This is a genomic window from Roseibium sp. M-1 (assembly GCF_054515675.1).
In genome coordinates, this window is the sequence record NZ_CM137257.1 from 5,050,687 (window position 1) to 5,108,357 (window position 57,671).

The 57,671-nt window shown below is 61.7% G+C and carries 44 protein-coding genes (2 of these 44 only partly in view); 26 read left to right on the plus strand and 18 right to left on the minus strand.

All coding sequences use genetic code 11. The features are described 5' to 3' along the window. A protein-coding gene (locus ACX3M4_RS22980; RefSeq protein WP_459355291.1) for a DUF2336 domain-containing protein crosses the window boundary here: on the minus strand, positions 1 to 135 show its 5' end (the start). It extends 981 nt beyond the left edge of the window; only the first 135 of its 1,116 coding nucleotides appear in the window; it begins with the start codon at positions 133 to 135; its stop codon lies beyond the left edge, outside the window. Between the two features lie 301 nt (positions 136 to 436). On the opposite strand from ACX3M4_RS22980, the gene ACX3M4_RS22985 reads away from it, so the two are divergent. The 12 genes from ACX3M4_RS22985 (at position 437) to ACX3M4_RS23040 (ending at position 14,693) form a co-directional block, all read left to right on the plus strand. Further along, a complete protein-coding gene (locus ACX3M4_RS22985) occupies positions 437 to 2,755 on the plus strand; it encodes a mechanosensitive ion channel domain-containing protein (protein ID WP_459355292.1) in 2,319 nt (772 codons plus the stop codon). A 177-nt stretch (positions 2,756 to 2,932) separates the two neighbouring features. Continuing rightward, positions 2,933 to 4,453: a glycerol-3-phosphate dehydrogenase gene (glpD, locus tag ACX3M4_RS22990; protein WP_459355293.1), complete on the plus strand. Its 1,521-nt coding sequence runs from the start codon at positions 2,933 to 2,935 to the stop codon at positions 4,451 to 4,453. Positions 4,454 to 4,526: 73 nt separating this feature from the next. Continuing rightward, positions 4,527 to 6,020, plus strand: coding sequence for a glycerol kinase GlpK (gene glpK, locus ACX3M4_RS22995; RefSeq protein ID WP_459355294.1), 1,494 nt, complete (start codon positions 4,527 to 4,529; stop codon positions 6,018 to 6,020). 296 nt (positions 6,021 to 6,316) lie between these two features. Continuing rightward, the gene (locus ACX3M4_RS23000; RefSeq protein WP_459355295.1) at positions 6,317 to 7,921 is read left to right on the plus strand and encodes an ABC transporter substrate-binding protein; all 1,605 of its coding nucleotides are present in this window, start codon (positions 6,317 to 6,319) and stop codon (positions 7,919 to 7,921) included. Positions 7,922 to 8,040: 119 nt separating this feature from the next. Next, positions 8,041 to 9,048: an ABC transporter permease subunit gene (locus tag ACX3M4_RS23005; protein ID WP_459355296.1), complete on the plus strand. Its 1,008-nt coding sequence runs from the start codon at positions 8,041 to 8,043 to the stop codon at positions 9,046 to 9,048. Between the two features lie 16 nt (positions 9,049 to 9,064). Then, entirely contained in the window at positions 9,065 to 9,994 is a 930-nt protein-coding gene (locus ACX3M4_RS23010) for an ABC transporter permease subunit (protein WP_459355297.1), read from the plus strand. A 3-nt stretch (positions 9,995 to 9,997) separates the two neighbouring features. Beyond that, positions 9,998 to 10,834 carry an ABC transporter ATP-binding protein gene (locus ACX3M4_RS23015; RefSeq protein WP_459355298.1) on the plus strand — a complete coding sequence of 279 codons (837 nt, stop codon included), beginning with the start codon at positions 9,998 to 10,000 and terminating at the stop codon, positions 10,832 to 10,834. A gap of 3 nt (positions 10,835 to 10,837) precedes the next feature. Then, on the plus strand, positions 10,838 to 11,668 hold the full coding sequence (locus tag ACX3M4_RS23020) for a dipeptide ABC transporter ATP-binding protein (protein WP_459355299.1): 831 nt from the start codon (positions 10,838 to 10,840) through the stop codon (positions 11,666 to 11,668). A gap of 74 nt (positions 11,669 to 11,742) precedes the next feature. Then, the gene (locus tag ACX3M4_RS23025; protein WP_459355300.1) at positions 11,743 to 13,083 is read left to right on the plus strand and encodes an MFS transporter; all 1,341 of its coding nucleotides are present in this window, start codon (positions 11,743 to 11,745) and stop codon (positions 13,081 to 13,083) included. 55 nt (positions 13,084 to 13,138) lie between these two features. Further along, positions 13,139 to 13,492 carry an ArsR/SmtB family transcription factor gene (locus ACX3M4_RS23030; RefSeq protein WP_459355301.1) on the plus strand — a complete coding sequence of 118 codons (354 nt, stop codon included), beginning with the start codon at positions 13,139 to 13,141 and terminating at the stop codon, positions 13,490 to 13,492. 24 nt (positions 13,493 to 13,516) lie between these two features. Then, a complete protein-coding gene (locus tag ACX3M4_RS23035) occupies positions 13,517 to 14,026 on the plus strand; it encodes an arsenate reductase ArsC (protein ID WP_459355302.1) in 510 nt (169 codons plus the stop codon). After that, positions 14,019 to 14,693 (plus strand): aquaporin, encoded by a 675-nt coding sequence (locus ACX3M4_RS23040; RefSeq protein ID WP_459355303.1) that lies wholly within the window; start codon positions 14,019 to 14,021, stop codon positions 14,691 to 14,693. The genes ACX3M4_RS23035 and ACX3M4_RS23040 overlap by 8 nt, the downstream gene beginning before the upstream one ends. A gap of 110 nt (positions 14,694 to 14,803) precedes the next feature. Here the strand turns inward: ACX3M4_RS23040 and ACX3M4_RS23045 are convergent, their stop codons facing one another. After that, entirely contained in the window at positions 14,804 to 15,451 is a 648-nt protein-coding gene (locus ACX3M4_RS23045) for a GntR family transcriptional regulator (protein WP_459355304.1), read from the minus strand. A 238-nt stretch (positions 15,452 to 15,689) separates the two neighbouring features. On the opposite strand from ACX3M4_RS23045, the gene ACX3M4_RS23050 reads away from it, so the two are divergent. Next, complete coding sequence (locus ACX3M4_RS23050) at positions 15,690 to 16,931, plus strand: NAD(P)/FAD-dependent oxidoreductase (protein WP_459355305.1); 1,242 nt, start codon at positions 15,690 to 15,692, stop codon at positions 16,929 to 16,931. 285 nt (positions 16,932 to 17,216) lie between these two features. On the opposite strand, the gene ACX3M4_RS23055 is transcribed toward ACX3M4_RS23050, so the two are convergent. Further along, positions 17,217 to 17,903 carry a DUF2270 domain-containing protein gene (locus ACX3M4_RS23055; RefSeq protein WP_459355306.1) on the minus strand — a complete coding sequence of 229 codons (687 nt, stop codon included), beginning with the start codon at positions 17,901 to 17,903 and terminating at the stop codon, positions 17,217 to 17,219. Positions 17,904 to 18,032: 129 nt separating this feature from the next. Continuing rightward, positions 18,033 to 20,483: a Tex family protein gene (locus tag ACX3M4_RS23060; protein WP_459355307.1), complete on the minus strand. Its 2,451-nt coding sequence runs from the start codon at positions 20,481 to 20,483 to the stop codon at positions 18,033 to 18,035. Between the two features lie 452 nt (positions 20,484 to 20,935). Here ACX3M4_RS23060 and ACX3M4_RS23065 point away from each other — a divergent pair, with 452 nt between their 5' ends. Beyond that, on the plus strand, positions 20,936 to 21,586 hold the full coding sequence (locus ACX3M4_RS23065) for a TetR/AcrR family transcriptional regulator (protein WP_459355308.1): 651 nt from the start codon (positions 20,936 to 20,938) through the stop codon (positions 21,584 to 21,586). Here the strand turns inward: ACX3M4_RS23065 and ACX3M4_RS23070 are convergent. Further along, entirely contained in the window at positions 21,570 to 22,691 is a 1,122-nt protein-coding gene (locus ACX3M4_RS23070; RefSeq protein WP_459355309.1) for an ATP-dependent DNA helicase, read from the minus strand. The two genes, ACX3M4_RS23065 and ACX3M4_RS23070, sit on opposite strands and share 17 nt — an antisense overlap. 238 nt (positions 22,692 to 22,929) lie before the next feature. Beyond that, positions 22,930 to 24,252, minus strand: coding sequence for an NAD(P)/FAD-dependent oxidoreductase (locus ACX3M4_RS23075; RefSeq protein ID WP_459355310.1), 1,323 nt, complete (start codon positions 24,250 to 24,252; stop codon positions 22,930 to 22,932). Between the two features lie 283 nt (positions 24,253 to 24,535). On the opposite strand from ACX3M4_RS23075, the gene ACX3M4_RS23080 reads away from it, so the two are divergent. Together ACX3M4_RS23080 and ACX3M4_RS23085 are read left to right on the plus strand one after the other, a co-directional pair. Then, positions 24,536 to 25,471 carry a fatty acid desaturase gene (locus ACX3M4_RS23080; RefSeq protein ID WP_459355311.1) on the plus strand — a complete coding sequence of 312 codons (936 nt, stop codon included), beginning with the start codon at positions 24,536 to 24,538 and terminating at the stop codon, positions 25,469 to 25,471. Continuing rightward, positions 25,468 to 26,295 carry a phosphate/phosphite/phosphonate ABC transporter substrate-binding protein gene (locus tag ACX3M4_RS23085; protein WP_459355312.1) on the plus strand — a complete coding sequence of 276 codons (828 nt, stop codon included), beginning with the start codon at positions 25,468 to 25,470 and terminating at the stop codon, positions 26,293 to 26,295. Before ACX3M4_RS23080 ends, ACX3M4_RS23085 begins: the two co-directional genes overlap by 4 nt. A gap of 49 nt (positions 26,296 to 26,344) precedes the next feature. Here the strand turns inward: ACX3M4_RS23085 and ACX3M4_RS23090 are convergent, their stop codons facing one another. Continuing rightward, positions 26,345 to 26,476, minus strand: a complete 132-nt coding sequence (locus ACX3M4_RS23090; RefSeq protein WP_459355313.1) for a hypothetical protein — start codon at positions 26,474 to 26,476, stop codon at positions 26,345 to 26,347. 163 nt (positions 26,477 to 26,639) lie between these two features. Between ACX3M4_RS23090 and ACX3M4_RS23095 the strand changes: the two genes are divergently transcribed. After that, a complete protein-coding gene (locus ACX3M4_RS23095; protein WP_459355314.1) occupies positions 26,640 to 27,542 on the plus strand; it encodes a LysR family transcriptional regulator in 903 nt (300 codons plus the stop codon). A gap of 402 nt (positions 27,543 to 27,944) precedes the next feature. Further along, on the plus strand, positions 27,945 to 28,250 hold the full coding sequence (locus ACX3M4_RS23100) for a hypothetical protein (RefSeq protein ID WP_459355315.1): 306 nt from the start codon (positions 27,945 to 27,947) through the stop codon (positions 28,248 to 28,250). A 314-nt stretch (positions 28,251 to 28,564) separates the two neighbouring features. On the opposite strand, the gene ACX3M4_RS23105 is transcribed toward ACX3M4_RS23100, so the two are convergent. From ACX3M4_RS23105 to ACX3M4_RS23115, 3 genes are read right to left on the minus strand one after another with little or no spacing between them, the layout of a single operon-like run. Next, positions 28,565 to 29,941: a M24 family metallopeptidase gene (locus tag ACX3M4_RS23105; protein WP_459355316.1), complete on the minus strand. Its 1,377-nt coding sequence runs from the start codon at positions 29,939 to 29,941 to the stop codon at positions 28,565 to 28,567. A gap of 52 nt (positions 29,942 to 29,993) precedes the next feature. Then, the gene (locus tag ACX3M4_RS23110) at positions 29,994 to 32,429 is read right to left on the minus strand and encodes a GcvT family protein (protein ID WP_459355317.1); all 2,436 of its coding nucleotides are present in this window, start codon (positions 32,427 to 32,429) and stop codon (positions 29,994 to 29,996) included. A 59-nt stretch (positions 32,430 to 32,488) separates the two neighbouring features. Further along, positions 32,489 to 34,063: a trimethylamine methyltransferase family protein gene (locus ACX3M4_RS23115; protein WP_459359492.1), complete on the minus strand. Its 1,575-nt coding sequence runs from the start codon at positions 34,061 to 34,063 to the stop codon at positions 32,489 to 32,491. 253 nt (positions 34,064 to 34,316) lie between these two features. Here ACX3M4_RS23115 and ACX3M4_RS23120 point away from each other — a divergent pair, with 253 nt between their 5' ends. Together ACX3M4_RS23120 and ACX3M4_RS23125 are read left to right on the plus strand one after the other, a co-directional pair. Continuing rightward, on the plus strand, positions 34,317 to 35,234 hold the full coding sequence (locus ACX3M4_RS23120; RefSeq protein WP_459355318.1) for a phosphotransferase: 918 nt from the start codon (positions 34,317 to 34,319) through the stop codon (positions 35,232 to 35,234). A 73-nt stretch (positions 35,235 to 35,307) separates the two neighbouring features. Next, entirely contained in the window at positions 35,308 to 36,354 is a 1,047-nt protein-coding gene (locus tag ACX3M4_RS23125; protein ID WP_459355319.1) for an ABC transporter ATP-binding protein, read from the plus strand. A gap of 82 nt (positions 36,355 to 36,436) precedes the next feature. Here the strand turns inward: ACX3M4_RS23125 and ACX3M4_RS23130 are convergent, their stop codons facing one another. Together ACX3M4_RS23130 and ACX3M4_RS23135 are read right to left on the minus strand one after the other, a co-directional pair. Then, positions 36,437 to 38,149, minus strand: coding sequence for an ABC transporter permease (locus ACX3M4_RS23130; protein ID WP_459355320.1), 1,713 nt, complete (start codon positions 38,147 to 38,149; stop codon positions 36,437 to 36,439). 211 nt (positions 38,150 to 38,360) lie between these two features. Further along, on the minus strand, positions 38,361 to 39,341 hold the full coding sequence (locus ACX3M4_RS23135) for an ABC transporter substrate-binding protein (RefSeq protein WP_459355321.1): 981 nt from the start codon (positions 39,339 to 39,341) through the stop codon (positions 38,361 to 38,363). Positions 39,342 to 39,593: 252 nt separating this feature from the next. Between ACX3M4_RS23135 and gndA the strand changes: the two genes are divergently transcribed. Next, a complete protein-coding gene (gene gndA, locus ACX3M4_RS23140; protein ID WP_459355322.1) occupies positions 39,594 to 41,018 on the plus strand; it encodes an NADP-dependent phosphogluconate dehydrogenase in 1,425 nt (474 codons plus the stop codon). Between the two features lie 252 nt (positions 41,019 to 41,270). Here gndA and ACX3M4_RS23145 read toward each other — a convergent pair whose 3' ends face one another. The 3 genes from ACX3M4_RS23145 to ACX3M4_RS23155 form a co-directional block, all read right to left on the minus strand. Further along, positions 41,271 to 42,089, minus strand: coding sequence for a sugar phosphate isomerase/epimerase family protein (locus ACX3M4_RS23145; RefSeq protein ID WP_459355323.1), 819 nt, complete (start codon positions 42,087 to 42,089; stop codon positions 41,271 to 41,273). A 78-nt stretch (positions 42,090 to 42,167) separates the two neighbouring features. Beyond that, entirely contained in the window at positions 42,168 to 43,115 is a 948-nt protein-coding gene (locus tag ACX3M4_RS23150) for a 2-hydroxyacid dehydrogenase (RefSeq protein ID WP_459355324.1), read from the minus strand. Then, a complete protein-coding gene (locus ACX3M4_RS23155) occupies positions 43,112 to 43,525 on the minus strand; it encodes a VOC family protein (RefSeq protein ID WP_459355325.1) in 414 nt (137 codons plus the stop codon). The genes ACX3M4_RS23150 and ACX3M4_RS23155 overlap by 4 nt, the downstream gene beginning before the upstream one ends. Before the next feature lie 93 nt (positions 43,526 to 43,618). Here ACX3M4_RS23155 and ACX3M4_RS23160 point away from each other — a divergent pair, with 93 nt between their 5' ends. The 4 genes from ACX3M4_RS23160 (at position 43,619) to ACX3M4_RS23175 (ending at position 47,898) form a co-directional block, all read left to right on the plus strand. Further along, positions 43,619 to 44,491 (plus strand): LysR family transcriptional regulator, encoded by an 873-nt coding sequence (locus tag ACX3M4_RS23160; RefSeq protein WP_459355326.1) that lies wholly within the window; start codon positions 43,619 to 43,621, stop codon positions 44,489 to 44,491. 422 nt (positions 44,492 to 44,913) lie between these two features. Continuing rightward, entirely contained in the window at positions 44,914 to 45,906 is a 993-nt protein-coding gene (locus ACX3M4_RS23165; RefSeq protein WP_459355327.1) for an ABC transporter substrate-binding protein, read from the plus strand. Positions 45,907 to 45,989: 83 nt separating this feature from the next. Beyond that, complete coding sequence (locus tag ACX3M4_RS23170; protein WP_459355328.1) at positions 45,990 to 46,874, plus strand: ABC transporter permease; 885 nt, start codon at positions 45,990 to 45,992, stop codon at positions 46,872 to 46,874. After that, entirely contained in the window at positions 46,867 to 47,898 is a 1,032-nt protein-coding gene (locus ACX3M4_RS23175) for a quaternary amine ABC transporter ATP-binding protein (RefSeq protein ID WP_459355329.1), read from the plus strand. The genes ACX3M4_RS23170 and ACX3M4_RS23175 overlap by 8 nt, the downstream gene beginning before the upstream one ends. A gap of 242 nt (positions 47,899 to 48,140) precedes the next feature. Here the strand turns inward: ACX3M4_RS23175 and ACX3M4_RS23180 are convergent, their stop codons facing one another. From ACX3M4_RS23180 to ACX3M4_RS23190, 3 genes are read right to left on the minus strand one after another with little or no spacing between them, the layout of a single operon-like run. Then, the gene (locus ACX3M4_RS23180) at positions 48,141 to 49,481 is read right to left on the minus strand and encodes an HlyD family type I secretion periplasmic adaptor subunit (RefSeq protein ID WP_459355330.1); all 1,341 of its coding nucleotides are present in this window, start codon (positions 49,479 to 49,481) and stop codon (positions 48,141 to 48,143) included. A 46-nt stretch (positions 49,482 to 49,527) separates the two neighbouring features. Continuing rightward, positions 49,528 to 51,714, minus strand: a complete 2,187-nt coding sequence (locus tag ACX3M4_RS23185) for a peptidase domain-containing ABC transporter (RefSeq protein WP_459355331.1) — start codon at positions 51,712 to 51,714, stop codon at positions 49,528 to 49,530. A 9-nt stretch (positions 51,715 to 51,723) separates the two neighbouring features. Further along, positions 51,724 to 53,487, minus strand: coding sequence for a peptidase domain-containing ABC transporter (locus tag ACX3M4_RS23190; RefSeq protein WP_459355332.1), 1,764 nt, complete (start codon positions 53,485 to 53,487; stop codon positions 51,724 to 51,726). A gap of 178 nt (positions 53,488 to 53,665) precedes the next feature. On the opposite strand from ACX3M4_RS23190, the gene ACX3M4_RS23195 reads away from it, so the two are divergent. Next, a protein-coding gene (locus tag ACX3M4_RS23195; RefSeq protein ID WP_459355333.1) for a cadherin domain-containing protein crosses the window boundary here: on the plus strand, positions 53,666 to 57,671 show its 5' portion. 3,539 nt of this gene lie beyond the right edge of the window; only the first 4,006 of its 7,545 coding nucleotides appear in the window; the start codon lies at positions 53,666 to 53,668; its stop codon lies beyond the right edge, outside the window.

The window sequence follows — 57,671 nt, forward strand, 5'->3', positions numbered from 1 at the left end:
TTCGGCAAAGATGGCAAGTTCCCGATCGGTGCGCTCGTCGAGGTTGGCAATGACGAGTTCGCTCACCTGCGTAAACAGACGCTGGCGGGCTTCGTCCGTGCCTTCCATGGCAAGCTTGATCAAGGACTTTGGCATCCTTCCTCCTCTTCGGTCTACACTGCCGCCGATATTGTTAGTATTACGTTACCTGCTTGGGTAATGCAGTAGATTGCCCCTGCGTAAATTTGCAAAATTTGGTGATAAATCTGAAAAACACTGCCATTTCTGGTTATCGGCAAAGAGTTGCTACGATTAGCGGCTGTTATTCTTGATGTGATGTAAAAATTTTAATGAATTTCCGGCGAACCCTTTTCAGTGAGATGTTTTTCCCTATTGTCCTTGCCGGAGACCATGAGTTCACGCCCCAGGCCGATATTTGAAATGGAATGAATTTGACATGACGATCTTGCGCCTTTGTCTTATTGCCCTTTTTCTGGTGCAACTGACCCCGCTCTCGGCCCAGGAAGCGCCCGCTGCAGCAACTGCTGCCAGCAGTGCCGCACAGACAGACACAGGTCAGGCATCCGATATCGAGCAGGCCAACCAGGCCTTGATCAAGGTGTTGAACGATCCTGAAAGCCGGGCAGCCCTGATCGATCTACTGCAAAAAACCGATGGGTCGGCAGCGCAGACCGGAGGCGACAGCGCTGCCGCCCAGCAGCCGGCTGCAGCGGGGGAGACAGGTCAGTCAGCCACGCAGCCGCTGCATCAGGAGAATTTCGCGCTTCGGATCGGGGAATACACGCGAGTACTCGTCGACGATGCAGGTTTTCTGCTTGAGCAGGCGATGCGCTCTTTGAACGGTCTTGGCCTGATTGCGAGGGGCGAGATCCCGATCAAGTGGGAAAGGGCGCAGGAGATCTCGATCCAGGTCATTGTTGTCCTGATCGCAGCCTATGCGGGCTTTTTTGCGAGCCAGCTTGTCGCAAAACAGCTCTATCCGCGCATGTCTCTGCTGGCCCGCTATGGCGGCGGGCTGACCCGGAGTTTCGTTCTGGTTCTGACGTCGCTGGTCGATGCGGTTACTGTCGGCATCGGCTGGGCCGTCGGCAACGCGGCGGCGTTGTCCAGCTACGGTGGTTTCGTGACCGGGGTGACGCTGCCGGAGAGTCTCGCCCTCAATGCCTTCTTCCTCATCGGCATAGCGAATGTGTCGTTGCGGTTCGTCTTTGCCCCCGGACGCCCGGAGCTGCGCCTGCTTCCCTTCACCGACGAGAGTTCCCTTTACTGGTATCGGCGCTTGCGGCTGTTCATGTACTGGATCATCTTTGGGGTCTTCCTGGCCGTCCCGATCGCGAACATTGCCGTTTCCTTCGTTCTCGGCAACGCCCTGCGCTTTCTTGTCGTTCTTTTGGGCATGCTCTATCTCCTGGTGCTGGTTCACCGGAACAGGCAGAGGGTCTCGACCGGGGCAAACGATTACGCGCAGCATCTCAGCAGCGCGCTGGCCCGAAGAGGGCTGACGATGGCCGGCCGGTTCTGGCATCTGGCCGCCTACGGCTATATTGCCGCCGTCTTCATCATCTGGGTGACGCGTCCTTTCGATGCCACGACGATCATCCTGCGCGCCACCGGCCTCTCGATTCTGACGATCATGGCCGGCATGGCACTCTCCCTCGTGATGACAAGGGCGATCAAGGGCGGCATCCGTCTGCCCGAGGACGTCAACCGGACGCTGCCGGCGCTGCAATACCGGCTGAACGCCTTCGTGCCACGCCTTCTCAAGATCATTCGTTTCGCTGTCTTCCTCGCAACGGTTCTGCTGATCCTGGAAGTCTGGGGGGTGCTTACCGTCGTGGAGTGGTTCCTAACCGAGGCGGGTGTCGAGCTGCTCTCAAGCTACGGCTCGGCCTTTATGGTGCTGCTGGTTGCCTTTGTTGTCTGGCTGGCCGTGATGTCCTGGGTGGACCTGCGGCTACAGGAACGGTCCGGCCACATCGTGACCGCGCGGGAGCGGACGCTGTTCCAGCTGTTTCGCAACGCGTCGACCGTGGTCATCATCGTCATGGCCGCGCTGCTTTCCCTGTCGGAAATCGGCGTCGATATCGGCCCGCTCATCGCCGGTGCCGGCGTCGTCGGCCTGGCGATTTCCTTCGGTGCGCAGACGCTGGTGAAGGACATCATCACCGGAGCCTTCATTCAGATCGAGAACGCCATCAACGAAGGCGATGTCGTTACCGTTGCCGGGATCACGGGCACCGTCGAGGGCATTACGGTCCGGTCGCTGCGGATGCGCGACATTGACGGCACGACACATATCATTCCGTTCTCCTCCGTCGACATGGTCTCCAATTTCATGCGCGGCTTTTCCTACCACGTCGCCCTGATCGGGGTTGCCTACGACACGGACATCACGTTCGCCAAGGAGGCGATGCTGGAGGCGTTCCGGCGGCTGAAGGAAACCGACTTCGGGCCGAAGATCATCGGCGAATTCGAGATGCACGGCGTCACCAATTTCGGCGCGAGTTCCATCGATATCCGTGGCCGTATCAAGACGATACCGGGGGACCAGTGGTCTGTCGGGCGTGCCTATAACGAATTCGTCAAGCAGGTGTTCGACGAGCGCGATATCGAGATCCCGTTCCCGCAGGTCACCTATCACTCAGCCACCCCGCCCTTCGTCGAAGGTGGCAAGAAAGTGAAACAACGCGAGAAGCCGGAGGTCTCCAATGTCGTCTTCTCTGATGATGCGCCGCCGGACGATGGAGATAGATAGCAAAATCAACTGGTTGATTGATAAGTGCCCGAGAGGGGATGCCCCGGTACGGAGTAAAAGCCGTCCGGGGCGTTTTCATTCGGGCGCTCGAAAAATGTTGATTGAATTTCGAGAAGTTTCGTTTTAATTTCGCTTCACATCCAAATGCGCGACTACACACAAGCCGGGGACAGGTTCATGGCTGCGGATTACGATCTTCTGATCATCGGCGGGGGCATCAACGGAACGGGCATCGCCCGGGACGCCGTCGGCCGGGGCGCGACTGTCCTCCTGGTGGAAATGGGCGATCTTGCAGGAGCGACTTCTTCGGCGTCCACCAAGCTCATTCACGGCGGTCTGCGCTATCTGGAATATTACGAGTTCATGCTCGTGCGCAAAGCGCTGAAGGAGAGGGAAGTTCTCTGGCGGGCCGCTCCGCATATCGCTCATCCCCTGCGCTTCATCCTGCCCCATCACAAAGACCTGCGGCCTGCCTGGCTGCTGCGGCTCGGTCTCTTTCTCTATGACCATCTCGGCGGGCGTGAGCTGCTGCCGGCCACCAAGACCGTCCGCCTGGACCGGGCGCCGTTTGCACAGGGGTTGAAGAAGCTCTTCCGGAAGGGTTTTGAATATTCCGACTGCTGGGTGGACGATGCCCGGCTTGTTGTCCTGAACGCGCGCGATGCCGCCGACCGCGGCGCGGATGTCCTGACCCGCACCAAATGTGTCAGCGCACGCCGGGACGGCGACGTCTGGAAAGTGAGCCTGAAGGACCGGGCCACGGGCGAAGAGAAGACGGTGACCGCGAACGTGCTGGTCAATGCCGCCGGGCCCTGGGTTGCGGACATGCTGACGGGCGTGGTCGGGGCAAACAACAGTTCGAAGATCCGCCTCGTCAAGGGCAGCCACATCATCGTGCCGCGTCTCTTCGACCACGACCGCTGTTTCATCTTCCAGAATGGAGACGGCCGTATCGTCTTCACCATTCCCTATCAGGACGACTTCTCGGTGATCGGTACGACCGACGTGGATTTCGACGGCGACCTGGGCGAGGTCGAAATCTCACGGGACGAGATCGACTATCTCTGCAAGGCCGTCAGCGAGTATCTGGAAAAGCCGGTCACCCCGGCCGATGTCGTCAGCACCTATTCCGGCGTCAGGCCGCTCTTCGATGACGGTGCCAAGGACGCCAAGGCGGCCACGCGCGATTATGTGCTGGAACTCGACGGCGGTGGCGACAAGCCGCCGGTGCTGTCCGTTTTCGGTGGCAAGATCACGACGTACCGGGTGCTCGGCGAACAGGTTCTGGAAAAGCTGGAGCCCTATCTGCCGTTCAAGCGCGGGGTTTGGACTGCCTATGCGCCGCTGCCGGGCGGCGATTTCAGGGTGCAGGAATTCGGCACCGAAGTGGCGAAGCTGGAGACGGACTTTCCGTTCCTGGCAAAGAAATTCGCAACCCGCCTCATCCGTCAGTATGGCACGGATGCCCGCATGATCCTGGCGGAGGCGCAGCATCTGGACGATCTCGGCCGCTGCTTCGGGTACGATCTTTACGAGGCCGAGGTGAAGTGGCTGGTCGGCCGTGAATGGGCGCGCAGCGCAGAGGACATCCTGTGGCGGCGGACGAAGCTTGGTCTGAGGCTCAGCAAGGAGGAGGCTGCCGGGCTAAAGGACTACCTTGCCGGCTATCTTGCGCAAAAGTCCGGCGCTGCTGCATAGTTTTCAAAACACAACTGATGAGCTGCCGGCCGCGCCGGCAGCTTTCTTGACAGATAATATGGGGAGGTGCGCCATGGGCGGATGTGTTTTGGCGATTGACCAGGGCACGACGTCGAGCCGGGCAATTGTCTTCGGCGACGATTTCAGTCCGCTGAGCGTAGGTCAGCAGGAATTTCCGCAACATTTCCCGAAATCGGGTTGGGTCGAGCATTCCCCGGCCGACATCTGGACAAGCACGCTCCGGGTCTGCCGGGAGGCGATGGCCAGGACGCCGGAAGAGGGAGCTGCTGTCGCGGCCATCGGCATTACCAACCAGCGCGAGACAACCCTGGTCTGGGACCGGTCCACCGGCGAGCCTGTCTATAATGCCATCGTCTGGCAGGATCGCCGCACGGCGGACTTCTGCGCAAGGCTGCGCGGAGAGGGGCATGAAGCCACCTTTGCCGACAGGACGGGCCTGCTGCTCGACCCCTATTTTTCCGGCACCAAGATTGCCTGGATCCTCGACAACGTTGAGGGCGCCAGAGCCCGGGCGGAGCGCGGTGAGCTCGCCTTCGGCACGGTCGACACCTGGCTTATCTGGCAGCTGACCGGCGGCAAGGTGCATGCAACGGATGCCACCAATGCCTCGCGCACGCTGATCTACAATATCCACGACAATGCCTGGGATGCCGAACTGTGCCGGCTTCTCAACATTCCGCAGAGCCTGTTGCCGGAGGTGAAGGACAGCGCGGATGATTTCGGCATGACCGATCCGGAGCTCTTCGGGCGGGAAATCCCGATCCTTGGCGTCGCGGGCGACCAGCAGGCGGCGACGGTCGGACAGGCATGCTTCAAGCCGGGCATGGTGAAGTCCACCTACGGCACCGGCTGCTTTGCCATCATGAATACCGGCAAGACGCCGGTGAAATCGAACAACCGCATGCTGACGACGATCGCCTACCGGCTGAACGGCGAGACGACTTACGCACTGGAAGGTTCGATCTTCGTTGCCGGAGCTGCCGTGCAGTGGCTGCGCGACGGGCTCGGCCTCATCGAAAATGCGGGCGACACACAGGGCCTCGCCGAGGGCGCCGATCCGAATCAGGATGTCTACCTGGTGCCGGCCTTTGTCGGCCTCGGAGCGCCCTACTGGGATGCGGATGCCCGAGGGGCACTGTTCGGCCTGACGCGCAACACCGGCCCGAAGGAAATTGCCCGGGCGGTTCTGCAAAGCGTCGGCTACCAGACAAGCGACCTGGTGGAGGCCATGCAGGCGGACTGGCCGGATGCCGAACAGCCGGTGCTGAGGGTCGATGGCGGCATGACCGCTTCCGACTGGACCATGCAGTTTCTGGCCGACATTCTCGGCGCGCCGGTGGACCGGCCGACAGTCGCCGAGACCACCGCGCTTGGCGCGGCCTGGCTCGCCGGATCAAGGGCCGGAATGTGGCCGGGAGCCGACACGTTTTCGTCCAGGTGGAAGCTGCAAAAACGGTTCGAACCCCGGCTGGAGGAAAAAGAAAGGGCGCGTTTGCTGGCCGGTTGGAAAGACGCGGTCAAACGAACCCGCACTACGCAGGATTGAATGATTGAAAGGCTCTCGTTTTTTCGAGAGCCTTTTGTTTTCAGCAATTTATTCAAGCCTTGAAAATTGCTGCCGTTACGGTATTTGTTTTCAATAAGTAAACTCCGATGCGTTAAAAATTTACGGCAGCATCGCTTACCTAGCAAAAAAATTTCAAAAACTGAGCCAAATTAGAAATATGTTGGCAGTTGATTTTCTGCCAAAAAGACGCCTTAGTTTGCGCTGGCTTGGGCTTAACTCCATTGCACGAACCAACGATGCAAGGCCCAGCTCTTCATCAAGGGGAGAACAGTTTGATGAATTTCCAAAAAACCTTGAAGGCAACCCTTCTTGGCGCCAGCCTTGCTGTGATTGCAGCAACGGGTGCGAACGCAAAAAACCTGGTTTATTGCTCCGAAGGTTCGCCTGAAGGCTTCGATGCCGCGCTCTACACCGCCGGCACCACGTTCGACGCTTCTTCCAAGCCGATCTACAACCGGCTTGTCGAGTTCAAGCGCGGCACGACCGAAGTGCTTCCGGGCCTGGCAGAAAGCTGGGAAGTCTCCGAAGACGGCCTGGAATACACTTTCAAGCTGCGCCAGGGTGTGAAGTTCCACACCACCAGCTTCTTCACGCCGACCCGCGATTTCAACGCCGACGATGTGATCTTCACCTTCGAGCGCCAGCTGAAGGACGACAATCCGTGGCATGAATACACCGCCGGCACCGCGTGGGAGTATTTCGACGGCATGTCCATGCCGGACCTGATCAAGAGCATCGACAAGGTCGATGACTACACGGTCAAGTTCGTGCTGAACCGTCCGGAAGCACCGATGATCGCCAACCTGGCGATGGACTTCGCATCGGTCGTCTCCGCTGAATATGCCGCGCAGCTCGAAGCTGCCGGTACCAAGGAACAGCTGAACCAGCAGCCGGTCGGCACCGGCCCGTTCGCTTTTGTCGGCTACCAGAAGGACGCCGTGATCCGCTATGCGGCCCATGCCGACTACTGGGGTGGCAAGCAGCCGGTCGACAACCTGATCTTCGCGATCACTCCGGACGCAGCCGTGCGCCTGCAGAAGCTGAAGGCCGGCGAATGTCACGTCATGCCGTACCCGGCACCGGCGGACATTGCCGACATCAAGGCAGACGAAAGCCTGACGCTGATGGAACAGCAGGGCCTGAACGTCGGTTACCTCGCCTACAACGCCAAGCAGGCTCCGTTCGACAAGCCGGAAGTCCGCAAGGCGCTGAACCACGCCATCAACAAGCAGGCGATCCTTGACGCCGTGTTCCAGGGCTCCGGCCAGGCTGCGAAGAACCCGATCCCGCCGACCATGTGGTCCTACAACGACGCGGTCGAGGACGACGACTTCAACCCGGAACTGGCCAAGGAAATGCTGGCAGCTGCCGGCGTGTCCGACCTGTCCATGAAGATCTGGGCAATGCCGGTGCAGCGTCCGTACAACCCGAATGCCCGCCGCATGGCGGAAGTCATTCAGGCCGACTTCGCGAATATCGGCGTCAATGTCGAGATCGTTTCCTACGAATGGGGTGAATACCTGTCCCGTTCCAAGGATGTCGATCGCGACGGTGCCGTTCTGCTCGGCTGGACTGGCGACAATGGCGATCCGGACAACTTCCTGGCCGTTCTGCTCGGCTGTGACGGCGTCGGCGGTTCCAACCGCGCCCAGTGGTGCAACGAAGAGTTCGACAGCCTGATCAAGAAGGCCAAGACCGTGACCGACAAGGCAGAGCGCACGAAGCTCTACGAAGAGGCTCAGGTGGTCTTCAAGGAGCAGGCTCCGTGGGCAACCATCGCTCACTCCGTCGTCTTCATGCCGATGTCCTCCAAGGTCTCCGGCTACGTCATGGACCCGCTCGGTGGTCACTGGTTTGACGGCGTGGACATCGCGGAGTAAATCCGCCTAACTTAAAGGAGGCGCTGGCAGCAATGCCGGCGCCTTCGGACATTCAGACCGGCGGATTCTCTCCTTGTCACTAGGTCGGTTCCGCTGGTTCTTCATATCTGGAACCTGACATGCTTCGCTTTCTTCTAGGTCGACTCGGCCTGTTGATACCGACATTCATCGGCGTCACCCTCGTCGCCTTTTCGTTTATCCGCATGCTGCCCGGCGACCCGGCAGAGCTTCTCGCCGGCGAGCGCGGAATTTCCGATGAACGAAGGGCTCAGGTCCTTGGCCAGCTCGGCTTCGACAAACCGCTCTGGCAACAATATCTCGACTATGTCGCCGGCATCTTCCAAGGGGACCTTGGAACGTCCTTCGTTTCCAAGAAGCCTGTGCTCGACGAGTTCCTGACGCTGTTCCCGGCAACGGCCGAACTGGCCCTTTGCGCGATCATCATCGCGGTTTGCCTCGGTATCCCCGCGGGCATCTTCGCTGCCGTGAAGCGTGGTTCCGTCGCCGACCAGGCGATCATGGGCACCGCGCTGGTCGGCTATTCGATGCCGATCTTCTGGTGGGGCCTGCTCCTGATCATCCTCTTTTCCGGCATTCTCGGATGGACGCCCGTCTCGGGCCGCATCTCGCTGATGTTCTTCTTCCCGCAGGTCACCGGTTTCATGCTGATCGACAGTTTGCTCTCCGGAGAAAAAGGCGCGTTCCTGTCGGCGGTCCGTCACCTGATCCTGCCTTCGATCGTGCTGGCCACGATCCCGATGGCGGTGATTGCCCGCCAGACCCGGTCCGCGATGCTCGAGGTCCTGGGGGAAGACTATGTGCGCACGGCGCGTGCCAAGGGCTTGCCGCCGCGCTCTGTCATCGGCCTGCATGCGCTGCGCAACGCGCTTATTCCGGTGGTCACGACCATCGGCCTCCAGGTCGGTGTGCTGCTGGCCGGTGCGATCCTGACGGAAACCATCTTTTCCTGGCCGGGCATCGGCAAATGGCTCGTCGACAGCATTTCCCGCCGCGACTATTTCGTCGTGCAGGGCGGGCTGCTGCTGATCGCGGGCATCATCATGCTGGTCAATCTGATCGTGGACGTGCTCTACGGCCTGATCAATCCGCGCATCCGCCACAATTGAGCCGGGGACAAGAACAATGACAATGACCTCGCCGGCCGCCAAGGCCGATACCGCCAAACTCCAAGCGGAAAGCCGCAACGCCACCAAGGCGCAGCTGAAAGAGTTCTGGTACTACTTCTCGCAGAACAAGGGCGCGGTTGTCGGCCTTGTGGTCTTCATGCTGCTGGTGCTCATGGCGGTGTTCGCGCCACTGATTGCGCCGCACAGCCCGGATTTCCAGTACCGTGACAGTTTCCTCGTGCCACCGGTCTGGGAAGACGGCGGCAAGGCTGCATTCCTTCTGGGTACGGATGCCGTCGGCCGCGATATCCTGTCGCGCCTGATTTACGGTGCCCGCTTCTCGCTGTTCATCGGTGTCGTCGTCGTCACGATCGCCCTGGTGGGCGGTGTCGTCATCGGCCTCGTCGCCGGTTACATGCGCGGCATGACCGACACGCTGATCATGCGCGTCATGGACATCATCCTGGCCTTTCCGTCGCTGCTGCTGGCTCTGGTGCTCGTTGCCATCCTGGGGCCGGGGCTGATCAATGCCATGATCGCGATCGCCATCGTGCTACAGCCGCATTTCGTCCGCCTGACCCGCGCCGCCGTCCTTGGCGAGCGTACCCGAGACTATGTGGTCGCCGCGAAGGTTGCCGGTGCCGGCCACATGCGGCTGATGTTCAAGACAATCCTGCCGAACTGCCTGGCACCGCTGATCGTTCAGGCGACGCTGTCCTTCTCCAACGCGATCCTGGATGCGGCAGCCCTCGGCTTCCTCGGCATGGGCGCGCAGCCGCCCACACCCGAATGGGGCACGATGCTCGCCGAAGCGCGTGAGTTCATCCTGCGCGCCTGGTGGGTCGTGACGTTCCCGGGCCTTGCGATCCTCATCACCGTTCTTGCCATCAACCTGGTCGGCGACGGCCTGCGCGATGCGCTCGACCCGAAGCTGAAGAGGAGCTAAGCGATGCCGCTTCTTGAAATCAGAAACCTCAAGGTCGAGTTCGACACCGCCAAGGGGCCGTTCAAGGCACTCGACGGCGTCGACTACACGGTCGATGCCGGCGAAGTCCTGGCGATCGTCGGCGAATCCGGCTCCGGCAAGTCCGTTGCGATGCTCGCGACCATGGGCCTGTTGCCGAACACGGCGACGATCACCGCCGACAAGATGGAATTCGAGGGTCTCGATCTGCGCACCCTGTCCGCAAAGGACCGGCGCCGCGTGATCGGCAAGGACATCTCGATGATCTTCCAGGAGCCGATTGCCAGCCTCAATCCGTGCTTCACGGTCGGCTTCCAGCTTGGCGAAACTTTGAAGACGCATATGGGCCTCAAGGGCCGTCAGGCGAAGGACCGTGTGGTGGAACTGCTGACCTCCGTCGGCATTCCGAACCCGGCGGACCGGTTGTCGGCCTTCCCGCACCAGATGTCGGGCGGCCAGTGCCAGCGCGTGATGATCGCCATGGCGATTGCCTGTTCGCCGAAGCTGCTGATCGCCGACGAGCCGACGACTGCTCTCGATGTGACCATCCAGAAGCAGATCCTCGATCTGCTGGTGAAGCTGCAGCAGAAGTCCGGCATGGGCCTCATCATGATCACCCACGACATGGGTGTTGTGGCCGAGACCGCCGACCGCGTCATCGTGCAATACAAGGGCCGCAAGATGGAGGAGGCCGACGTGCTCTCTCTCTTCGAAAGCCCCAAGAACCCGTATACCAAGGCGCTGCTTTCGGCCCTGCCGGAAAATGCCACCGGCGACCGTCTGCCGACAGTCAGCGACTTTGCTGAAGCGGGAGGATTTTAAGTTATGTCTGGCGATGTGATCCTCAAGGTCCGCGACCTTTACCGCACCTATGACATCAAGGGCGGCATGTTCAGGAAGGCCTCCACCCTGACCGCCGTCAAGGGCGTCAACCTGGATGTGGAACGCGGCACGACGCTTGCCGTCGTCGGCGAAAGCGGCTGCGGCAAGTCGACCCTTGCCCGCATGCTGACCATGATCGACGCGCAGTCTTCCGGCAGCATCGAGATCGACGGCCTGCCGATCGATATCTCGCAAACCGGCATTTCGCGGGAAATGCGCCAGAAGGTGCAGATCGTCTTCCAGAACCCCTATGGTTCGCTGAACCCGCGCCAGAAGATCGGGCACGTCCTGGAAGAGCCGCTGCTTCTGAACACCACCATGCCGGCCGCCGAACGGCGGGACCTGGCGCTGGAAATGCTGATGAAGGTGGGCCTGCAGCCGGAACATTACGGCCGCTATCCGCACATGTTCTCCGGCGGTCAGCGTCAGCGCATCGCGATTGCCCGCGCCATCATGATGAAGCCGAAGCTGCTGGTGCTCGACGAGCCGGTTTCCGCGCTGGACCTTTCCGTCCAGGCGCAGATCCTGAACCTGCTGGCGGACCTTCAGGAAGAGATGGGCCTTACTTACGTCTTCATCTCCCACGACCTGTCGGTGGTGCGCTACATCGCCGACAAGGTGATGGTGATGTATTTCGGCGAAGTGGTCGAATACGGCACGCGGGACGAGGTCTTCGGCAATCCGCAGCACAGCTACACCAAGACCCTGTTCGCGGCGACGCCGAATGCGGATGTCGAAAGCATCAGGAAGCGACTGGCGGCGAAGGCGGCCTAACTCCGGGCAACCGGAGATATCCAGGTTCGCTTGAATGCGTTAGGCTCCCGAAGGATGACTTCGGGAGCCTTTTCATGCCGGCCATTACCGATACGAACCGCAAATGGTGGCTGCTTGGTGCCGTCAGCTGCGTGCTGGGGCTGGTGCTGCTGGACGAAACGGTCGTCGGCATCGCTCTTCCGACCATCCAGAAGGAATTTGCGCTTTCCAACAATGAAGCGCATTGGGTGGTGAATGCCTATCTCCTGACCTTTGCCTGTTTTGTTGCCGTCGGCGGCAAGCTCGCCGATCTCTACGGCGTGTTGCGTGTCTTCCTCATCGGACTGACGGTGTTTGCACTTTGCTCGGTTGCCTGCGGTTTTGCTCCGTCCGGCGGGGTTCTGATCGCTGCCCGGGCGTTGCAGGGCGTCGGAGCGGCGATCATCTTTCCGATCTTTCTTGCCATGGTCACCATGACCTTCGAAAAGAATGTGCGCGGGGCGGCCATTGCAACGACGGGTGCCGTCGGCACGACCTTCCTCGCGCTCGGCCCACTTGTCGGCGGTCTCTTTACCGACTTCCTGTCCTGGCGCTGGATTTTCTGGATCAATCCGGTCGTGTCGATCGCCGTCGCGGCCGTCATCACGCTCTCCTGGCGCGACATGCGGCGGCCCGCCGGCCAGCGGATCGACTGGGCCGGACTGATGCTGATCGCGGCCGGCATGTTCTGCCTCGTGTATGCGCTGATGGAAGCCGACGGTCTCGGCTGGGGCAGCCCGGTCATTTTGGCGCTGCTCGCCGCCGGCATTTTGCTGCTGGGTCTCTTCTGGCGGGTGGAAGGCCGGCTGGAGGCTCCGCTTGTCGAGGTCAAGCTGTTCTCCAGCCCGGTCTTCTCGGGCAGCAACCTGACCATCTTCACGGCGCAGTACGCCAAGATGCCGCTGTTTGTCTTCGTCGCCCTTTATGCGCAAACGGATCTGAAACTCAGTCCGTTCCTGGCGGGTGTCGTGGTGATGCTGGCACCCGCGCTGCAGCCTTTCACGGCGGCGGTCTGCGGCCGCCTGGCGGACAAGATCCCGAAACGGAGCCAGGTCCTGTTCGGTCTCGGCATTCTCTCGGTATCCTTCCTGTGGCTGGTGGCGACGCAAGCGGCGAACAATGTCTATCTGTTCGCGCCAGGTCTGCTGGTGGCTGGCCTTGCCTTTCCGTTCCTGTTCACTCCGACCCGGGCGGCAATTTCGGAAGCTTTGCCGGCACACAAGCACGGGCAGGGCGGCGGCATCGCCATGACGTCGCAGACCATCGGCGGGACGGTCGGTCTGGCGGTCTCCAGCGCGGCCTTCGCCATCGGTGGCTATGGCCTGGTCTTCGCGCTGACGGCGCTGCTTGCGGCGCTTGCCTACGTCTACGCCTTCTTTGCCTTCCGCAACGTGTAGCAGAAATTCCGAAAATGCCGGTTGCATTATTCGTTATTTCGAGTATTCTCGAATTATGGAAAAAGAAGACGCCCTGAACGCCTTGGCAGCGCTCGGTCAGGAAACGCGCCTCGACGTCTTTCGCCTTCTGGTGAAAGCCGGAAAAGAAGGCATGACCGCCGGTGCCATTTCAGATGCGCTCGATGTGCGTCCGAATACCCTGTCGACCCACCTGGGCGCCCTGTCCCGGTCCGGTCTCGTGCGGGCTGAACGGGACGGGCGTTCGATCTGTTATCGCGCAAGCCTGGAAACCATGCAGGTTCTCGTGACCTATCTGCTGCAGGACTGCTGTGGCGGAAATCCGGAGCTGTGCGCACCGATCGCATCCATGGCGGCGAGCGCCGGATGCCGTACGGACGATGCCTGCTAAAGCTTGGCAAAAGGTGGGATTTTTATGCGGAATGCTCTTATTCTTTGCACGGCCAATTCGGCACGTTCGGTTTTAGGCGAAGCGTTGTTGCGCCATCTTGGCCAGGGCCGGTTCCAGACTTTCTCCGCCGGCTCAACGCCGAGGGGAACCGTCAACCCGGATGCACTCGCCTGCCTGAGGCGCCACGGTCTGCCGTCGGACGGCTTCCGCTCCAAGAGCTGGGAAGAGTTCGCCGGCGTGGACGCACCCAAAATGGATCTCATCATCACCGTCTGCGACAACGCCGCGGGGGAAGCCTGCCCGGTCTGGCCGGGACATCCGCTGGTCGTGCATTGGGGTATCCCGGATCCGGCGAGTGTGGACGGGGACGATGCTGCCCGAGGCGCTGCCTTCGACCTTGCCTACGAGCGCCTGGAACGCCGGATCAACAGCATGCTGGCACTTGGTGACGATGTCTTTACGGCGCCGGACGGCAAGGCCCGCCTGACTGCCATCGGTGCAACTGCCGACAACCAGGATCTCACGCATGTCTGACTTCACGCTTTCCCGGCGGCTGACCGCCGAGGCGCTCGGCACCGCCATGCTCGTCGGCACGGTCGTCGGCTCCGGCATCATGGCCGACAAGCTCTCCGACGATGTCGCCGTCTCGCTGCTCGGCAACACCCTCCCGACCGGAGCCATCCTTGTGGTGCTGATCACCATTCTCGGGCCGATCTCCGGGGCCCATTTCAACCCGGCCGTCACCTTCGTCTTCTGGCTGCGGCGCGAACTGGCGCTGGCGGTCGCCGCAGCCTATGTCGGCGCACAGATCCTGGGCGGCATCTGTGGTTCGCTTGTCGCCCATGTGATGTTCGAGCTGCCCGTCCTGCAGGCTTCGGAAACCGTTCGCACGGGCGGAGGGCAATGGGTGGCGGAAGTGGTGGCGACTTTCGGGCTGCTGGCAAGCATCCTCGCCGGTATCCGCTTCAATGCGGCGGCCGTGCCCTGGCTGGTCGGGCTTTATATCACCGCTGCCTACTGGTTCACCGCCTCGACATCCTTTGCCAATCCGGCCGTCGCGATCGCGCGCAGTTTCACCAACACCTTCTCCGGCATCCGGCCGGTTGACCTGCCGGGTTTCATCGCGGCGGAGCTTGCCGGAGCCGTCCTGGCGTTGGTGCTGTTTTCCTGGCTTCTGAAATCGAGCACCGCGAAAAGATAAGCTTCTGGAAAGCGTGTCACGTTCATTCGAATTCACGTAACCCGCTTTCTCTCTCTTTTTGAAGCACGTCCTGCTGCGAAAAACCGGTACCCGCTTTTTCGCGACGCGCTCTAGCCGACGCCGCTCACGAGGGTGGTGGCCTGGCGGCGCAGATACAGCATGAGGTTTTCCGCATGGTCCATGGCGGCGTTGACGTCGCCCTGGGCGATGGCGCGCATCACCTCCATGTGGCTCCAGGCGGCAGGATTGAGATCCGCCTCGCCGAAGTGCCGGTACCAGAACCGGCGGCTCTGGGTCTGAAGCGGAGCGAGCGCCTGGGTCGCGAAGGGATTGCAGGCTGCCGCCGCGACGGCCTCGTCGAAGGCCTTGTCCAGGCGCAGGTAGGTCTCGACCTCGGCGCCGGCGGCAGCTTCCCGCATATCAACGGCGATGGTCTCCAGTGTCTTCCGCTCTGCCTTGCTGGCTAGCCTCGCTGCCAGGCCCGCGACAAGGCGCTCCAACGCATGACGCGCCTCGAGCACCTTGATGAAATCGGACGGGTTCATCTCGGCGACGATGATGCCGAGCCGCGGACGGATGGTCAGCAGACCTTCCCAGCTGAGCCGCTGGATCGCCTCGCGAATGGGAGTCCGGCCAAGACCCAGGCGGTGGGTGAGCGAGGCTTCGGTGATGGCAGCCCCCGGCCGCAGTTTCAGGGTGACAATGTCTTCCTCCAGCCGGCGATAGGCGAGGGCGGATTGACTGCGGTCTGCCGTCATCGGTTTGGCTTTCGTATAGTTTTGATCTTCTTCTGATATATCAGAGGCGGGTCAAGATGGCGACACTCTCGGTCAATTCGCTGCGACCCTGAAACGCTTGATGGCCTGTGACGGCAAAGCACTTGCCGTCGGGCTGCAAATAAGCTCTGACATGGGGAGATTTTTGGCGAAAACCCCACTGCACCAATAGCAAGTGCAATGACCTTCGCGCGAACAAGCGCCACGGAAGGGCTTTTGAATGAGCAAGGGATACGTCCATGTCCTCGGAGCGGGCATTGTTGGTCTGGCGGCAGCCGCCAGCCTCGTCCAGCGGGGCTACAAGGTTACGGTGCTGGACCGGGAAGGGCCGGCGGCAGGCGCCAGCCAGGGCAATGCCGCCGCCATCGCCTGGACAGACGTGGCGCCCATGGCCTCGCCGGGGCTTTGGAAACAGGCGCTCAAATGGCTTGCCGATCCGCTCGGGCCGCTTGCCGTGCGCCCGGCCTATGCCTTGCAGATCCTGCCCTGGATGCTGCGCTTCCTGGCAGCCTCCAACTCCGCCCAGGTGGCGCGGGGCACGCGGGCACTGGTCGCGCTGAACGGTGCGGCGCTGCCCGCATGGGAAAGGCTGTGGTGGGTCTCCGGCACACACAACCAGGTGCGACGGGACGGCTGTCTGGAGCTCTTCGACACGGAAGCCTCCCTCCGGTCCTGCCGCGCCGGCTGGGACGAGCAGCGGCACTATGGCGTCCGCGTCGAGGAACTGAGTTCAGACGCCTTGCGGGAGATCGAGCCGGATCTTTCGGACCGGGTCGTTGGCGGCGCGCTGGTGCCGGATTGGGTGCAGGTGGACGAGCCGAAAGTGCTGTGCCTGACGATAGCGGACTGGCTGAAAGCCGAAGGTGTCGAGTTCAAGACCGGCGAAGCCGACCGTCTGGTTCCGCGTCCCGATGGCTGCGACATTCTGCTGAAGGACGGCAAACAGATGTCCGCGGGCAAGCTGGTGCTTGCCTGCGGTGCCTGGTCCGGACGGCTCGCGCGCCAGCTTGGCGACCGCATTCCGCTCGACACGGAGCGCGGCTACAACATCACGGTTCCCCAGCCGGGCGTACGGGTGAACCGCATGATCATGCTGCCGGGGCATGGGTTTGTGATGACGCCGCTATCGACCGGTCTTCGTGTCGGCGGCGCGGTCGAATTCGGCGGACTGCACCTGGCGCCGAACTGGAAGCGGGTCGATGCCATGGTGGCAAAAGCGCGGTTGTTCTATCCGAAACTGGACGCAGAAGGCGGAACGCGCTGGATGGGCTTCCGGCCGTCGCTGCCGGACAGCCTGCCGGTGATCTCGCCGGCGTCGCGGCACGAGCATATCTTCTATGCCTTCGGCCACGCCCATCACGGCCTGACCCAGTCGGCGATCACAGGAGAGGTCATAGCCGACATGATCGACGGTATGCGCCCGTCGATCGACCCGGCTCCGTACCGGGCGGACCGGTTTTGAGGTGGAAGTAACCTGGGGTAATTGCGACACTTCAAGATTGTGACGATGTCATCGTTGGGCGGATTGAAAGCAGTCTTTGGAAAGGCTTTAAGCCAACTCAGGCGTCACCCCGGGCGACCGAAGGGAGGCCCGGGGCCTACTCGTTTCCAGCGAGCTGCGACGGACAACAAGTTGTGACGAAAAGTCCGGCGTATCGGCAAGCGGCACAGCGAGTGGGCCCCGGATCTTCGCTTCGCTCGTCCGGGGTGACGGCTCACCTGTTTTAATGCAGAGACACCGCGAAACTCACACCTGCGGCATCGGCGAGTGGCCGGCCTTGCGGTATCGACGGTCGAGCCGCAGGGTGTAGATGGCAAAGACAACCCAGCTTGTGTGGAAGACCAGCCCGGCGAGGATGACGAACCATCCGGGGATCGGACCGATGGCGGCGCGCTGGAAGGCTTCCGCGAAACTCGTCAGCGGCACCGGGTGGATGGCGACCTTGCCGTAATAGGCGACCGCCTGGATCGCCAGGATCCAGGAATAGTTCGATCTCAGCCGCCGTCCCGCCGCCCGCAACAGGGAGATATGGTAGTGCGGCATCTCGTAGTCTTCGGCAAGCAACCGCGCCCAGCGGCCGTCGACCGGCACCTTGCGGCCATGGAGAATGGGGGCATAGAGATCGGACTCCAGCAGCCGGGCACGGGCGCGGAACATGTTGTAATAGCGGTAGCGGCGCGCTTCGAAGACCAGGAAAACGGATACGAGCAGACCAACCAGAACCATCGGCAGCGGCGACGCCTCGACGTTGGAAAAGGTCGCCGACAACGCGATGCCGGTGGTGACGACGGCCCAGTTGGTGGTGTTGTCGAGACGGGTGCGCCAATGGGTGCTGCGGAACACCTCGGCGCGATAAAGATGCGCCAGGGCGGTCAGCGTGCCGGAATCCATGTCCTGCTTGGGCCACTCCTTCGGAGCATCTTCCTCGCTCATGCGCCTAGCCTCGCATGTGTGTCTTTAAAAGAACTTAGGGCTGATTTGCGCGATGGTCGAGCCCCCGCAAAACCATTCGGGGATTGGTGTCGCCGTCCGGCGGCAAAGGACGCTGGACGGCGAAGCAAATCACTTCCGCTTCTTGTTCATGGCCGCAGCCAGTGCCGCCGCCAGGGCATTGTTGCCGCCATCCCCGCCGGAGGTTTTCGGTGCTCCGCCCTGCGGCCGGTTTCCGCCCGGGCCGTGGTTGTTCGGCCCGCGCCCGCCCTGCGGACGATTGCCACCCGGGCCGCGTCCGCCTGCGCCGCCCCGGTCCTGGACCGCACGTTCACGCTGGCCCTGGTAATCGACAGCGGACTTCATGGTCATGGAGATGCGCTTGCGCGGCACGTCCACTTCCAGGATGGTCACCTTGACGATGTCGCCGGCCTTGACGACCTTGTGCGGGTCGTCGACGAAACGGTCCGCCAGCTGGGACACATGCACCAGCCCGTCCTGGTGCACGCCGACATCGACGAACGCCCCGAAATTGGTGACGTTGGTAACCGTGCCTTCCAGCTTCATGCCCGGCTTCAGGTCGGAGATTTCCTCGACGCCTTCCTGCAGTGCGGCGGTCTTGAACTCCGGACGCGGGTCGCGGCCCGGCTTTTCCAGTTCCGACAGGATGTCCCTGACCGTCGGCAGACCGAATTTCTCATCGGTGAATTCTGACGGATCGAGGCCTTTCAGCAGCGAGGCATCGCCCATGATCTGGCGCACGTCCCGGCCACACGCCTTCACGATGCGTTTTGCCAGCGGATAGGCTTCCGGGTGCACGGAAGAGGCGTCCAGCGGCTCCTTGCCGTCGTTGATGCGCAGGAAACCGGCACAAAGCTCAAAGGCCTTGGCGCCGAGGCGCGGCACTTCCTTCAGCTGCGAGCGGCTGTTGAAACGGCCGATGGAGTCCCGGTGTTCGACAACGGCCTTGGCAAGGCTGTCGGAGAGGCCGGAAATACGCGACAGCAAGGCCGGGGAGGCGGTGTTGAGATCCACACCGACGGCGTTCACGGCATCTTCCACCACCGCGTCGAGGGCGCGGGCAAGCCGGGTCTGGTTGACGTCGTGCTGGTACTGGCCGACGCCGATGGATTTCGGCTCGATCTTGACGAGTTCGGCCAGCGGGTCCTGCAGGCGGCGGGCGATGGAGGCCGCACCGCGCAGCGACACGTCGACATCCGGCATTTCCTTCGCCGCCAGTTCGGAGGCGGAATAGACCGAGGCGCCGGCCTCGTTGACGATGACCTTCACCGGCCGCTGCGCTGCCGGAATGTCGGCCAGCACATCGCCGGCCAGCTTGTCGGTCTCGCGGCTGGCGGTGCCGTTGCCGATGGCAATCAGGCCGACCTTGTGTTTGGCAATCAGGGCCAGCAGTGCCGCGCGGGAGCCGGAGACGTCGTTGCGCGGCTGGAACGGATAGATGGTGGCCGTCTCCACCAGCTTGCCGGTCGCATCGACGACGGCAACCTTGACGCCGGTGCGGATGCCGGGATCGAGGCCGAGCGTCGACTTGGCACCGGCGGGTGCGGCCAGCAGCAGGTCTTTGAGGTTGCGGGCAAAGACCTGGATCGCCTCTTCCTCGGCCTTGTCGCGCAGGACGCCCATCAGGTCGAGTTCCAGGTGCAGCGCCAGCTTCACCTTCCAGGCAAAGCGCGCGGCTTCCATCAGCCACTTGTCAGCGGGACGGCCCCGGTCGGCGATGGCATAGGTGTCGGCAACCATCTTCACCGCCGGCAGCAGCGGTGAGACGTCGTCGGCATCGACAGTGAGATCGACGGAAAGAACGCCTTCGTTGCGGCCGCGGAACAGGGCCAGTGCACGGTGGCTCGGGATCTTCGACCATTGTTCGGAATAGTCGAAATAGTCGGCGAATTTGGCGCCCTTGTCGGCCATGCCGTCGATCAGCTTCGACTGGACGACACCGCGTTCCTCGACATAACGGCGAAGACGGCCGACCAGCCCGGCATTTTCGGCAAACCGTTCCATCAGGATCTGGCGGGCACCGTCGAGGGCGGCCTTGGTGTCGGCGACCTCCTTGGCCGGATCGACAAATGCGGTGGCTTCCGCTTCCGGATCCTTCGTCGGATCGCCAAGCAGCAGGTCAGCGAGCGGTTCCAGACCGGCCTCGCGGGCGATCTGCGCCTTGGTGCGGCGTTTCTTCTTGAAGGGGAGGTAAATGTCCTCAAGCTGCGATTTGGTGTCGGCCGCCTGGATGCCGGCGACGAGGTCGGGGGTCAGCTTGCCCTGTTCGTCGATGGATTTGATGATCGCGGCGCGGCGGTCCTCCATCTCTCGCAGGTAGACCAGGCGCTCTTCCAGCTTGCGCAGCTGGGTATCGTCGAGGCCGCCGGTCGCCTCCTTGCGGTAGCGGGCGATGAAGGGCACGGTCGAGCCTTCGTCGAGCATCTGGACCGTCGCGTTGACCTGCCCGGCCTTGCAGCCGATTTCATCGGCGATCCGGTTGGCGATGCGCAGCGCGATCTCGGCCGGCAGCAATGTCTTTGTGGAGGTCTGGTTCAGGTCGGTTGTCGGTTCGGTGGCCATTTACGCGGGTGCTTTCAATGGTGAAAATCTGAGCCGCAGACGATAATCCGCCTCAAGGGAGCGGAAAAGAGACCGGGGCACTCCGTCCACCGGCAAATGCCGATTGACCTGCATGAGCGCGCCGGACCAGGTGCCATTTTACCCAATGAAGAGCCCGATCGGCCGGTTTCTTGCAAATAATTGCATTTGGACTACACTCATTGGTTGAAATTAGGGTGGTTCCTGTACGGATTGCAACAAATTGCGTATTTTCCAATCGGGAAGAGTGGTTATTCTTTAAGCAGAGCACCGTGGTCGAGTGGGCTCCCGTGCGAAAATGACAGCACGCGGATCGGCTGGCGGCAACCGTTCTACCGGGATTGATTTTCGAACCAGATATGCGGCGCAGACTGGAATGACAATCCAAGCTGGAACGACTGGGAAACGCGGTTTGTTATAGGGAGTACAGACCGATGGCACGCGGGCGGCCGAGAAAGATTAATACCCGGGATGCGCTTCACTCCGTGATGATCGCCTTCTGGCAGAACGGTTACTCGGGCACGTCGATGAGCGAGCTCTCCGAAGTTTCCGGCATGGCGAAGCCGGGGCTCTATGCCGCCTTCGGCGACAAGGAGTCCATGTTCGAAAAGGCATTGCTGCACTATTTCGAGAATTACGGCGGTCCGGTCTTTGCCAGGCTTAATCGGGCCGAGAAAAACGTCATTGACGATTTCCGGGATTTTCTGGGTGCGGTTGCCGACCTGTCGGTCGACACAAATACCCCTGCCGGATGTTTTCTCGTCAATGCCCTGGTCGATTGCACCTATGGCACAGACCGTCACCGGGAAGTGGTGACCGGCCTTCGTGAGAGCCGCTACAACGCCATCCGGGAGCGTGTTCTGAAGGCGGTTGCCGCGGGTGAGATGCCTGATGATACGGATGTCGACCGGACGGCGACCTTTGTCGATGGACAGTTTTCGGCGGTCGCATTGCTCGGGCGCAGCGGCAGCACCGGGGCGGATCTGAAGACATTTGTCGAGACCGCGCTGCAAGCCTTGCCCGGATACAGCGTCTTGTCCGGTTTCGACGAGCCCGACCGGCCAGCTCCTATTTTACGACAGTAATCCGTTCCGCCGCCCTTGTGACGGCGGTATAGAGCCAGCGGCTCTTGTGTTCGCGGAAGGCCCAGCTTTCGTCGAAGAGCACGACGCTGTCCCATTGCGAGCCCTGCGCCTTGTGGACGGTCAGGGCATAGCCGTAGTCGAACTCCTCGGCCTTGCGGCGAATGGCGTAGGGAATGGCCTCGGCGCCTTCCTCGAACATGGCCGGCAGCACCTTTACCTTCACCGCTGTCCGGGAGAGTTCGTCTTCGGAGGTGACGTCGAAGCGCAGCGTGTTGCCGCGTGGCGGGCGCAGCTGTTTTACTGTCCAAAGGCCGCCGTTCAACAGGCCCTTGGTCTTGTCGTTCCTGAGGCACACCAGCTTGTCGCCGACGGCCGGCATCGGCGTGGTGAAGTCCTTCAGTTCGCGGATGCGGGCATTATAGAGCCGGCGGGTCTTGTTGGTGCCGACCAGCACCTGGTCTGCAGCCAGGATCTGGTCCTTGTCGATCTCGCGGCGGTGAATGACCTTGCTCTCACCGAAAATGCCGTAGTCGAGCCCGCCACCGTCCCGGATTGTCATGGACATGCGCACGATCGGATTGTCCTGGGCCTGGCGGTGGACTTCCGTCAGCATCACGTCCGGCTCGGCCTCGGTGAAATACCCGCCGCCCTTGACCGGCGGCAGCTGTGCCGGGTCGCCGAGCACGAGGACTGGCGTGCCGAAGGACAGAAGATCTTTGCCGAGTTCCTCGTCCACCATGGAGCATTCGTCGATGACGATCAGGCTGGCGGTTGCCGCCTGGCTGTCCCGTTTGATCGCGAACTGCGGCCCGGCATCGTCGTCATCGTCGTCGAGGTCCTCTTCCTCCTTGGCTGAGCGGGGACGGTAGATGAGCGAATGGATGGTGCCGGCATCCTCGCAGCCCTTCTGGCGCAGCACATGGGCGGCCTTGCCGGTGAAGGCGCCAAAGCACACATCGCCGTCGATGCCTTCCGCCAGATGACGGGCGAGAGTGGTCTTGCCGGTACCCGCAAAGCCGAACAGGCGGAACACCTGCCGGTCGCCGCGCTTCAGCCAGGCGGCGGCTTCTTTCAGGGCATCGTCTTGTTGCGGGGACCAGGCCACGGAGCGCTCCTTCAGGATCAGACCCGGTTGCTTACCCTGAATTGTGCGATTCGACCACGGCGGATGTTGGGGTGCGGCGCGTCAGCTGCTTCCTTTTCGACCTCATCCTGAGGAGGACCAAAGGTCCGTCTCGATGGATGGGCCGCTTGCTCCGGAGTATGCCGCCCATCCTTCGAGACGCGAGCGGGCTCGCTCCTCAGGATGAGGTCGAAATGGAGGAAGTTCTCCAGTACGAGTCCTATCCCAGCACCGAAAACGAACTCTCCTTCGTCAATTCGCGCAGGCGGGAGAAGGTGGCGGTGTTGAGGGTGTGGTCGACATGCTGCAGCGGGAACTGCAGCGGCCTTGCGTCGTGGTCGTTGCCGGCCTCGCAATAGGCGATGAGGTCGCTCATCAGCCGTCCGGCAACGGTGGCGTTCTTGAACTGGTTGCCGCTGGTGCCGATGGCCAGGTAATAGCCGTCGACATTTGTCCGGTCGTAGATCGGCAGCCAGTCGTCGGAGGCGTCATAAAGCGCGGCAACGCCGACCGGGTGCTGCGAGACGCCGAGATCCGGCAGGCGCTGCGAATAGCGGTAGGCATAGGTGAGGCCGCGATCGGTGATGTCCATGCGGAAATCGTCCGGGTCTTCCACCAGATGCGGATCGCAGGCCGGGTTCTGGCTGCCGATCATCAGCTGGCCGCCACCGCTCGGTTTCACATAGACCGAGATGTCGTTGTCGGAGACGATCAGGCCTTGGCGCGAATAGTTCATCGCTTCGGGCGGGGCGATCTGGACCACTTCCTGGCGCAGCGGCCGGTGGCCGATCCGAAGGCCCGTTTCGCCTTCCAGCAGCGCGTTGACCTTGCCGGAATGTGGACCAGCCACGTTGATGACGATGCTTGCCGGAATATGTTCGCCGCTTTCGCAGAGGACGCCCGTCACCCGGTTGTTCTCGACGGGGATCTTCACGACCTTGGTCTTGAAGCGGAATTCGGCCCCGAGGAGGCTCGCGGCGTCTTTCAGATTGCGCGCGGCGATCTGCGGATCGTCGATATAGCCGCCCTTAGGGAAGAAGACGCCGCCAGGAAGGGCGCCGCCGGTCGGCATGCCGAAGTCGTCGTCTTCCATGGTCTTGGCCGGGGCGTAGCAGTCGAGATTGTAACCGGGTAGTTCCTGACGGATCCTGTCCGCCGACCAGTTCTCATAGGGAATACCGAGCGCGTCGGCATGTTCAAGCACATGCTTCTGGTAATTGTCGGCGGCCGTCTTCATCACCAGGGTGCCGGTCTCGATGAAATTGGCGAGTTCCGAGGCGTCTTCCGTTTCGAGGTAAGCCTGCCAGTTCTTCCAGTCGTGATAGCCTTCAAGAGCCATCGCCGTGCCGTCGCGCGTCGAATAGTAGGTGCGGATCACCGCGGCCGAACTGGACGTCGAGCCGTAACCGGCTGCGGGCAGGGCATCGACATTCAGTGTTTTGTAGCCCTTGCGGGTGAGGGACAGGGTGATGGCGCAGCCGATGATACCCGCGCCGATGATGATGGCGTCAAAGCGTGGCGCTGATTCGGTCGCGGTGGGCATGGCTGTCCTTCCTGTGGCTGGACCCCCAGAACATGCGAGAGGCAGTCCTTTGTCCATAGTTGAAACCGCCACTTGCTGTTCCGATACGGTCATTCGGTTTTGGAAAAAGCTCCAGATCATGGATTTAAATCTTCAAATGTTTACAATATGAAACATATTGTTGAATTTGGTAAATACTGTGGAATTTGTTCCCAAGTCTCAAATTGCGGCCCAACCTTCCCGCGCTCATAGTTGGTGAAGTTTCAGGCGGTTACCGCCGGAACCCCAACTTCTGGAGCGATAAGTGCCCCGCACGAATTTGATCGAATGGCCGACGCTGGCTCTGATCCTGGCCACGTCCGCAGCATGGATGCTGCTGATCGGGTTTTATACCGAACTCGGTCCCTGGATCGTCTGCCCCCTGGCGGCCGTTGCCGTGACGCTGCAATCCTCGCTGCAGCATGAAGTGCTGCATGGCCACCCGACGCGCAATCCCGCCTTCAACGAGGCGCTGGTCTATTGTTCGCTCGGCCTGTGTGTCCCTTACCGCCGTTTCAAGTCGCTTCACCTGCGCCACCACAACAACGACCGCCTGACCGACCCCTACGACGATCCGGAAACCTTTTATCTCGCCTGGGGCGACTGGGAGAAACTGCGGCGCATCCTGAAGCTCGTGCTGATCGTGAACAATACCCTCATTGGCCGATTGCTGATCGGGCCTGCCGTGTCGATGATCGGGTTTGTGGGTTCCGAAATCCGCATGATTCGCGGCGGCGACAAGGTTGTCCTGCGTGCCTGGCTGCATCATCTTGCGGGCATCACTCCGGTGCTCCTGTTCGTGACTCTCGTCGGCGGCATGCCGGCCTGGCTCTATGTCATCGGGGTTGCCTATCCCGGCATGAGCCTCCTGATGCTGCGCACATTTGCCGAACACCGGGCGCATGATCACGCGGAAGCGCGCTCGATCATCGTGGAATTCTGCCCCGTGTTCTCGCTGCTCTTTCTCAACAACAACCTCCATGTGGTGCATCACGCCAACCCGCGGACACCCTGGTACCAGCTGCCCCGCCTTTACCGCTCGGCGCGCGCGGAGTGGTGGCAGCGCAATGACGGCTACGTCTTTGCCAGTTACTTCGAGCTTGCGAAGCGCTATTTCTTCAAGATGAAGGAACCCGTTGCCCATCCGACCCGGCGGCGGGAAACAACGCCACTTCTGGCTCACGAAAAGGCGGTTTCTTGACTTATCGGAATTTCATGACCGTCCGGCTGCCGATGTATGACTGGCCGGAAGTCCGCACCGCCACACGGGATCTTGAAAGCGCGCTGCAAGGCGCGCTTTTCGCCGTTCTGGGACTGTCGGAAGATCTCATGCGGCCCTGGCCGGAAGACGGGGATCTGGTAGAGACTTGGACAGATCCGGACCTGCTCCTGACACAGACCTGCGGCTATCCGCTGACGCACACGCTTGCTGGCAAGGTTCGACTGGTCGGCACGCCGCATTATGACGCCGACGGCTGTGATGGACCCAGCTATTGTAGCCAGTTGGTGGTGCGCAGGGACAGCCCCTATCAGTCGCTTGAAAACCTGCGAGGCCGCCGGGCAGCCTTCAACGGGTCTGACAGCCAGTCCGGCATGAACACCTTCCGTCACGCGGTCGCGCAGCTCCGCAACGGGCGCGTGTTCTTCTCCGAAGTGATCGAAAGCGGCGCGCATCTGTCATCGCTCAAGGCCGTTGCAGCCGGCGAAGCGGAAGTTGCCTCGATCGACGCGGTTTGCTGGGCACTTGCCAGCCGTGAACTGCCCGACCTGACGGAGCAGCTCCGCCCGATCGCCAAGACGGCCCGGGCACCGGGCCTGCCGCTGATCACGTCGACCCGATTCTCCGATGATGAGGTGGACCTGATCGCCGATACGGTCGCCGAGGTCTTCACGTCGTCCGAGACGCAGAAAAGCCGCGAACGCCTTGGCATTCGCGGCTTTTCGAAACTCACTGTCGCAGACTATGCCGGCATTCTTGCCATGGAGCAGGAAGCAGCCCAGCTCGGATATCCGGAGCTGATCTAGAAGAAAAAGCATCCGCAGCGGTGGTCCCGGCGGATGCTCCTCTCGCGACTTAGCGGGTGCGCAGAGCCTTCTGGGCTTCGCGCTGGCGCAGCGCCTGGTTCATGCGGGCCAGTTCTGCAGCGGTGTGACCGGAGACAACACCCATGAGGTTGGTGCCGAGGGCCTGAGCAAGATAGGTCATGACGATCCCGTCCTGATATGTTCGATTTTGAAGAATGCGCGGTCCACTGCTGAAATAGAAGGCCGCTTGCCTGCTATATGGGCATGTCTTGCGATTCAATCAATCGAATAGTATTCATCTATTCGTTCAAAAAAATTGAACCATAGAGACGGAAGCCTGATACATGGACAAGTTGCCGAGCACTGGCCTCCCGCTCATCGATCTCGAGATTTACCGCACTTTTGTTGCGATTGCCGAAACCTCCAGTTTTACAAAGGCTTCCGAGCACGTGGGGCGGACACCGTCGGCGGTCTCCATGCAGATCAAAAAACTTGAAGCGCTGCTCGGGGTTTCCGTATTCGCACGGGAGAGCCGCACCGTACGCATGACGCCGGAAGGTGAAGCCCTGCTCGGATATGCCAGGCGCATCCTGATGCTGAACGAGGAAGCCGTTTCGCTCTTCCTGTCGCCGGAGGTGGAGGGCGAGGTCCGATTCGGGGCGCCGTCGGATTTCGGCACGCGCTTCCTGCCCAATATCCTCTCCCGCTTTGCCCGCTCGCATCCCGGCGTCAACGTGGATGTGCATCTCGACGGCAGTCCGATGCTGGACGAGAAGGTGAAGAAGGGTGAACTGGATCTGGCGCTTTTCACGGCCCGACCCGGAACGGCGCTGGCAAAAGGCGGGGGGATCGTCTTCACCGAGCCGCTGGTCTGGGTCGGTCTGGAAGGCGGCATCGCCTATCAGCGCGATCCGCTGCCGCTGGCCGTCTCGACGCCCGGCTGTCCCTGGCGCCGGGCGGCGCGGGTGGCGCTCGACGATGCGCAGAAGCCTTACAGGATCTCCTATACGAGCTTTCACAGTGCCGGTCAGGAAGCGGCCTTGTTGGCCGATCTTGCCATTGCACCCTTTCCGGCCAGCGTGGTGCAGCCGCCGTTGACGGCGCTCGACGACCGCCACGGCCTGCCGGAGATCGGCGACTATCACATCCTCATGGCCGAACGTGCCCACGCCGGCAAGGCAACCCACGCCTTCGCACGGCACGTCGCGGAGAGCTTCAAGGACCTCAGCCACGGGAAAACTGGCTGAACGAGATGCCTCGTACAGGCAGTGCTGTCGCAGTTTAGCGGTCAAGACCGCGGCAATTTCGGTGTCACCCCGGGCGACCGAAGGGAGACCCGGGGCCTACTTGCAGGTCCATTTGCTGAAGCATGGGACGGGAACGCAGAAAGTGCTTCCGGCACTGGCTCTCTGGAAATGAGTAGGCCCCGGCTCTCCGCTTCGCTGCGGCCGGGGTGACGCCGGCGGGTGTGGCAAACCTCTCAAACGTGTCTGATTCAGGCCTGGACCAAAGTGTCTCCCCCACGCCCGAGACGCGGCCGCGTTAACCATATTCTCCGTTTCCCGGGACAAACCCGCAGGACCACTGGCGCAAAAGTTAACGAGCGGTTACGATTCTTGGTAAACGAAGCGTTAACAGCGAGACGTGCCATGAAAACGGTCGTGACATCCCTGATCCTTGCTGCGGGCATCAGCCTTGCCGCCGGCGTTGCCGCGCAGGCCGAGAGTGGTACCACCCGCATCGTCCATGACGAGCCTTATGGGGCCATCGTCACAAAGGAAGCCGGCGTGCTCGTCTTCCGCGGCCTGCCGCCGACCCGCAAGGTGATCGTCAATCCGGACGGCAAGACGCCGTTGGAACTGAAGCAGACCGAGGTGACGGAGACCAATGTCGTCATCCTGTCCCAAGGCGACTATGCCCGGCAGCTCGGTGCGAAGATCATCCGGCTGAAGTAGGTTTTTGAGCCGCCGGCAACCCGAATTTATCCCTCCGCCGTCATCCCGGACGCAGCGAAGCGTTCGCTGTGGTGCAGGCACTGTTGACGAACGAGCCGTGCCACGTACGCCCCTCTCCCCCCTTGCGGGGGAGATGTCTCCGACAGGAGACAGAGGGGGGTGCCAACCTCTTCTCAAATTCGACCTGATTTCTGGTTGGCAACGCTGCATACCCCCTCTGTCCGCTGATGCGGACATCTCCCCCGCAAGGGGGGAGAGGGGTTCAAGCCGACAGGCACGGTTTCTCAATCGGTGATTTTTCGAATGAGAAGCCGTTATACCGCCCGTCCCAACAACCTCTCGTCAAACGGATAGCTGCTCAGCCGCTCATACCCGGTGTCGGTGATCAGAAGCTGTTCCTCCAGCTTGACGCCCTCGTGGCCGCCGTGGCGGCCGACATAGCTTTCCACGCACACCACCATGCCCGGTTCCAGCATGCCGTCATAGCCGCCGCTGTCCCAGTCGGCGGGGTAGGGCACGGCCGGGTATTCGTCGCAGAGGCCGACGCCGTGGAAGAGCACGGAATAGCGATTGGCGAGGTAGTCGCCGGGCAGGCTGGTGGCCTTGTGCGAGAGCTCGTGGAAGCTTCTTCCCGGCGCCAGCATCGAGATATTGGCTTCGATCTGATCGACGGCCATCTGGTAGAGCGAACGTTGCTCGTTGGTCGGAACACCGTCGCCGCAAAGCCATGTGCGGGAGATGTCGCAGCACATGCCGTAGGGCCCGACAAGGTCGGTGTCGAAGGCAACGAGATCGCCAGCCTCGATTATCCGGGCTGAGGCTTCCTGGAACCAGGGATTGGTGCGCGGACCGGACGCGAGCAGATGCGTCTCGATCCATTCGCCGCCGCGGCGAATATTGCCGGCGTGCAGGAGCGACCACAGATCCCATTCGGTCATGCCGGGACGAAGCGCTGCTTCCATTTCGCCCATGGCCGCCTCGCAAGCCGCAATCGATCGGCGCATGGCCAGGATCTCGTCCGGGCATTTGATCGCCCGGGCCAGTTCCATCACCTCTTCGCCGTCATGGATGGAAAAGCCATGAGCGACCAGAGCGGCAACGCCTTCGCGGCGGCATTTGTCGACGGCAATGCGATTGTTGCCGCCGCCATGCAGCCTGACAAGATCGGCGAGTTCGTCAGCCCATTTCTGCGCCAGTTCGGCGGAGCGTGGACCTGCTTCGAAATAGAACCACGGCACGCCGTGGCGGGTCTCGTCGATCAGATGGTTATGCGCGCCGAGATGCTCGCAATTGTGGAAGTCGAAGGCGACGACCGGTCCTTCCAGCGCGACGAAGGTGTAGCGCACAGCGTTGTGGGTGCTCCAGACCTGCATGTTGGTGGTGTCGGTGGCGTAGCGCACATTCAGCGGATCGCAGAGGATCGCCGCCGAGAGGTCGTTTTTTGCCAGCTGCTGGCGAATGCGCTGCAGCCGGTAGGCGCGGATGGTGTCGAGGTCCGGTGCCGCCAGGTCGCGGGCCGCCCATTCGCTTTCGGCAAGGTCGCCGTAACCGAGCAGATGCCGGTTCAGCGCCGTCGCCTTTTCGAAGGCGTAGGAGGACAGGGTCTCGTAGTCTGCCAGGTCGCCCGGATGGGCGGGCAGCACGGCCGGCATGATCTTGCGCCGGTGCCGGCCGAAATGTTCCGTATTCATGGACGCCCACACTCCTCTGTTGCAGGCTCCGCTCCCGGGATGGAAGCGGTGATTACATGCGCATGCGTTCCGCCTTCGGGTCGAACGGCGGTTCGGTGATGATGGTGGCCTTGCGGCGGTCGCCGAGGATCTCGATCTCGAATGCGCCTTCTGCCGTACTGCCGGCGAGCTCCGTCGGCAGATAGCCCTGGGCGAGCGACTTCTGAACGAAGTGGCCATAGCCGCCGGAGGTGACCCAGCCGATGACCTTGCCGTCGTGCCAGACAGGTTCGTCGCCCATGACATCGGCATCCGACGCATCGACGACGAAGGTGACACGCTGGCGTTTCGGGCCCTCGTCGAATTCCTTCTGCGCGGCTTCCTTGCCGATGAAGCTCTCCTTGGACAGCTTCACGAAGCGGCCGAGGTCGGCCTCATAAGCACCGTAGATCGGGCGGAACTCGCGGAACCAGGTGCCGAAGTTCTTTTCAAGCCGCAGGCACAAGAGGGCGCGCATGCCGAAGTTGACGATGTTGAACTCGGCACCCGCCTGCATCAGCGCGTCATAGACCTGACGCTGGTATTCCGGCGCCATCCAGATCTCGTAGCCGAGGTCGCCGGTATAGGTGATGCGGTTGACTTTGCAGGGCGCGTTGGCCACGTCCATCTCGCGGAAATCCATGAAGCGGAAAGCTTCATTGGAGACGTCATCACCTGTGATCCTGTCCAGCACCTTGCGGGAATTGGGACCGGCGATGGAAAGACCGACCCAGCCGAGATTGATCGCGCGGATCGTAACCGAGCCGTCCTGTGGCAGGTGCTTTTCGAACCAGCGCATGTGATAGATCTCGGCCTGGGACGAGCCCCACATGTAGAACTTCTCTTGCGCAGCACGGGCAATCGTGAAGTCGCCGATCAGCTTGCCGTTCTCGTTCAGCATCGGCGTCAGGATGATGCGGCCGGTCTTCGGCATGGTATTGGTCATCAGGTGCGACAGGAAGCCTTCCGCGCCTGGACCGGTAATCTCGTATTTGGCGAAGTTGGCGGTCTCCGTCACACCGACGCTTTCGCGCACGGCGCGGCATTCGGCACCGATATGCTTAAAGTCGTTGGAACGGTGGTAGGAAACGATGTCCTTTGCCTCGACACCCTTGGGCGCGAACCAGAGCGGTGTTTCGAGCGCCCAGCTGTCGCCCATGACGGCGCCCTCAGCCAGCATGCGGTCATAGAGCGGCGTGGTCTGGTGCGGCCGGGCTGCCGGAAGTTCCTCGTTCGGGAAACGGATGCGGAAGCGGCGGCGGTAGTTTTCCTGCACTTTCGCGTTGGTATAGGCGAGCGTTGCCCATGTGCCGTAGCGGGCAACGTCCATGCCCCAGATGTCGTAGCCCGGATCGCCGTTGATCATCCAGTTGGCGAGCGTCAGGCCGACGCCGCCCCCCTGGCTGAAGCCGGCCATGACGCCGCAGGCAACCCAGTAATTGCGCAGGCCACGGACCGGACCGACCAGCGGGTTGCCGTCGGGCGCGAAGGTAAAGGGGCCGTTGATGATCTGCTTGATCCCGGCATTCTGCAGCGCCGGGAAATGCTCGAAGCCGACTTCCAGCTCCGGTGCGATCCTGTCGAGGTCCGGCGCCAGCAGCTCATGGCCGAAATCCCAGGGGGTCTGGCGCGGGCTCCAGGGGCGGCAGTTCTGCTCATAGGTGCCGAGCAGGACGCCCTTGCCTTCCTGGCGGGTGTAGATCTCGCCGCCGAAATCGAGAATGCCGATCAGCTCCTTGCCGGTCTCGGCATTGTGGGAGGTGACTTCCTCCATCTCCTCGGTAAGCAGATACATGTGCTCCATGGCCAGCACCGGCAGTTCGATGCCGACCATGCGGCCGCATTCACGCGCCCAGAGGCCGCCTGCGTTTACGACATGCTCGGCGCGGATGGTGCCCTTGTTGGTGATGACGTCCCAGGTGCCGTCCGGCGTCTGCACCAGCTCTTCCACCTTGGTGTGGCGATAGACGGTCGCGCCGTTGACGCGGGCGGCCTTGGCATAGGCATGAGTGGTGCCGGACGGGTCGAGATGGCCCTCGATCGGATCCCAGAGCGCGCCAATGAAATGTTTTTCATCCAGCAGCGGGAACATCTTCTTGGCTTCGGCAACGGAGATCAGCTCCAGGTCCATGCCGAGATAGCGGCCCTTGGCCTGGGCAAGGCGCAGGAAGTCCATGCGCTCGGGCGTGTCGGCCAGCATGACGCCGCCGGTCAGGTGCAGGCTGCAGGACTGGCCGGAGATTTCCTCCAGCTCCTTGTAGAGATCGACGGTGTAGCTCTGCAGCTGGGCAACGTTCGGATCGCCGTTCAAGGTGTGGAAGCCGCCGGCAGCATGCCAGGAGGAGCCCGAGGTCAACTCGTCGCGTTCCACCAGGGTGACGTCTTTCCAGCCGAGCTTGGTCAGGTGATAGAGAACGCTGCAGCCGACAACGCCACCGCCAATGACAACGACCTGAGTATGGGTTTTCATGCAATCTGCTCCGGAAAGGCCCGCGCTTCAGCGGCGGGCCATATTCGTAAGTGTCGGGATTAGAAGTCGGTGGGGGCGCCGCCCTCGGCCTTGCGGCGGTCGACGAAGGCGGTGATTTCCTCGTCGATCGCCGGGTCGAGCGGCGGTTGCTCATAGGCTTCAAGCGCCATCTTGTAGAGCCGGTTGGCCTTGTCATAGGCCGTCGGGCTGCCGGCTTCCGACCATGTCTCGTAATTGCGCCAGTCGGAGACGATGGGCGGGTAGAAGGCGTCCTTGTAGCGGGTCTGGGTGTGCTCGGTGCCGAAGAAGTGCCCGGCCGGGCCGACCTCGCGGATGGCGTCGACGGCAAGCGCTTCCTCGGAGACGTCAAGCGGCGTCAGGTATTCGGCGATCATCTGCAACAGGTCGACGTCGGTGATGAACTTCTCGAAACCGGCGCTGAGGCCGCCCTCCAGCCAGCCGGCGGCATGCTTGATGATGTGGGCGCCGCCATTGATCGCGCCCCATTCCGACAGGGTCGTCTCAAGTGCTGCCTGGAAGTCGACCGTGTTGGCCGCGCAGACGCCGGACGAGCGGTAGGGGATATTGTATTTGCGGGCAAGCTGGCCACCGGCAATCGCTGCCTTCATGTATTCCGGCGTGCCGAAGGCAGGAGCGCCGGACTTCATGTCGACATTCGACGTGAAACCGCCATAGACGACCGGAACACCCGGGCGCACAAGCTGGGCAAAGGCGATGCCGGCGAGGGCTTCGGCGTTCTGCAGCGTCAACGCGCCCGCGACCGTCACCGGCGCCATGGCACCGGCAAGTGTGAATGGCGTGACGATGGAAACCTGACCGGCCTTGGCCATCTCGATCAGGCCCTGCAGCATCGGCGTGTCGAGGCGCAGCGGCGAGGAAGTGTTGATGACGGTGGCAACGCACGGCGTCTTGACGAATTCCTCGGGTGTCAGGCCGTAGCCGATGCGGGTCAGTTCCAGGCCGTCCTGGTTGCGCTCCTTGCCGAGCGAATAGATGTGATAGACCTTGTCGGTCAGGCGCAGCATGTCGGCGACGCAGTCCAGATGCCGGACGGAGGCGTGGATGTCGACCGGCTCCACCGGATAGCCCATGACGCAGTGAATGATGTTGAAGAACTGCGACAGCTTCAGGAAGTTGCGGTAGTCCTGCTGGTTGCCCGGCCGGCGGCCGCCGTCGCGGTCGACGGCGTTGGGGGCACTCGCGACGCAGGAGAAGGAAATCGCATCGCCGCCGACCTGAAGGTCATGCGCGGGGTTGCGGGCATGCAGGGTGAATTCGGCCGGTGCCTTCTTGATCAGGTCTTCCACCATCGCCCGGTCCATGCGGACCCGGTCCGACCCCGGCTTGATGTCCGCACCGGCGTCCTTCAGGATCTGCTTGGCTTCCTCATGCAGGAAATCGATGCCGATCTCCTCCAGAACGCGCATGGACGCGTTGTGGATCGCTTCCAGTTCGTCGGCGGAGACGGCTTCCAGCGGGCGGAACCGGTGCCGGGGCTGCTTGAACGGCTTTTGCGGAAAGGGATTGGGCAGGGCCTTGTCACCACCCCTGCGCCGTCTGCGCTGGGCCGGGGCCGTTTCGGCCAGAAGTGCCGTGTCGAGTTCAGCCGTCATGTCGTCCGCCATCGTCCTGAGAAAACTGCGCTGTAGCCGGGTGCCGCACACATGCCGGCCCATCTGCGCCATCTTCTGACGACGTTACCTGAGAGGGCTGTTTTTCCGGGCAGTCTCAGAACGACGGCCAGTGATACAACTCCGACATTGCGGTTCCGGCATTGGCTTGGGAAGCTCAGGGACGGACGCTGGGGGTTGACGAACACGGCGGGTAAAGCGATCAGAACAGTGTGATTTCTCGCGGGGAGCTGACTTGCACGTATCGCTGACTGATTCCGATCTGCTGGCCTTTCTGAAGACGCTGTTGCCGGTGAAGGACTGGTCGGCGGCGCGCTTGCGGCCGCTGCCGGTGGCCTATACCTGCCGGTTCTGGCGGCTGGACGTCCCGGGACGCAGCTATGTGATCAAGGAATTCTTTCCGGAAAACGAGGACAACCCGCTCTATCCGACGCTGCCCTCACAGGAAGCTGATGCGCTTGCCGTGCTGGCGCGCCATGGCCTGGCACCGGACCTTGAAGCCTTCACCAGAAGCCCGGTGGGCACGCCGCTCCTGATCTATGGGTATCCGGCGCCGGTCGACAACGAAATCGGCGTGGCGGAAGTGGCGGAACTGATCGGCCGGTTTGCGGCGCTTAAGGAACAGATCCCGGGCCACCAGACGGTTCCGGCCGGCTATCACGAAGTCCTCGCACGGGGCGACGCGATGCTGGCGCTTATCCCAGGCAGCCGGAAAGCCGCCAATCTCAAGCGTTTGCGGCCGAGAGATGCCGCTGTGTCCCGGCGGGAGATCCAGCGCACCCTGGTGCACCGGAGCTTCTGTCTCGGCACGATCCAGGCGACCGGTGACGGCGCGCGCCTGATCGACTGGCAGTTTGCCGGTTACGGCGACCCGGTCGAGGACATCGCCTGTTTCGTCTCGCCGGGGCTGGCAACGCTCTATGGCATTCATCCGCTGGTCGCCTATGCGGAAGAGCTGTTCCTGCAACACTATCCGGATCAGGAAACGGTCAGTCATTTCCAGGAAGAACGCAGCGCCTATCACTGGTGCCTCGCCGCCTATTGCCTGTTCCGGCACGAGACGCTGGTTGAAGGGAACGCACCCGCGGCGCGGACCTATGGCAAGGCGCTGGAGGAGGAAGTCGACCTCTTGCTGCGGTTGCGTGGGCGCTAGGCTGCATTCGGATGGATTATCGATACTTGTGACCCTGTAATCTGCCTGTCACGGAACGGCGATAACGGGAGGCATGTCCATCCAGCTCGCTTCCGTTTCCAAGTCTTTCGGCGCGCACAGGGCGCTGAACGGCGTTTCCCTGTCTATCGAGGACGGCACGTTCTTTGTCGTGCTTGGGCCCTCCGGCTGTGGCAAGTCGACCCTGTTGCGCGCCATCGCCGGGCTTGAACCTATTGACGCCGGCGAAATCGAGCTGAACGGACAGCCGGTTGCCCGGGACGGCTTTCACCTCGCCCCCGAAGACAGGCGTGTCGGCGTGGTGTTTCAATCCTATGCCCTGTGGCCGCATATGAGTGTTGCCGGCAACGTCGCCTTTCCGTTGGAGACAGCGGGCAAGCGCCGCTCCGCCATCTCGGAAAGGGTGGCCGAATGCCTGGCGACAGTGGCGCTCACTCCCTTCGTCGAGCGCAAACCGGCGGAACTTTCCGGCGGCCAGCGCCAGCGCGTTGCCCTTGCCCGCTGCCTGGCGCAAGGCGCGGCAACCGTTCTCATGGATGAACCGCTCGCCAATCTCGATCCGCATCTCAGAAGCGCGATGGAAGAGGAGCTGGCCGCCTTCCACCGGGCGAGCGGCGCGACGACGCTCTTCATCACCCACGACCAGCGCGAGGCCATGGCGCTCGCCGACAAGGTGGCGGTGATGTGGGACGGCGAGATCCTGCAGGTGGCCGATCCGGATACGCTCTATCGTCGGCCGGTGTCGAAAAAGGTGGCCGGGTTCATCGGCCGCAGCACGCTGGTGCCGGTCGATGTGGAGCGGGTGGAAGAAAGCGCCGCCCTGATCCGTTTCGGCAGTGTCTCGCTGGAGGCGGATTGTCCGCACGGGACGCGACCCGGTCCGGCAACGCTTCTGCTGCGGCCGGAACATCTGGTTCTGGCGACGGGAACGTCAGGGTTCGAGGCGCGGGTGGAGCGAACCATCTATCGCGGTGGCTACTGGGAAGTCTTCGTCACGGTTGAGGGTGTCGCCGAGCCGCTGTTGATGGTGCTGCCCCGCAGGGCAGAGCCGGGCGAAGTGCTGCGGCTGGACATACTGCGCGGCTGGGTGTTGACGGAGTAGATCTACAACTCGAAGGCCTCATCCTCAGGAAGGCCACAGGCCTGTCTCGAAGGATGAGGTCGAAATTGGAAATGACTTCCCCTCAATCCTTCCACGGCACGGTCCCTGCCGGAACCTTCTTTGCCAGCATGTTCATCGCCAGCATGATGACTATAGTTGCGGCGACAACCACCACCGACATGGCGGCGGCAAGTGTGGTGTAACCGCCGTCCTCGTAGTTGAAGATGGTGGTGCCTATGGTCTCGTTGCCGGTGGACCAGAGCAGGGCGGAAACCGTGATCTCGTTATAGGCCGTCAGGAACACGAGGATGGCACCGGAGGCGGCAGCCGGAGCCGCCAGCGGCGTGAAGATCTTTCGTATGCGCCGGAAGAAACCGGCTCCGGCGACCCTTGCCGCATCTTCCAGCGCATCGTCCATCTGCAGGAAGGCGGCGGCAACGGGTTTCAGGCCAATGGCCAGGAACACCGAGACATAGGCGATGCCGATGATCCAGAGCGTGCCGTAGAGCGAGACGTTCAGGATCGGCAGCGGCCGGATGAAGGCGAGAATGAAGGCGATGGACATGACCAGGCCGGGCACCGCGAAGGCGATCTCCGACTGCGTCAGGGCCAGCCCCGCCCATCGGCGCTTCGTTCCCTGCCGGTGGGCCAGAAAATAGCCGAGAAACAAGCTGACGCAGGCGATGACGGCAGCGGCAAGGCAAGCCACAAGTGTTGAATTGGCAAAGGCCCGCAGGGTGACGGACTGGCGCCAGAGCACTTCGGTGAAATTCTCCAGGGTCAGCGTTTCGGGTGACAGAGGCAGGCCGTAGGTGCGCACCAGTGAGGTCGCCAGCAGGGAGGCGGCCGGCAGCAGCAGGACCGCGGTGACGAAAAGCCAGAGAAGCGCTTCCACAATGGGACGTTTGCGGCCAAGGGCGATGGTGAGCGGAGCCTGGGGCAGGCCAATGAGGCTGGTGCGCAGGCGTCGTTGCAGCAGGCTTTGAATGAGTATTGCGGCGAGAGCGACGACCGCGAGGATCACCGAGATCACGGCGACGTTGGGCAGCACATCCGGCCCGAAACTCGCCAGACGATGCCAGACCAGGACCGGCAAAGTGGTGTAGCGGGCCGGTATGCCGATCAGCGCATTGATGCCGAAATTGCCGAGCGCGGCGACGAAGGCGAGCGCGAAACCCGCAAGCAGGGACGGTGCCAGCAGCGGGAGGGTGATCCGGCGCAGCATCAGGAGGCTGCCGGCGCCGGAGACGCGCGCGGCATCGGAGAGTTCGCGTGGAAAGGATCGGAGCGCGGCACGCACCAGAAGAAAGACGAGCGGGCTGTGCTGCAGCGTCAGGAGCAGCACCAGCCCCTCACGGGAATAGAGCGGGTGTGTCGCACCAAGCTCCGGGGCAAGGCCAAGCCAGCGCAGCACCGGGCTGCCGGGCCCGAGCGTCTGGATCCAGGCAATCGCCGTCACATGCGGCGGGATCATCATCGGCAACAGGATCAGGAACACCAGGAGACCCTTGGCGCGGATATCCGTCAGGCCGATCAGGAGGGCGAGCAGCGTGCCGAGCAGCGTTGCAAGAAGAGCTGACAGGAAGCTGCTCTCGACGGAATGCCAAAGGGCGGTCCGCACCGAACGGCTTTGAACGGCCTCCAGCAGGGGGCCGAGGTCCAGGGTGCCTCCGCTCGTCAAGCCGGTCTTGAAGAGCAGCAGCAGCGGCAGACCGCAGATCAGAGTGGCGCCAAGGACGAGGGCGAGCAGGGTTGTTTTTTCGGGTGATGGGGCCAGCATTCGAGCCGGCAACAACTCTCTATCGTCCTCCCGGCCAAGCGAAGCACGAGCCGGGACCGGGAAGCCACGATAATTTGCCAATGCAATTTTCATCTGATTGACAGGCTTTGGCTCACCGGTCCCGGATCTTCGCTACGCTGCGTCCGGGATGACGAATGGCAGGTTTCAGTGTGGACAAACAGCGCGGCGGTTGCCGCGCTGCTCCTGATTGAATTGACGACAGAGCTTAGCCGCCGAAGATCTCGGAGAACTTCAGCTTGTCGGCCTGGTCCTGTTCCAGCGCCTTGGCCGGGTCGAAGTCCATGAGCTTGATCTGGTCGCGGGCCGGGAAGCCTTCCGGGGCTTTGATGCCCGGATGCGCCGGCAGGTAGCCCTGCGAGGCGGCGAGTTTCTGGCCGTCTTCGGAGATCAGGAAGTCGACGAAAGCCTTGGCGGCATCCGTGTTCTGTGCGGTGGAGAGGATTGCGACCGGCTCGGTGACGGCGGAGACGCCTTCTTCCGGGAAGACGAACTCGACCGGTGCACCCTTGACCTTTTCACGGATCGGCAGGAAGTCGACGACGAAGCCGTAGAGCTTCTCACCGCCGGCAATTGCCTTGTAGACACCGCCATTGCCGCCCTGCGGGTTTGCACCCTGTTCGGCGAGACCTTCGTAATAGGCCCAGCCGAGATCCGGGTTGGAGGTCAGCGCCGTCATGTGGATGGTCGCGGCGCCCGAGGTCAGCGGCGAGGGCATCGCCAGCTTGTCCTTGGCTTCCGGCATCAGAAGATCCTTGTAGGAGTTCGGCTTCATCGGCGCGTTGACATTGTACATGATGCCGGTGGTGATCAGCTTGGTGGAGAAGTAGGTCTTGTCCTTGTCCATGATCGCCGGGTCGTAGGCGGAAACGTCGGCGGCCTCATGAGCCAACAGACGGCCTTCCTGCTTCAGGCTTTCCATGGTGACGCTGTCGGCTATCAGCAGCACGTCCGGCTTCGGGGCGCCGGCTTCGAATTCGGCGCGCAGTTTTGCCATCACCTTGGTGGTACCGTCACGGAACCATTCAACCTCGACACCCGGATGTTTTGCGGTGAAGGCGTCAACGGTCGCCTGGGCGTCCTCGTTCGGCTGCGAAGTGTAGAGAACGAGCTTGCCGGAAACATCGCCGGCAAGGGCGGAAGAGGAAGCAACGGCCAGGAGGCCGGCAGCGAGCAGAAGCTTTTTCATGTGACAGATCCCTTGCGCAAACCGCTGGATTGGGTGCGGATCTCCTGTCGCTAGCAGGCTTCTGTGACAGATTTTTTTGACTGGCGGGTAAAACTGCGGAACTGGCGGAAATTTCTGACACCCGGTTTCAGTTATTGCCTTCGGGTCGCCGGACGCAAAAATGTGTTCACTTGTATGCAAGCATTGCCGTTCGCCGGGAGGTCGGCTATCACCGCGCCACCAGACATTAATCGATTTATGAAAGGCATGTTCATGAGCTCAAACGGCGCGACCGCGGAAATCGGCCTGATCGGCCTCGGCACGATGGGCGGCAATCTGGCGCTCAATATCGCCGAACATGGCTTTCAGATCGCCGTCTTCAACCGCACGACGGAAAAGACCGACCAATTCATGGCAAAGGCAGGCGATCTCGCCACAAAGCTCGTGCCGACAAAGACGCTGGAAGACTTCGTCGCCTCGATCAGGTCACCGCGCGCGGTGATCCTGATGGTGCCGGCGGGCGAGGCCGTCGATGCGCAGATCGAAGCGCTGCGGCCGCTCCTTGATCCGGCAGACCTCATCATCGACGCAGGCAACGCCAATTATCACGACACCAACCGCCGTGCGGCGGACGCGGCCGAAAAGGGCCCGCGCTTCATGGGGATCGGCGTCTCCGGCGGTGAGGAGGGAGCACGCTTCGGCCCGTCCATCATGGGCGGCGGCGCGAAGGATGCCTGGGATCAGGTCGGCCATATCCTGGAAGCCATCTCTGCCAAGCACGAGAGCGCCCCGTGCGCCGCGTATCTTGGCGAGGCCGGCGCGGGCCATCTCGTCAAGACGGTCCATAACGGCATCGAATATGCCGACATGCAGATGATTGCCGAAGTCTACGGCGTCATGCGCGACGGCTTTGAAATGACCGCGGACGAGATCGGCGATGTCTTCGAAAAATGGAACGGCGGCATCCTGCAGTCCTACCTGATCGAGATCTCGGGCAAGGTCGCCAAGACCGCCGATCCGGAAACCGGCAAGCCGATGCTGGATATCATTCTCGACAAGGCCGGCCAGAAGGGCACGGGCCGCTGGACCGCCATCGAGGCCCTGATGCTGGGAACACCGGCAAGCGCTATCGAGGCGGCCGTTGCCGTGCGCAACATGTCGGCGCGTCTGGAAGAGCGCAGGGTGGGTGAGGCCGAGTTCGGTGCAGCGCCGAGCGGGATGGATCGCGAAGCCCTCACCATCGACGCGCTGGAAGCCGCCCTCGTTGCCGGCAAGATCATCTGCTATGCGCAGGGCTTCGGCCTGATCCTGGAAGCCGCGAAGCAGTACGGCTGGGCGATGCCGCTGCCGGAGATTGCGAAGATCTGGCGCAACGGCTGCATCATCCGCTCGGCAATGCTGAACGACATGTCTTCCGCCCTCACGGACAACGCGGAACGCAACTTGATGCTGGCGCCATTCTTCTCCGAAAAGCTGAAGAGAACCGAGGCCATGCTGCGCCAGGTGGTCGCCCAGGCGGCCCTCCACGGCCTGCCGGTTCCGGCGCTTTCCGCCGCGCTCTCCTATTTCGACATCATGCGCACCGGACGCTCCACCGCCAACATGCTGCAGGGCCAGCGCGATTTCTTCGGCGCCCACGGCTTCGAGCGCACCGACAAGGCCGGTGGCGGTTACCACGGGCCCTGGGCTATGGGGTGAGTTGCCGCGGTAGCCACTTTGAACCGTCTACGATGAATGAAAATCTGGCAGGACCTTTCAACAGGCCAAGTCAAATTCCCTTCCCCCTTGTGGGGAAGGGTTAGGGATGGGGGTACACGGCGAAAGCCGTACTCAGGGCTAATCTCGAAAACCCCCACCCCAACCCCTCCCCGCAAGGGGGAAGGGCGTTTCGGCTCCGGTCTGACGACAAGTCAGTGGGCTGTAAGCGGCGAATTTCTGACTGGATTGCAGCTACTGCGCCAGCCCCAACGCCGCCATGTTGGCGATCGACACAGGCAGACCGGAATGATCGCGCAGTTCGATGATCAGGCGCGGGTCGCTGTCGAGTTTCGCCAGCGCATCGAAGACCGAATGCCAGTTGATCGTGCCTTCACCGAGCGTCCAGTGACGGTCGGCATGGCCGTCGGCGTCCTGGAGATGGACGTGGCGCAGCCGGTTGCCGGCGGCCTTGACGAAATAGTCGACGGGCGGTGCGCCGGTGGAGCCGTGAGCGTAGTGGGCATGGCCGGTGTCGATGGAAATCTTGACCGCCGCTGACCCGAAGCTTTCCGCAAGCTGGATGCGGGCGTGCGGATCCTTGTCCTCGATATTCTCGATGACCAGCTCGCAGCCGATGTCCTCGGCCCGTTTCACCGCATCCTTCATGGTCAGGTGACAGATCCCGATCTTGCGCTCCAGACCGTCGTCGTAGTTGTCGAGATTGTTGTAGTCCCAGGTCGTGAAGGGGCTGTGCACCACCATGTGGGTGCCGCCGAGCGCCTCGCAGACCTCCAGGCCCTGCAACAGGCGTTTCTTCACGATTTCGCGCACGTCGACATCCATGCTGTCCACCGCGAAGCCCCAGAAGGGGCCGTGAATGCCGACCCGGCCCTCATGGCCGTCGAGCAGCTTCTTCGCCCTTTCGACAAGCGGCTGCCAGTCGCCGTTCAGCACCTCGGCCGGCCAGAAATCCTGCAGTTCGAGATCCCGCGGCTTGTCGAACATCAGCTTGCGATAGGTCTCCAGGCTGTCGAGGGTGAGCGCGGCGCCAAGGATCGGAAGGTCGGTCATGAAACACCTTTTCAAGGAAACGGACGATTGACCGCTGATACGCGGCGATCCTTGACACTATTGCGACGGAGGTCGGGTTCAGTACCCGCGATGCCGGTCGACACCCGGAGGAATGCTTCCGTCCGCGAAATAGCGGCCGATATTCTCGGCGACGATCCTGGAAGCCGTGCTGATGATGGTCGGGGCCGAGATATGCGGCAGGACGGTCACCTTGTCATGCTGCCAGAGCGGGCTCGACTGCGGAAGGGGTTCCTCGTCGAAGACGTCGAGGACGGCATGGTTAAGCACGCCGGCGTCAAGGGCGTCCAGCAAGGCGTCCGTCACCAGGATGGGGCCGCGGGCAAAATTGATGATCGATGCGCCCTTCTTGAAGGCAGCGAATTCGTCCCTGCCGATCAGGCAGCGCGTTTCTGGGGTCAAGGGCATCAGGACGACGATAATGTCCGCGCTGCCGAGAACGGATCGCAGCCCCTCCAGGCCGTGAAAGCAGTCGATGCCGTCGAGGGACTTTTCGCTGCGGCTCCAGCCGATGACGCTGAAGCCGTTGTCCTTCAGCCGCTGCGCGGCGGCAGCGCCCAGCTTGCCGAGGCCAAGCATGCCGACGGTGCATTCCTGTGGCGCCTTCAGTGCGTGATCCTGCCAGATCTTCCGGCGCTGCTGTGCCGCGTAGCGGGGCATGTCCCGGTGAAGGTAGAGTGTCCAGGCAAGCACGGCTTCCGACATGGTCTGCGCCATCTGCGGATCGGTCAGGCGCACGATGCCCGGTCCGTCCTGCGGCAGGTCCGCGACCAGGCGCTCCACCCCGGCCCAGAGGCTTTGCACCCAGACGAGGTTCGGCAGGGCCGCCACCTTGGCCGGATCCGGATTGGCAACGATGGCAACCGTGGCGGCCAGGCGTTCCTCGTCCGTCAGGTCGTCAAAGGGCTTGACCTCGGAAATGCCGGACAAGGCCCCGGGCAGGGCCTCCCGCCACGCCTGGCGCTCGTCCGGGCTGGCGGAAGAGACGAAGGGAACCACAGGCCTCATACGGCGAAGACCCCGGCCTCGTCGGCAAAACCCTTGATCTCGATCGGGTTTCCGGAAGGGTCGGTAAAAAACATGGTGCTCTGCTCGCCGGGCTGGCCCTCGAACCGGACGGTCGGGGGAAGGATGAAGGCGAGGTTAGCCGCTATCAGTTTTTCCGCAAGAGCCTTCCAGGTCTCCATGTCCAGGACGACGCCGAGATGGGGCATCGGCACCATGTGGTCGCCGACCTTGCCGGTGCGGGTGGTCTCGAACGGCTTGCCGAGATGGAGCGAGATCTGATGGCCGAAGAAGTTGAAATCGACCCAGGTGGCGGTGCTGCGTCCTTCCCGGCAGCCGAGCAGTCCGCCATAGAAGGCGCGGGCTTCGTCCAGATCGGTGACATGATAGGCAAGATGAAAACAGGGCTGCATCAGGATCTCCCTTGAAGAGGTTCAAGGTCTGGGTAGCAGATCCGGTTCAAAACATTTAAGATGTTTTTTCTCTCCTCAGCATAGGAAATTGTTTTGGATACGCGCTTCCTGGAAAGCCTGCTGGCGGTGGCCGAAACCGGATCCATTGCCGCGGCGGCACGCCAGCAAGGCTTGACCGCGGCTGCCGTAAGCCAGCGCATCCGGGTCCTGGAGGCCGAATTCGGAGCACAGCTTCTCAGACGGACGGCCCATGCAGCGCAGCCGACGGACGCCTGCCTGCGCCTGCTGCCGGCAGCACGGCAGCTCGTCCGCGATGCCGGGAAGCTGGCAGGCCGGATCGAACCGGACGGCCTCGGCGGGCCTTTCCGGCTGGGGGCGGTATCGACCGCCCTCACGGATTTCGTACCGGCCGTTGTCCGCGCCTTCCGGGAGAAGGCACCGCGCGCGACACTGACCATCCGTCCTGGCACATCGTCCGGATTGTACGAAGAGCTGCTGGCCGGCACGGTCGATGCGGCGCTCACGGTCGAGCCGCCCTTCGAGCCGCCGAAAGAAATCGCCAGCCGGCCGCTCTCCGGACAGCCGGTCAGGCATGCCCTGCCGGCCGGAACCCGGATGGAGGCGCCGGAACTTCCCTGGATCGTCTACGACCGGCAGTCCTGGGGCGGCCGCCGGATCTGGGAGCGTTACGGCGCAATGATCTCGCAAGGCCATATCCTGTGCGAACTCGATGCGGTCGAGACCATCGCGATGATGGTCGGCGAGGGGCTTGGACAGGCCATCCTGCCTGTCTGGTCCGGCCTGGCGGATCAGCGCCCGGCACCCAATCTGCTGCCTCTCTCTCAAAACCTGGTCAGGCGAATGGTCTGTCTGCAGAAACAGCCGTCGGCACAACCTTCCCTTTCGGAATTGTTGCAGAAGGCATTGCAGCCACAGGTAGATTTCGACCTGTCAAAAGCCAGGTGAGAGAATCACTTTGCAGTAACAAAATTAGGCGGCGTGACGAATACAGGCACGAAAATGTCGTTTGCAGACGTGTTCACGAAATTTGACATATGAATGGTATGGGAATTGCGTCTATACTGTTGTGCTAGCAGCCGCTTAATGCAATGGTGTCGACCGTTGAGACTTGGATCGGAAGAAATACCGGTCAGGACGTCCTTGTTTTTACAAGGAACTCACTGGTCTCAAAGAGCAACAAAAGCGTAAATGCGTCGGATGAAGGCAGAATTAAAAATTTTTCATCTAAAAGCCTTCGCGGTTCGTTTACGTTCACCGCTCTTTCTACTTTTTCATTGGACGCGCAGGGAGGTGAATGCTTGTCTTCAAGTATTCGCGCGCCGCGCCCAATTCTGGCTAATGCAAACAGACTGCACAGGAGTACCCTCATGAAGAAGTTGTTTGTCTCGGTTGCCGCGACCGCTCTGATCGGCATGGCCTCGTCTGCCATGGCGGAAGAGTGCGGTACGGTCTCCGTCGCGGAAATGAACTGGGCGTCGGCCGGCGCGATTGCGCAGATCGACAAGATCATCCTGGAAAAAGGCTATGGCTGCACCGTGGAACTGGTGACCGGCGACACCATGCCGACCTTCACCTCCATGAACGAAAAGGGCGAGCCGGACATGGCGCCCGAGCTCTGGATCAACGCTGTGCGTGAACCGCTCGACAAGGCTGTTGCCGAAGGCTCGCTTATCATCGGCGGTGAAATCCTCAACGAAGGCGGCGTCGAAGGCTTCTGGGTCCCGACCTACCTCGCCGAAGAACACGACATCTACACGGTCAAGGATGCCCTGGCGCATCCGGAACTGTTCCCGGGTGCGGAAGACGATAGCAAGGGCGCGTTCTTTACCTGCCCGACAGGCTGGAACTGCCGCATCACCACTGGCAACCTCTACCGTGCCTTCGGTTTCGACAAGGGCGGCTTCGAACTGGTCGATCCGGGCTCCGCTGCCGGCCTCGACGGTGCGCTGGCAAAAGCCAACGAGACCAAGGAAGGCTGGCTCGGTTATTACTGGGCGCCGACCGCGATCCTCGGCAAATACGACATGACCCTGCTCGACTTCGAAACGCCGCATGACAAGGAAGAGTGGGACAATTGCACCGTGGTTGAGGACTGCCCGGACGCCAAGCCGAATTCCTGGGTAAAGTCTGAGGTCTTCACGGTCGTCACCGACGATTTCGCCGAGAAGGCTGGACCGGCCATGGATTACGTCAAGGGCCGCACCTGGGATAACCGGACCGCCGGCAAGGTTCTTGCCTGGATGACCGACAATCAGGCCAGCAATGAAGACGGCGCATACTACTTCCTGGAAAACTTTGAAGACGTCTGGTCCACCTGGGTGAGCCCGGAAGTCGCCGAAAAGGTCAAAGCCGGCCTCTAAGCGGCAAAAGAGACTAGCGGGGCCGCTCCAAAGGTGCGGCCCCGATCATATGGGGCAATAACAAAACCATCGGGATGACAAAGATGGACTGGACAGAATTTCCCTCGCTTCCCAGGAATACCTTGCGTGACATACGCCTCACGGTTGATGGGGGTTTCAGGGAATTCACACGCGCCTACTCCGATACGATCGACAGGATGTTCGATCCCCTGCAGGATTTCCTGATCTTTCTGGAGGACCTGTTGATCAATTCGCCCTGGCCGATCGTGATGGCGGTTATGATCGGTATCGTTTTCCTGCTGAGCCGCAGCATCAAGATTACGATAGGCTCGGTGCTTGCCCTCCTCCTGATCGGCGTGTTCGGGATGTGGGAAGACACCATGCGCACCATTGCCATGGTGACTGTCTGTACGCTTTTGGCGATCGTGCTCGGAATTCCGATCGGCATCCTCATGGCGCGCTCGGATCGTGTGCAGGGTTTTGTCAATCCGGTGCTGGATCTTATGCAGACGATGCCAAGCTTCGTCTATCTTATTCCGGTGGTTATGATCTTTGGCATCGGCAAGGTTCCCGGCCTGATCGCCGTGGTGATTTACGCCATCCCGCCGATGATCCGGCTGACCAATCTCGGCATTCGTCTGGTCGACACCGACGTTCTTGAAGCTGCCGATGCCTTCGGTTCGAACGCGCGCCAGAAACTGGTGAATGTCCAGCTGCCGCTGGCGCTACCCACAATCATGGCCGGCATCAACCAGTGCATCATGATGTCTCTCTCCATGGTCGTGGTGGCATCCATGATCGGTGTGCGGGGGCTGGGACAACCGGTGCTCAACGCCATCAACAACCAGTATCTGTTCATGGGTGTTCAAAACGGTCTGGCAATCGTCGCTATTGCCATCATCTTCGACCGGGCCACCCAGGCCTATGGCAAGCGCCTTCAGAAACATTCGGAGGTCGTCCATGGCTGAGGCAACGGGAATTGAGATCAAGAATCTCTACAAGATCTTCGGCCCGGACGGCAAAGCCATGGTCCAGAAGATCAAGGACGGCATGTCCAAGGCCGAGCTGAACGAGAATTTCAACCATGTGCTCGGGCTCAACAACATCAACATCTCCATGCCAGGCGGCAAGATCCAGGTGGTGATGGGGCTGTCCGGTTCGGGCAAGTCGACGCTGATCCGGCACATCAACCGCCTGATCGATCCGACGGACGGCGAAGTGCTTTATGGCAACGACGACGTCTGCAAGATGTCCCAGAACGAGCTGCGCGAGTTCCGCCGCCACAAGACGGCGATGGTGTTCCAGAAGTTCGCGCTGCTTCCGCATCGGACGGTGATGAAGAACACCGTCTACGGCCTGGAGATACAGGGCGTGCCGATGAAGGAAGCGGAAGAACGGGCTGCCCGCTGGATTGCCCGTGTCGGTCTGGAGGGTTTCGAGAACCACTATCCGAACCAGCTCTCGGGCGGCATGCAGCAGCGTGTGGGACTTGCCCGCGCTCTCACCAACGACGCCGACATCCTGCTGATGGACGAGGCCTTCTCGGCGCTTGATCCCCTGATCCGCATGGACATGCAGACCGTGCTCCTCGACCTGCAGGAAGAGCTGCACAAGACCATCGTCTTCATTACACATGATCTCGATGAAGCCCTGCGCCTCGGCGACAAGATCGCCATCCTGCGTGACGGTGCGGTGATCCAGCAGGGGTCCGGGCAGGACATCGTGCTGAAACCGGCGGATGCCTATATCGCCGACTTCGTCAAGGAAGTGAACCGAGGCCGGGTGATCCTGGTCGACACCGTCATGGACAAGAGCCGGACCCTGGAAGGCGGCCTGACCATTTCCAGCGGCATCATGCTGGAGGAAGCGGCCAGGACCTTCGCCGACAGCGGACAGGGCGAAGCCAACGTCGTCAATGGCGACGGCCGGCCGATCGGTGTTCTCAACGTGCATGACACGATCTACGCGATGGTGACACCTGCAAGCCACTGAGGTGTTGACGGCAAGAAATACGAAAGTCCCGGAGCATGCTCCGGGGCTTTTCTTTTTGATGCCTCATCCTGAGGAGGGCCTTCAGGCCCGTCTCGAAGGATCGGCAGCTTGTTCCTTCATACGGGGCCGATCCTTCGAGACAGCGCATACCCGCTTCCTCAGGATGAGGATGAGTTTGCGGCGAGCAAAGTGAAAGCCCCGGAGCATGCTCCGGGGCGTTTGCTGCTCGGAGAGGCGTGGTTTCAGCGCTCGGTGAAGATCGTGCTGGCGGCGCGGGTCACCGGGTGGAGGAGATAGACGAGGATCGATTTCGATCCGGTCACGACCTGGGCATTGACCTGCATGCCCGGCCGGATCGGCCGCTCGTTCGACCCCTTCCCGATCGACTGGCCGGGGAAGGCAAGGGTTGCCTTGAAGTAGTACTCGCCGAACTCGTCCTGGAAGCTGGAGGCGGAGATCGTTTCCACTTCTGCCGACAGGGTGCCGTAGATATTCGGGTCGTAGCTGGTGACGGTGATATCGGCCTTGTCGCCGACATTGATGTGGCCGACATCCTTGGGATTGACCTTCACGTCGGCGACGAGATTTTCGGATAGCGGCACGATCTCTGCAATCAGGTCGCCCGGATTGACCACGGAGCCGCGGCCGGTCGGGCCGAGAGATTTGACATAGCCTTCCACCGGGGCCTTGACGAAGAGCCGGTCCTGGCGGTCCTTCAGCTTGGCAATTTCCTGGCTCAGTTCTGCCCGTTCCTGTGCGATCTTGGCGCGCTCGTCAGCGACAGCCCTGTTCACTTCGGCGCCGGCCTGGTTGAGGCTCGCGTTGGCTTCGGTCAGCGTTTCCCGGGCCTGGGCCAGGCTGCCGAAAAGCTGTTCCAGCGTAACCTGAGAGCGCTGGTATTCGCCCTTGGCTTCCAGGTAGCGGCGGCGGGAGGTGTAGCCGTCCTTCAGGAGGCCTTCCTGGATCTGGAACTTTTCCTTTTCCAGCGCGACCTGGGATTTCTGCAATTCGATCTGGGCTTCGAGGCTGGCCACTTCCGCGCGTCTCTGGGCAACGCGGGCGGTGTAAGCCTCCTGTTCGTCGGCAACCGCCTTGCGGTTTGCCGTCAGGGCAGCGCGCTGCTGCGTGCTGAGGCCGTCGACAGCCGGATCGAGCCGAAGACCGACCGTGTTCGCATCGCTGTATTCCTGAGCAAGCAGCCGCTGCTCTTCAAGCTCGAGATATTGAAGCCGGCTCTGGATGCGGGCAAGCTCCGTAGTCGTATCCTGCTTTTCCAGGCGGGCAAGGGCGTCTCCGGCCTGCACGAGCTGGCCTTCTTCCACCAGCATTTCCGCGACGATACCGCCTTCCAGATGTTCCACCTTCAGAATGTGGCCTGCCGGCGTGATTTCGCCGATCGTGTTGGCAACCTCGCGTATCTGCCCGATCGCCGCCCAGACAAGAAGAAGCACTGTTGCAATCGTCAGGCCCGTCAGAAGGCGGGAATAAAAGGCCGGCGGGACGCCGTCTTCCAGTTCCAGCGGAAGACCGACGCGGCCGTAGACCGCCTTGCGGAGTGTGTCGGGATCGTCTTTTGTTGCCATTGGAATGGTCCTCGGCGGTTGTCGGTCGCGGCCCGGAGGCGGGCCGTTATTTCGTTTGCTGTTTCAGGACGTCTTCGAGAATTTCCCTGGGCGCACCGGCCATCGACACCATGCCGTTCTGCATGTAGACGAGGTTGTCGGCCATGCGCATGTGGCTCGGACGGTAGGTCGTCAGGATCACGGTCGACTTGCCACGCACCTGCTCGATCTTTTTCATCAGCAGCTTGTCGCCTTCGAAATCGAGGTTGCCGGCCGGGTTGTCGAGCACGTAGATCGGCGCGGGACGCACGAAGGCCCGGGCCAGTAGCAGCCGCTGCTTGACGTTGTCCGGCAGCAAGGCGATCAACTGACCGGTCAGGCGGGTTTCAACCCCCTGCGGGAGCAGTTCGCCATAGGCATTGAGGCCGAACTCCTCGAAAGCCTTGCGCACCTGGTCATTGTCCGCCTGCGGGTTGGCCATCCGGAAATTCTGGGCGATCGTACCGTAGAAGAAATCGTAGTGTTCCGGTGCATAGCCGATGGCATTGCGCCATTCGCCGGGGTCAAGCTGGCGGATATCGAGATCGTCCACCAGTACGGCGCCCATCTGCGGCCGGTAGAGGCCGAGCACGGCGCGCACCAGCGAAGTCTTGCCGCAGCCGCTCGGGCCTGTAATGGCGGTTACCGATCCCTGTTCCATCTGCAGGGAGAAGTTGCGCAGGGCCGGTTCCTGGCGGGCCGGGTAGCGCAGCACCACGTTGGAGAAGCGGATCGTGCCCTGGAACTGGCGATGGATGCTGGGCAGCTTCCCCGGCTGGCGTTCCAGCTCGATCTTCAGAAGACTGTTGATGCGTTCGATGGTTTGCTGTGCCTGGCCGAGCTGTGAGACGCTGAGGAAAGCCTGGTGCATCGGGCTGAGAGCCCGCCAGGAGAGGGCCATCACCGCGATCAGGGCACCCTGGGTGAGGCTCTGGTTCATGACCAGAATGGCGCCGAAACCCAGAACACCGATACCGCACAGGGTCATCAGCATCTGCGAGACCACCTGCATGACCTGCGACAGCTGTTTTGTCTTCAGGTTCTTGAGGGCAAAGTCGGCGGAGATGGCACGGTACTTTTCCACCCAGATGTCGTCCGCCGAAAGTTCGCGGATGGCCTTGCGCTTGGAGAGCATCTCGACAGTGATGTTCTGCATGCGCGATTTGGCGTCGCCTGCCTGGCCGATCGCCTGTTTCATGCGCGGAACGATGATGAGGGCGGCCAGCACATAAAGAACCAGCAGGCCCAGGGGAAGCAGGGCAAGCGGTCCGCCAATGAGGCTGAGCACGGCAACGAAGATGATGGAGAAGGGCAGGTCGATCAGGGCGTTGGCAAGGTTGCCGTGGAAGACCTCGCGCACGCCGTCAAATTGCTTCAGCCGGGTGATCTGCGCGCCGATCGGCGCAGACGAGATCAGCGGCAACGGCAGGTGAAGGAAGTGGCGGAAGGTGGTGTTGGCCACCACTGCATCGAGGCGTGCGCCGAGGTAGGCCTGCAGGTTCGACTTGGTGCCCTTCACCATCCAGTCCATGGCCAGGACAACGCCCATGCCGATCAGCAGCGTGATCAGCACGGTCACTGATTTTGCGCCAATGGCCTTGTCATAGACATTCATGACGAAGAGCGGCAGGCCGAGGGCGAGCAGGTTCGACAGCAGGCCAACGGCCATGATGGACAGGACCGTGCCACGGAACTGGTGGAGCAGGCGCGAGGACCAGTGCTGGAAACCCGCGCTGGCGCTTTCCTCGTCCGGCTCGACCAGAAAGAGTTCGGCGTCCTTCAACTCGCTGTAGGCAACGGCGACGGTGCGCCGGGCTTCACCGCTATAGGCCTGGAAACGGCCGTCGCTGGTCCGGCCGAGGCCGACGAGCAGGTTGTTGCCGGTCTTGACGAGGCACGGAAACTGCTCCGCGGTCAGCTGCTTCAGCGCCCGGGTGGACGGGGTGACGCGGAAGTTCAGGCGCGTGAGCACCGCGCGCAGTTCGAAGATACCCTTGATGCCTTCAAGATGGGGCAGGGCTTCGAAGAGGTGGCGCTCCATGCCGTCCCAGTCGAGCGCTTCAAGCAATGGCAGCAGGCAGGCTTCCGCGGACGAGGCCCGGTCGCTTGTGCTGCCGGAATGCTGCTGCACGCGGGATTCGAGGTTCATCCGGCTTGCGGCCGGATTGAGGTTCTGGAGCATGGAGTCGGCATTTTCAAAAGCGGCCAGGGACATGTTTCGCTCCTAAGCTTGCTTTTTGGTGCCGGCGGTATCGCGGCGGCGGAATTTGTAACGCGGGGCTTCCGGCTTCTCCGGTGTGGGCACCAGACGGCCGTTTTCCAGAAGGAACTGCTTGTCGGCGATGGCCCGGAAGGAGGGGCGGTGGCTGACGATGAGCGTGGTGAGCTGGCCCTTCAGCCGTTTGAGCGCTTCGACGAGCTGGGCCTCGCTGCGATGATCAAGCGCGCCGTTGGCATCGTTCAGGATCAGGATTTTCGGCTCGCCGGCCAGGGCCCGTGCGATCGCGATGCGCTGGACCATGGAATCCGTCAGGTTCTCTTCAATGGCATTGCCGAGCACCGTGTCATAGCCGAGGGGCAGCAGGTGGATGTCCCTTTCCAGACCGATCAGGTCGGCCGCCATGCGCGCCTTCTGCGGGTTCGCGCGCGAGCCGAACAGGGTGAGGTTCTGCAGGATCGTACCTGCGAACATCTGCGCGTCGTTGCCGACATAGGCGATGTCACGGCATAGATAGCGGTGATCGCGCCCGTAAAGATCCTGGCCGTCGATGAGCACCTGGCCCGACGTCGGTTCGACGTCGCCGGAGACCAGCCGTGCCAGTGTCGTGCGGCCACTGCCGTCGCTGCCTTCAAAGGCGACCGTCTCGCCGGCATTGATCGTCAGCGTCAGGTGATGCAACGCGACGATGGCGTCTCCACGCGACTGATAGCTTGCATTCTGCAGCTTGATGTTGCCGATCACCGAGAGACCCGGATTGCCGGTGCGCTCTTCGCGCGGCATTTCGAACAGAGAGCGCGCCTCACGGAAATCGTGCTTGACGCGCTGCATGTCGGTCCAGTGATTGATGCCCCGCAACAAAGGCTGCACGACCTGGCCGGCAAGCAAGGTACAGGCGGCAACGGCGCCAACGCTGATGAAACCGCCCATGACCAGCAGGGCACCGCTGGACACGACGCAGACTGTTGTCAGGACGGTGAAGAAGCCGGAGGATGCCCGGGCCTGGTTGTTGAGGTCGATATAGTCGTAACCGAGGCGGGAGTTCTGAGTCTGCAAGCGCTCGAAACGTCTCAGGATCACAGGCTCGAAGGCCATGGCCTTTATCGTGTTGAGACCTGACAAGACCTCGAAGATGAAGTCGTATTTGCGCTGGTCCTGTTCCGCCCGCCGCTCGATCAGCTGATCGATGCGGGTATTCAGCCTGGCCGTCCTGAGTGCAAAGAGCGCCAGCAGTGCAAGGGGAACGAAGCCGATCGGGCCGCCGATCAGGAAAAGAACCGCCAGGAAGATGAGGCTGGCGGGCAGGTCAATTGCCAGGAGGCGTGCCTGACCGCCGTAATTGTCACCCATCGCCTGGAGAGACTTCAGCGAATCCAGGTGCTTCGTCACCGTTGCTTCGGAACTGAGGTCCGCACGGGAATGGAGGAGGCGGCGTGTGGCCTCCACGTTGGCCTGATGGGTAAACGAGGCAGCAAGCCAGCCGGTGATGTAGGACCGGGCCGTTTTGAGCACGGCGTCGATGAGGAGGACTGCGCCAAGGCCCAGGATGAGGATGACAAGCGTGTCGGTCGCCTTGTTCGGCAGGATCCTGTCATAGACCTGCAAGATGGTTAGCGGCATCGCCAGGCCGAGGACGTTGATGAGGATGGAAGCGGTGACGACAGAACGCGGCAATTTGGGTGTCGAGACCTTGTCACCCGTCTCTGAAGAGAAGAACTCCAGTTGCGGAAGCTTTACATTGGAAAAAGTATCAGTGATAAAAGATGCCATGATTAGCGCCTCCAGTTACTTATTAAAGGCGCGGAATTGTTTCAAAACCGTTTACCAAAAATACCAGAAATTCTAAATTTACCTCAAGGTGTACGTGTATTTCGATGATTGGAGTTGGTTTTTATTAAGACAAGCCTGCGCGTGATGACGTTACGTTCTAATGGAGCACGTGCAAGTCATGGCCGATACCGACACTTCAGCAAACGCAGGTAAATCGGGTGCATCTTCCTCTGGGGAAGCTGTCGCAAAGACTGCTGACGGACCCAATCCAGTTTCTCCGCGTGTTGAGGCGCAAGCCGGTGATCCCTATCGTCCGTCCGGTCACAACGACTATTCGCTGTCGATCGAGCCGGAGGACACGGGCGAAGCGACCATCGCAAACCTCTTCCAGGCCGTGCCGCTGGAACATGAAGGCTCCGGCTCTTCCCTGGAAGATGGCGAGGGGCTCGGCGGTGATGGCTTCAAGGACGCCGGCGCGAACGGCAAAGGCCTTGGCCGCGGTCAGGGCAACGGATTGGGCGACGGCTTGCTGCCGGATGGCGCGACGGATGTGGTCGAGACCGCCGACGGCGGACCGAACGACGATGGCGGACTTGGCGACGGCGAAGTTCCGCAGGCGCGCGGACTGGACCCCACCCTGTCCCAGTTCGATCTCGGCGGTGACGGTATCCAGGCAGCCGGTTCCCAGGTTGGCGACGGCACCGGTGGCGGTGCCGGACAGGACGATGACGGTAGTGGTGGTGGTGGCAACGAAGACCTTGGTCCCGTTGTCGATATCGACCCAGCCGACAATTTCGTTCAGGAAAATGCGGCAGGTGGGACTGTGGTCGGTGTGGTCGCCTTTGCGAATGATCCCGACGCAGGTGACACGGTCACCTATTCCATTACCGACGACCGTTTCTTGATCGACCCGGACAGCGGCGTCATAACTGTCGCGGACGGTGCGGTCATCGACCGCGAAACGACAGACCGGATTGATATCGTCGTCACCGCAACCTCGACGGACGGATCGGTGTCAACGGGTGTCTTCACGATCACCATCGGTGACGAGAACGAATTCTCCATCGGTCCGGTAACGGACGTGGATGCCGCCGACAACTTCGTCATGGAAAACTCCGCCGGCGGGACCGTCGTTGGTGTGACGGCCTTTGCCGAAGATCCCGATGCGACGGATACGGTCACTTACTCGATCAGCGACAGTCGCTTTGTGATCGACCCGGATACGGGCGTGATCAGCGTTGCGAACGGGGCAGTCATCGACCGCGAGGCGACGCCTTTCATCGACATCGAGGTGACGGCAACATCGACGGACGGTTCGACCTCCACCGGTACTTTCAGGGTGACCGTTGGCGACGAGAACGAATTCGACATCGGCCCTGTGACCGATGTGGATGCCACCGACAACTTCGTCATGGAGAACTCGGCCGGCGGGACAGTCGTTGGTGTGACGGCCTTTGCCGAAGATCCCGATGCGACGGATACGGTGACCTACTCGATCACCGACAGCCGCTTTGTGATCGACCCGGATACGGGTGTGATCAGCGTTGCGAACGGCGCGGTGATCGACCGCGAGGCGACGCCTTTCATCGACATTGAGGTGACGGCAACCTCGACGGACGGTTCGACCTCCACCGGCACCTTCCGCATCACCATCGGTGACGAGAACGAATTCTCCATCGGTCCGGTAACGGACGTGGATGCCACCGACAACTTCGTCATGGAGAACTCGGCCGGCGGGACCGTCGTTGGTGTGACGGCCTTTGCCGAAGATCCCGATGCGACGGATACGGTCACTTACTCGATCAGCGACAGTCGCTTTGTGATCGACCCGGATACGGGCGTGATCAGCGTTGCGAACGGGGCAGTCATCGACCGCGAGGCGACGCCTTTCATCGACATTGAGGTGACCGCAACCTCGACGGACGGTTCGACCTCGACTGGCACGTTCCGCATCACCATCGGTGACGAGAACGAGTTCTCCATCGGTCCTGTGACCGATGTAGATGCCACCGACAACTTCGTCATGGAGAACTCCGCAGGCGGGACCGTCGTTGGTGTGACGGCCTTTGCCGAAGATCCCGATGCGACGGATACGGTGACCTACTCGATCACCGACAGCCGTTTCGTGATCGACCCGGATACGGGCGAGATCAGCGTTGCGAACGGGGCGGTGATCGACCGCGAGGCAACGCCTTTCATCGACATCGAGGTGACGGCGACATCGACGGACGGTTCGACCTCGACCGGCACATTCCGCATCACCATCGGTGACGAGAACGAGTTCTCCATCGGTCCTGTGACCGATGTAGATGCCACCGACAACTTCGTCATGGAGAACTCCGCAGGCGGGACCGTCGTTGGTGTAACGGCCTTTGCCGAAGATCCCGATGCGACGGATACGGTCACTTACGCGATCACCGACAGCCGTTTCGTGATCGACCCGGATACGGGCGAGATCAGCGTTGCGAATGGTGCGGTGATCGACCGCGAGGCAACGCCTTTCATCGACATCGAGGTCACGGCAACCTCGACGGATGGCTCCACTTCCACCGGTACTTTCAGGGTGACCGTTGGCGACGAGGACGAATTCGACGTTGGTCCGGTAACCGACATCGACACGACGCTGAACACGGTCGCCGAGAACGGCGCGGGCGGCGAATATGTCGGCATCACCGCCTTTGCCGAAGATCCGGATGCGACGGATACCGTGACTTACTCGATCACGGATAATCGCTTTGAAATCGATCCGGATACGGGCGTCATCACTGTCAGGGACGGCGTCAGCTTCGATCACGAAACCATGCCGACGGTCGATATCGAGGTAACGGCAACCTCCACGGATGGGTCCACATCAACAGGCACCTTCACGGTTACCATCACTGACGTCAACGAAGCTCCGGATCTCGACTTCGATCCTACCCTGGGACCTGGGACGGCCGTCACCATGACGTTTGTTGAAGAGACCGCCGGCTATAGCAATGTGCTGGGTGTCTTCTACGTGGATGGTTCCGGACATCCGGTTGGTGGCGAGATCGTCTGGGTCGACCAGAACCTGCTCTCTGCGGGCGACACAGCCACGGTCTACCTGGAAGGCGTTGAAGCCGATGAGATCGGCTATTTCCTTATCCCCGACGGAGCCGGACTCAACACCGGCCTCAAGAGCGGAGACCAGGTGACGTTCCAGCAGGACATCAACGGCAACTGGCAGGCAGTCGGTCCAAACGGAACGCCGTTGACGGGCCAGGGAGCCAACGTGTTCTTCTCCGGCGACGGTTCGCTCAACCCGGATGGCTTCGACTACACCGCAGAAAGCGGCATTCGGATCGGCTTCGAGGACCTCGTCGGGGGTGGCGACAAAGATTACGACGATCCTGTCTTCGATCAGACCACGTTCGAGACCCACGCCACGGCCTCCGTCTACGAAGAAGAACACGGTGCCGAGGTCGGTGCGCTTTCGGTCTTCGATCCGGATGTGGGCGACACGCATACCTTCAGCGTTTCCGACGACCGTTTTGAGGTGGTCGTCCAGAACGGCGAATATGTGCTGAAGCTCAAGGACGATCAGGCACTCGACTACGAGACGGAAACCCGGGTGACGGTGGATGTCACGGTCACCGACAGCGGTGGCCTCTCCGATACCGAGACCATTGTCATCGACGTGATCGACATCGACGAAAACACGGCTCCGGTCGGTCCCGTCAGCGACACGGATGTCAGCTCGAATTTCGTTCAGGAAAACTCGGCGGGTGGCACGGTGGTTGGCGTCACCGCCTTTGCCAACGATCCAGATGCCTTTGACAGCGTGACCTATTCGATCACCGACAGCCGCTTCGTCATCGACCCGGATACGGGCGTGATCAGCGTTGCAGATGGTGCGGTCATCGACCGCGAAACGACGGAGCATATCGACGTCGAGGTGACCGCAACCTCGACGGACGGGTCCACGTCGACCGGCACCTTCCGTATCACTATCGGCGACGACGACGAGTTCGATATCGGTCCGGTGACGGATGTCGATGCGGCATCGAACACGATTTCGGAATTCGCAGCGGGCGGCGACGTGGTTCATATCACCGCGTTCGCCGACGATCCGGACGCGACCGATACGGTGACGTATCAGATTTCAGGCGACGGCCGTTTCGAGATCGATCCCGACACCGGGGTGATCACCGTTGCGGACGGGG

Coding starts and splice junctions, on each gene's coding strand:
- ACX3M4_RS22985 (WP_459355292.1), top strand. CDS start 437: ATGACGATCTTGCGCCTTTGTCTTATTGCCCTTTTTCTGGTGCAACTG.
- glpD (WP_459355293.1), top strand. CDS start 2,933: ATGGCTGCGGATTACGATCTTCTGATCATCGGCGGGGGCATCAACGGA.
- glpK (WP_459355294.1), top strand. CDS start 4,527: ATGGGCGGATGTGTTTTGGCGATTGACCAGGGCACGACGTCGAGCCGG.
- ACX3M4_RS23000 (WP_459355295.1), top strand. CDS start 6,317: ATGAATTTCCAAAAAACCTTGAAGGCAACCCTTCTTGGCGCCAGCCTT.
- ACX3M4_RS23005 (WP_459355296.1), top strand. CDS start 8,041: ATGCTTCGCTTTCTTCTAGGTCGACTCGGCCTGTTGATACCGACATTC.
- ACX3M4_RS23010 (WP_459355297.1), top strand. CDS start 9,065: ATGACAATGACCTCGCCGGCCGCCAAGGCCGATACCGCCAAACTCCAA.
- ACX3M4_RS23015 (WP_459355298.1), top strand. CDS start 9,998: ATGCCGCTTCTTGAAATCAGAAACCTCAAGGTCGAGTTCGACACCGCC.
- ACX3M4_RS23020 (WP_459355299.1), top strand. CDS start 10,838: ATGTCTGGCGATGTGATCCTCAAGGTCCGCGACCTTTACCGCACCTAT.
- ACX3M4_RS23025 (WP_459355300.1), top strand. CDS start 11,743: ATGCCGGCCATTACCGATACGAACCGCAAATGGTGGCTGCTTGGTGCC.
- ACX3M4_RS23030 (WP_459355301.1), top strand. CDS start 13,139: ATGGAAAAAGAAGACGCCCTGAACGCCTTGGCAGCGCTCGGTCAGGAA.
- ACX3M4_RS23035 (WP_459355302.1), top strand. CDS start 13,517: ATGCGGAATGCTCTTATTCTTTGCACGGCCAATTCGGCACGTTCGGTT.
- ACX3M4_RS23040 (WP_459355303.1), top strand. CDS start 14,019: ATGTCTGACTTCACGCTTTCCCGGCGGCTGACCGCCGAGGCGCTCGGC.
- ACX3M4_RS23045 (WP_459355304.1), bottom strand. CDS start 15,451: ATGACGGCAGACCGCAGTCAATCCGCCCTCGCCTATCGCCGGCTGGAG.
- ACX3M4_RS23050 (WP_459355305.1), top strand. CDS start 15,690: ATGAGCAAGGGATACGTCCATGTCCTCGGAGCGGGCATTGTTGGTCTG.
- ACX3M4_RS23055 (WP_459355306.1), bottom strand. CDS start 17,903: ATGAGCGAGGAAGATGCTCCGAAGGAGTGGCCCAAGCAGGACATGGAT.
- ACX3M4_RS23060 (WP_459355307.1), bottom strand. CDS start 20,483: ATGGCCACCGAACCGACAACCGACCTGAACCAGACCTCCACAAAGACA.
- ACX3M4_RS23065 (WP_459355308.1), top strand. CDS start 20,936: ATGGCACGCGGGCGGCCGAGAAAGATTAATACCCGGGATGCGCTTCAC.
- ACX3M4_RS23075 (WP_459355310.1), bottom strand. CDS start 24,252: ATGCCCACCGCGACCGAATCAGCGCCACGCTTTGACGCCATCATCATC.
- ACX3M4_RS23090 (WP_459355313.1), bottom strand. CDS start 26,476: ATGACCTATCTTGCTCAGGCCCTCGGCACCAACCTCATGGGTGTTGTC.
- ACX3M4_RS23095 (WP_459355314.1), top strand. CDS start 26,640: ATGGACAAGTTGCCGAGCACTGGCCTCCCGCTCATCGATCTCGAGATT.
- ACX3M4_RS23100 (WP_459355315.1), top strand. CDS start 27,945: ATGAAAACGGTCGTGACATCCCTGATCCTTGCTGCGGGCATCAGCCTT.
- ACX3M4_RS23105 (WP_459355316.1), bottom strand. CDS start 29,941: ATGAATACGGAACATTTCGGCCGGCACCGGCGCAAGATCATGCCGGCC.
- ACX3M4_RS23110 (WP_459355317.1), bottom strand. CDS start 32,429: ATGAAAACCCATACTCAGGTCGTTGTCATTGGCGGTGGCGTTGTCGGC.
- ACX3M4_RS23115 (WP_459359492.1), bottom strand. CDS start 34,063: ATGACGGCTGAACTCGACACGGCACTTCTGGCCGAAACGGCCCCGGCC.
- ACX3M4_RS23125 (WP_459355319.1), top strand. CDS start 35,308: ATGTCCATCCAGCTCGCTTCCGTTTCCAAGTCTTTCGGCGCGCACAGG.
- ACX3M4_RS23135 (WP_459355321.1), bottom strand. CDS start 39,341: ATGAAAAAGCTTCTGCTCGCTGCCGGCCTCCTGGCCGTTGCTTCCTCT.
- gndA (WP_459355322.1), top strand. CDS start 39,594: ATGAGCTCAAACGGCGCGACCGCGGAAATCGGCCTGATCGGCCTCGGC.
- ACX3M4_RS23145 (WP_459355323.1), bottom strand. CDS start 42,089: ATGACCGACCTTCCGATCCTTGGCGCCGCGCTCACCCTCGACAGCCTG.
- ACX3M4_RS23150 (WP_459355324.1), bottom strand. CDS start 43,115: ATGAGGCCTGTGGTTCCCTTCGTCTCTTCCGCCAGCCCGGACGAGCGC.
- ACX3M4_RS23155 (WP_459355325.1), bottom strand. CDS start 43,525: ATGCAGCCCTGTTTTCATCTTGCCTATCATGTCACCGATCTGGACGAA.
- ACX3M4_RS23165 (WP_459355327.1), top strand. CDS start 44,914: ATGAAGAAGTTGTTTGTCTCGGTTGCCGCGACCGCTCTGATCGGCATG.
- ACX3M4_RS23170 (WP_459355328.1), top strand. CDS start 45,990: ATGGACTGGACAGAATTTCCCTCGCTTCCCAGGAATACCTTGCGTGAC.
- ACX3M4_RS23175 (WP_459355329.1), top strand. CDS start 46,867: ATGGCTGAGGCAACGGGAATTGAGATCAAGAATCTCTACAAGATCTTC.
- ACX3M4_RS23180 (WP_459355330.1), bottom strand. CDS start 49,481: ATGGCAACAAAAGACGATCCCGACACACTCCGCAAGGCGGTCTACGGC.
- ACX3M4_RS23185 (WP_459355331.1), bottom strand. CDS start 51,714: ATGTCCCTGGCCGCTTTTGAAAATGCCGACTCCATGCTCCAGAACCTC.
- ACX3M4_RS23190 (WP_459355332.1), bottom strand. CDS start 53,487: ATGGCATCTTTTATCACTGATACTTTTTCCAATGTAAAGCTTCCGCAA.